This is a genomic window from Methylobacillus glycogenes JCM 2850 (genome assembly GCF_000617925.1).
GTDB classification, from domain to species: domain Bacteria; phylum Pseudomonadota; class Gammaproteobacteria; order Burkholderiales; family Methylophilaceae; genus Methylobacillus; species Methylobacillus glycogenes.
This window is the reverse complement of sequence record NZ_BAMT01000009.1, coordinates 57672-115342: the sequence shown is the minus strand read 5'-3', so window position 1 is coordinate 115342 and position 57671 is coordinate 57672. Positions and strand designations below refer to the sequence as shown.

Sequence of the window (57671 nt, the reverse complement as noted above, 5' to 3'; positions counted from 1 at the left end):
ACCTTTGAATAATTCGTGAATATGTGCAGAGACTCTATCAATATCTTCAAGCGTTACTAAATTTTTAACAGCTTGCCAATGCTGCAATGCAGGGTTTACTAATTTAAATTTACTCCACTCCCACACCCTTAAAGCACTATATCGTTCAGCATTGCTAGAGCTACCTTCTATAAAATATGCCTGTCTCCCCTGTTTTACTGCATATTCTGCACACACACCATTAACACCATACTGTGGACTATAAAAGAAAATTTTTTCTGGACACTCTTGTTTGAATATTTGGATAAAACCGATTAACGATACCAGGGCATTCCTAAGGTGAATCTGTAGATCTTGCCATTGTTCATCTCTAAATTCCAAAGACATTTTCTTATACTTAAGAAGTGGCTCATATGTAGCCAAACGCCCTACTGGTATATCTTCATAATGAAATTCGAGGAAATTATCTTCCGTGACACTTTTCAATAGGTTATCAATCAGAGCATTAGTTTTCTGATCAATATAATCATGCAATTTAAGATGCTTGCAATCAAAAGACTTGGTTATTTTATTGGCGTTATTAATACATAACTCACAAATTGCACTTTTCTTTTTAAAATCCTCATTCAATGCAAGATTGAAAGCACTCATACCAGTGCAATAATGAGTAAAGCTTTTATCACAGGTCACATATACTAACTCATGGCCGGCATTACTCAGCTGTGATGCCAACCGGCTTTCAGGAAGCGCATGTAACCAAATAGCTGCATGCAAAGAATAAAACATGGCTTTCATACTTTTACTTTTCTCAACAACCTGTGATAGGTCAAACGTAAATTAGCTGGACGCTCTACCCATTTTCCAATATAAATTGACATAGTTAAGATGATTATTAGCGATAATGATGACATCAACTCTCTAGTCAGGCTACCGTACACATCAAAGTTATATGAGAAGATGGCGTACGATAGTAACAACATAGGGAAATGGACAATATATAAAGTGTACGAAGTATTGGCCAAAATATTCATTGCCTTAATTTCTGGCACTTTGCATTTTATTGCTGCCAAAAATAAAGAATATACAAATATAACTTGCACTGGCAAAGAAACGAACTTCTGTCCAATCACTGCCATAGCAAACACCACAATAGCCATTACAACAACCAAAGTCATGAACTTTATGAAATTTCGACGATATAAGAAAATTACACCACCGCTCAACCACCATAAGCCATAATAAATATCGGTTTTTGTATTAAAAAACAAGAATACAGATAATACGAGAAAACCAGTATTAGCAATAAAATTGAGCAAATTTTTTTGTTTATAATGAATAAAAATTATTACAACTAAACAAGCATAAAAATATAGCTTAGCCTCAATGCATAAACTCCATAATGGCCCATTCATTTGCAACAAGCCATTATTCATCAATAAAGAATTGACAATGTCTCGCGTACCAATGCTCAAGTAGTCTCTTGCCTGATAGATATCTCCTGGTGCCTTTAAAGTACCCACTGATCCCGGTAGTTCAAAGATCACAATCACACTATAGGCAACTAAAGATATTATTATGCTTACAATGAGAGGAGGATATATGCGCAATAATCTGCTAGATGCGTAATCAAGTACTGAAAGACGCCCTCCATTACGTTGAGTATTGCTATGCAAACTATTCGAAATTACATAGCCACTTAATACAAAAAATAAGAGGACCGCGGTTTCACTCAAAAAATGATTCAACTCATATTTCCAGGACACCAATCCAATGGTTGGTAACCAATAAATTTGAAAGGTGTGGCTGAGAAAAACCGTTAGTGCTGCAATCGCCCTTAGATAATCAAGGCTTTTAATCATAATAACTAAGCATACAATTACAACAATTAATCATTTAAGCTTATGCTCACGTAACCACTCCACTACCCTTGGAGCAATCAAATCACGTTTTTTTGTGACAACATCAAGTATGTTACAGCTCTCATCACGAGATATAGATGAATTTTCAATAACAATATTGCACTTTCTCAACAATTCATTTTTAAAACCTATTTGTCTGACATCAACAATTTTTTCTTTTATTCCCAACTCATAAAACAATTCTTTAATTTGCTTGTATGAGTACAATCCTATTACTGGAATTTTATTAGCTATGGCTACAACATTGGCATGAAATCGCATACCAAGTATCAAAGTACATTTGCTATATTCGGAAAATAATGTCCCTTGAAAATTCACATTAGTATCGTAACTGGCCACTTTGACATTTTCACGTCTACATGCATCAGGCAACCGTGATAGTATGTCGGCATATACTTTAAGATCACTATAAATATGTGGAAAAAAAATAAACTTTATTAATTTATTTTTATTCCACATTTCAGCCAAAGTCTCGGTGAACTCGGATATAAATCCTGAGTAATCATATCCATTAATTCCACCTGGAAACCTTGTTTCCAACATATCTCCAGCCAGATTGATGCCGATGGTGATCTGAGTGTTTTCATGATCATTTTCCGCAATGTCTTTTTCTAACTTATCCAGATTTACAAAAAACCCACCGTCAGGCAATGGTAAGACTTTATCCAACATGGGATTATTAGAAATCCGATTTCTGAGCGTGCCCATTGCTCCATCATTACGAACACTGACCAAATATTGCTTTGATGAAGTTAAGATTTCTAAGAAATTAGTAAACTTTGCAAGACTTTCATCACTACATCCCATACCATCATCAACACCCAATGCATTGAAAAAGATGGGGACTTTTATTTTTTTAAAAACCTCAATCTCAATTGAGATTGAGGTGCCGGTTGGAGAAGAATCAACCCATAGCTCGAAAAAATTACCACCTCCCACGACTATAAGATCGTACTGATTTGCAATAGCTACAAAATTATCGTCAAAGGCAACATTTTTTCGGTAAACATTGCGTATTTCGAATTCATCCCATTGAATCTCTCCAAGCAGTCCTTGAAACCAATTGCGAAAACCATAATGGTTGGCAATGTCACCGACATTTCCGGAGAAACTTCCTATCTGCAACACTTTCATTCTTAGGTCACCTGATGCTTCAGTATCCAATTACTGTCTTGCTTTTCCCACAAATGTGGAGATCTAAACCTATCTACGGTTTCCCAAAACTGTGCTTCGGTGATCTCTATATATTCAAGGAATTCTGCAAAGTACTTTTTTGGAAACTCTTGATCATATTTATGAACTAGAGCAACCCCTTCTTCTCGCGTAATTTTATCGTTGCGAATTTCTTGCGCAGCATCATATGTTGCCCTACCAATGCCGAATTTGATCAAGGTAGTAAAGTAGTGGAACATATCTATTCGATCATCGATACTACTGTACTTGGAGTAGGTTCCTTCAGTGCGTTCCGTATTTGCCTGGAAACCAGTATGCTCGACTGCATAGTAATAGCACTCTTGTGGATCCCATTTCAGGTAATAGCCCAAATAATGTACCTCGATACCATCGCGCTCTAGATCTTCTGCAGCAGGCGGAATATATGGCGCGAAATCATTTAAGCTGTATTCACCGTCTTTAATAATGTCTCCAACCTTCACACCACCTAACACCATGTCAGCTGGGTCTGAAATAGAGAAAAAATTCTTGTCCATTGTCGGTTTATAGTTTTCTTCTGTCTTATTGCCATATTCAGCTTGATTTTCACCATACATTACCAATTTGATACCAAACTTTTTAGCCATCAACGGCCCGATAATGCGTTGGCCAACAATGAATGGTTGGAATGGGTGCAATAAATTCAGAAATGCCATTTTTGTTAAATAGCGGTGCAACTTGCCATTTGGGGTAAAAAGAATATTGTCTAATCCACCTTTATGGATCCAGTTTTCAAAATTCTTCCAACCAATCTCAGTGTACTTATGCGGCGCCCACGTCACTGTTAAAGGATTCATACCATATTTATATTTAAGGATATGTGAGGTATATGCACTGTCTTTACCACCACTGCCGGGCACGACAATGTCATATCCACCATCGCTACGGCGATGTTGATCCAACAATCTAACCAAAGCGTCCTCGCGGGCCTGCCAGTCTATTTGAGCATCCTTGGTTTCTGCATAGCGGCAAGCATCACAAATACCATCAGCGCCAAATCCTATGGTCGCTTTTTTGTCCTTGTTGGTATGCTTGAATTCAACTGTAGAACTGGGTCTTTGGTTGGAAATCACGCATTTCTTGCAAAACACTACATCTTCCGGCAAACCAAAATATGCATTAACCACAACTTCCTCCACACTTCTTTTCAATTAACTGTTTTGTACAAAGTTATTAAGAACCTGTAACCCGCTGGGCCCACTTTTTTCTGGGTGAAATTGCATACCCCAGATATTGTCTTTCTGCACTGATGCAACAAAAGTACATCCAGAATACGTCGCGCTGCCTGTGATGTATCGATCAGGTACATTTTGAGCGGCATAACTGTGCAGAAAATAGAACTTACGCTGCTCGTCTGGCAGTCCATCAAACATGCCGCCATTATTTTCATGAACGGAATTGAGATCAACTTTCGCCCAGGATATATGCGGTAACCTCACTCGTGATTGCTCTACGGGTACAATTCTGGAGACTACGCCAGGCACAAGTCCAAGACCAGTGGTAACGCCAAACTCCTCACCCCTGTCGAAAAGCAATTGCATGCCCAAACAAATCCCCAAGACATGTTTTCCACTTTTTATATATTCGAGCAAGCTAGCTTGTAATCCATCTTTACCCAATGCAGACATGCCTTGAGCAAACGCACCAACCCCTGGCACTATTAACGCGTGAGAATCTTTAAGTGCCTCTGGCGTATTTGAGATTACAGGATGAGCACCTACGTACTTGATCGCATTACTCACACTACGCACATTGCCTAGCCCATAATCAAGAATACATATTTTCTTCATTTATTTAGTACCATTGATGAATGTCAGACGCTGTTTGAATTCATCTATCGTATTGATTTTGTAATGCAATACTGACGCCAGACAAACTCCACTTGGCTGGATTTCTTTTAACTCTTGCACATGATCAGGATTACCGCAGCCACCACTAACCATGACTGGAATGTTCACTATCGTGTTAACTGCACCAAGCAATGGAAGGTCAAATCCTTTTTTTGTACCATCTTGGTCTATAGACGTTAGCAAAATCTCGCCTGCACCAAGATCTTCCAGCTCCTTGCTCCAAGCAACAACATTTTTGCCCGTAGGCTCCCTCCCGGCTTCCATATAAGCTTCCCAGTCATTGCCTATCCGTTTGGCTTGAATAGAGGCAACCACACATTGACTGCCATAGCGCTTGGCAATCTCTGTGATGAATTTCGGGTTAAGTATTGCAGCTGTATTCACTGCCACTTTGTCTGCTCCGGCACTCAGAGCCATCTCGACATCTGCTAAGGAACGCAGCCCCCCCCCTACAGTGATAGGAACAAAAACTTCTTCCGAAGCCTTGGCGATTACAGACAGCAGGTTATTACGGTTATACAAGCTCGCTACCGCATCTATAAACACAATCTCATCAATGCCTTGTGCATAATAGTTTTTCGCCATCTCGATTGGATCGCCAACTTTCCGCAAGCCCTCTAGGTGTATGCCTTTAATCACATGTTCATTTTTGACATCTAGCCTTGCGATCAACCTCACACTGCACTCCTATCGATAAAGTGCTTTTGTATGCCCTTATCCCAAAAAGCATTATTCAACAGAATCTGATGAAACTCACCTGCACTATTACCATTACCAAAGTCAGAAACTGCCACGCGAGGAATGTCTGCAACTTGTTGAACAGCATGTCTAAGGGAATCCACATGTGCAGTAGTATTAAGAATCGACTCTGCTGTTGCTCTATTGTGTTGCCTGCTACCAACATTGATGGCTGGCACGCCGAAATGAGGAGCCTCTCTTACTCCAGCGCTAGAGTTACCCATGATGAACGCTGCATTTTTTTAGCAGCGTTAAAAAATATTCAAATCTAATGGATGGATAAACTCTAACGTGGCTCAAGTTTTTCAATCGCAAATACTCATTCAAAATAATGTCTGAACCATGATCATTATTGGGATATACAACAATGAATGGTAGAGAGCTTTCTGAAATATAATCTACGATGGCTTTGGCTTGTCTTGGCAAATCATCTAACTCAGAGGTAACGGGGTGATACATCAAAATGCCGTAATGTTCGAACGAGAAGCCATAACGTTCCCTCACATCATCAATGCTTGGCAGCGATGTTGAATTCATAACATCAATATCTGGGGAGCCAATAACAAAAATGGATTCTTCACTTTCTCCAAGCTGAATAAGTCGATTTTTTGCCTGTTCGTTGGAAACAAAATGCCCATGGGACAGCTTGGTCACCGCATGTCTAATCAACTCGTCAACAGTGCCAGAGACCTCTCCGCCCTCAATATGTGCCACTCGAATGTTATTTAATGCGCCAACAGCGGCTCCGGCCAACGCTTCAACTCTATCCCCATGAATCACAATCAGTTCTGGTGAAATTTCTTTTACATAATCTGATAAACCAGTAATTGTTTTGGCCAGAATATGATCCATGCTATCGCTTTGATTTTGATTGATAAAGCGAAATAGGTTTTTAAATCCGGCTTTTTCTACTTCTTCACATGTATAACCATATTTCGACAACATATGCATGCCAGTAATGAACACATGGACGTCAAATCCCATGTCATTTTGTAATGCTCGCATGAGGGATTTCAGTTTTCCAAAATCTGCTCTTGTTCCAGTAAGAAAAACAACTCGCCTACTCATGCCTCAATATCCTGCCGATTAACTCTTTTGCCACTCAGTATAGTTTGCGATGCTTTACGACCAAGTAGCTGATCATAGTCAGAAGCATTAAAATCACCGCCACCTGGCCTACGTAACCAAATATTATCTTCACTTAAGACATCACCAACATTGATATCCTTAATTGCAACGACAGATGCAAAAGCAAAAGCTATAGTTTTTTCTTCTTCTAAAAGTGGACCTTTATGTGCACCTTTTGCTGAAAAAATAACTTTTGAACCAGTGATTAAATCTTGCAATGCTGCAGGGTCCATTGAACAAACAATGTCTGGTCCCGGCCGTGACATGGAGTCAGTAAAATGCCGCTCAAGAATTGAGGCTCCTAGTGCAACAGCCCCTAGGCAAGCGTAATTCCCAAGGGTGTGATCTGAAAGTCCCACAACCGCATCAGGATATGCATTTTTAATGACTTGGATAGCATCAAGTCTTACAAGCTCAGGAGGGGTAGGGTAAATATTCGTGCAGTGCAGAAGAGCAAAAGGAACTTTTGCTTGCCTTAATATATTGACGGTTGGTGCAATGCTTTCAATGCTATTCATACCGGTACTAACAATAATAGGTTTCCCAAATGAAGCAATATGCCGCACGAGAGGATAATTATTGCACTCGCCAGATCCAATTTTATAAGCCGGTATATCAAATTTTCTCAGTCGATTTGCTGCCATTCTCGAGAATGGCGTACTAATAAAAATACTGCCTTGCTGCTGCACATATTGCATGAGCTTATATTCATCATCCTCTGACAATGAGCAACGTTGCATAATCTCATAGATTGAAACATCCGCATTTCCAGGAATAACACTCTTGGCTTCATCAGACATTTCATCTTCAACCACATGTGTCTGATGTTTTATTATCTCTGCCCCAGCATCAATTGCAGCTTTTGCCATATCAATCGCAAGATCTAATGAACCCTCGTGATTGATGCCAATTTCTGCAATAACTATAGGCTCATGTCCGTCCCCAATTTTCCGCCCAGAAATTTCAAAAGATGCCATATTTTTTCCTTAATAATGCTTCTGTTTCTAAAAAATCTTCTTCGGTGTCAATATCAACACTTTCTTCAGCAGACATAATATAAGCAACACTACCATTGGAGGGGAAACCGCCTCTAGCCTCAAATTCAAATTTCGAAAAGATATAAATAGCACCATTTGGCGCGTAACATAATGGCAAATCTTGACGACGATAATTAGATAATTTTTCATCAAATAATGAAATCAATTTATCATTATCATCTAGACGAAATGACTTATATGGCGACTTATCCAAGACTTCCACACTGACCAAAGAAGTAAGGCCATTATTATTCAAAGCCGTCAAAGCATCATCAATATGATGTTCATCTCTTAATGGGGAGGTTGGCTGTAAGTAAACGATTAAATCTCCATCCTCTATATTTTCAATACTAATAAAATGCTTGACAACATCAACAGCTGACGCATCATCTGTTGCGTATTCTTGCGGCCTTAATATTGAACTGCAGCCTTGTGCTTTTGAATACTCCAATATTTCTTTACAATCAGAAGATACATAAACAGCATCGACATTTTTAGCTTTTTTAGCAGCGTTAATTGTGTAAGCTATTAATGGAGAACCTGCGATATTTTTCAGGTTTTTTTTTGGCACTCCTTTAGAACCTGCTCTGGCAGGAATCAAAGCAAACACTTTTTTTTTCAAAATTGAACATTAAATTTTAAAAATTATCGAGGTTATATAAATTATCTAAACGCTATTTTTGAGGATAATATCAATTCGATATCAGAAATAAATTAATAAACTCAGATTTATTTTGTTAAAAATTCCGAATATGTCTTTTCCAATCCATCATCAAGCTCAATGGAATAAGTCCACCCCAAACTGTTGAGCTTGCTTACATCCATAAGCTTACGCATCGTGCCATCAGGTTTTGAACTATCGAACTCAATTGCTCCTTGGTAACCAACCACCTTTTTTACCAATTCGGCCAATTCCTGTATTGAAATATCGACTCCAATACCGATATTGACTAGTGGTGGATCAAACACACCAGTAGCACTCTCATCACTTCCCAGCAGAGAATTGAATTTCTCCTCAGGCAGATTCAGCAAGAATATACAGGCATCTGCCATATCCTCACTGTAAAGAAATTCGCGCCTGGGTGTTCCAGTACCCCAGACCGATACAGCTGCATGCCCAGCTTGTTTAGCCTCGTGGAATTTGCGTATCAATGCAGGGATAACGTGACTATTCTGCAAGTGATAGTTATCGCCAGGCCCATAAAGATTTGTCGGCATTGCTGCAAGAAATCGAGTGCCATACTGCCGGTTATAACTCCAGCACATTTCGACTCCAGCAATCTTTGCCAGCGCGTATGCACGATTGGTAGCTTCAAGCGATCCGGTTAGAAAGTGGTGCTCATGCATGGGCTGAGGAGCATGCTTGGGGTATATGCAGCTGGACCCTAAAAACAATAGGCGCTTTACTCCATGCTTCCAGGCACTATGGATCACACTGTTCTGAATTGCGAGATTGTCACGGATAAAATCTGCCGGGTAAGTGTTATTGGCCACTATGCCACCCACTTTGGCTGCCGCCAGGAAAACATATTCGGCTGATACTGAGCAAAGAATGCTTCCGTGGCATTAGCATCTGTGAGGTCAAGCTCTGCATGGGTACGCTTGATAAGATTGCTATAGCCCTTGCCCTCTAGCCCCCTAACGATAGCGGAACCCACTAGGCCTCGATGCCCTGCCACATAGATACGTGCGTGTTTGTCCATAGGCTCAGGTTACTCGTTATAGTCATAGGCAGCAAAACCATGCTGCTTAACCAGTTCGTCACGCTCTGCGCTCTTGAGATCTTCACGCACCATTTCAGAAACCAACTCCTGGAAACTGATGCTGGGCGACCAGCCAAGTTTTTGCTTTGCCTTGCTCGGGTCACCAAGCAATGTTTCAACTTCGGTAGGCCTAAAATAGCGCGGGTCAACCTGTACAATGCACCTGCCTTGACCGTCGTATCCCATCTCTTCTTGGCCCTGACCTTTCCAGGTGATGGCAATATCCAGCTCGTGGGCGGCTGCATTGACGAAATCGCGCACACTGTATTGCACACCTGTCGCAATGACGAAATCCTCTGCCTGTTCCTGTTGCAACATCAGCCATTGCATTTCAACATAATCCTTGGCGTGACCCCAATCACGCAACGCGTCCAGATTTCCCAAATAAAGGCAATCTTGCAAGCCCAGCTTGATGCGCGCCAAGGCACGGGTAATTTTACGGGTAACAAAGGTCTCCCCACGCAAGGGGCTCTCGTGATTGAATAAAATACCATTACAGGCGTAGATGCCATAAGCTTCGCGGTAATTGACAGTAATCCAATATGCATAAAGCTTCGCAACCGCATACGGGCTGCGTGGATAAAATGGGGTGCTTTCTTTCTGCGGTGTTTCCTGCACCAAACCATAAAGCTCTGAGGTCGAGGCTTGGTAAAAGCGGGTTTTCTTTTCCAGCCCCAAGATGCGGATAGCTTCCAGAATACGCAAAGTCCCAAGACCATCCGCGTTAGCCGTATATTCAGGACTTTCAAAACTGACTGCCACGTGGCTCATTGCCGCGAGGTTATAGATTTCGTCGGGCTGAACCTGCTGAATGATACGTATAAGGTTGGTGGAATCTGTCAAATCCCCATAATGAAGGATGAAATTCTGGTTATCGACGTGAGGGTCCTGATACAGATGATCAATGCGATCTGTATTGAAAAGTGATGCTCGGCGCTTAATGCCATGTACTACATAGCCTTTGCCAAGTAAAAATTCAGCTAGATATGCTCCGTCTTGTCCAGTGATACCTGTAATTAGAGCTACTTTTTTTAACATATGTTTTTCCTAAGGAACTGTCTCCGCCCTTAATCATTTACCTTAGCGTTGATCTCACTACGTAACTCTTCAATCTCTCCTGCTAATTGTTCGTACTCTTTGAGCTTGAGTTTGAGAAAGTTGAGTGTCACAGCAGCTTTATGTTCTATGCCTGTCGGCGTGAGGACATACATATATGCCAACTTATTCTTGCTGTTGCGAAAATTAGATACTTTGAGCAAGCCAACTTGCGCTAAGGCTTTGAGACAAAAATTGGTTTTCCCCAAGCTAATGCCTAGTGCTTTCGCCAGTTCTCTTTGGCTGATATCTGGTTTTTCCTGCACCAATTTCAGAATCTTGTATCGGTATTCATCCGTAAGCATCAGATGTTCTCGACTCTCTGCGTTCAAAGCGTGAACGCAGTTTACAAAAACTTTCCTGCGTTCACAAGTCTAAAAACTCAAGAACCGAGTGGTATCCTTAACCCTACTAATAACAAGACATGGAGTAGCTACAATGGCGAATGTATTGATCACGGGGGCCAATCGTGGCCTGGGTCTTGAGTATGCACGGCAATACGCTGAAGACGGCTGGCAGGTATTTGCCTGCTGTCGCAATCCAGAGTCAGCTGAAGCGCTGCTGCAACTAGCAACACGCCATAAAGACTTGGTCAGTGTGCATAAGCTCAATGTAGGCAACTTCAACCAGATTGATGAACTGGCAGCCTCGCTGGCTGAGCAGCCAATCGATGTAGTGATCAATAATGCTGGCATCTACCCCGACGCCCATGGTGCCGTTTTCAGCGATGCGGATTATGACGCTTGGATGGAGGCCTTTCGCATCAACAGCCTTGCCCCTTTCAAACTTGCCCAGGCTTTCACCGCGCATCTTCAAGCTGGCCAACATAAAAAGCTCATCAATATGACCAGCAAGATGGGCAGCATTACAGATAACACCAGCGGCGGCAGTTATATCTATCGCTCTAGCAAGACGGCGCTGAATATGGTCAGCAAAAGCCTTTCCATCGAGCTGGCACGGCTAGGCATTACAACGGTGGTATTGCATCCTGGCTGGGTACTTACAGATATGGGCGGGCCTAACGCGCTTATTACAACTGAACAAAGTATCAGTGGCTTACGCACCGTCATAGACCAAATCACATTAGCCGATGCAGGTAAATTCTACGCATATGACGGACAGGAAATTCCCTGGTAGCCCCATTCATCCAGCTGAGACGCTGCGCCCGCTAAGCTTCAAGGGGCGTGGCGCGCTCAGCAACCATAGTGGCCGCTTCCAGCAACATCAGCACCATGATATTGATGATGGCTGGGGTAACCTTGAACAAGATTTACCCCCCTTGCCACGGAAGTATTGATAGACAGCACACGCACTATCATCAACTGGAATGATTCACCCGACATTCCTTTCGATCGCTCCATCAATCCTTATCGCGGCTGCGAGCATGGTTGTATTTATTGCTTTGCTCGCCCCTCCCATACCTATCTGGGCTTTTCTGCTGGCCTGGACTTTGAGCGGCGTATCTTGATCAAGCCTGAGGCCGCCAAGCTACTGCGTGCTGAGCTGAGCAAGAAAAACTACCGCTGCGGCGTGATGGCCATGGGTACCAATACTGACCCCTATCAACCGTTGGAAAAACAGCAGCAATTAACCAGGCAAATTCTTACATTGTTGGCGGAGTTCAAGCATCCGGTCAGCATCGTCACCAAGTCAGCTATGGTGGAGCGCGATATTGATATCCTGGCGCCTATGGCTGAGCAAGGCCTGGCCCAGGTGTTGGTATCGGTGACCACCTTGAGCAATCAGATTTCGCGCACTTTGGAACCTCGTGCTGCCGCACCGCAACGACGTCTGCAGACAATACGACGACTGCATGAGGCAGGTATCCCGGTGGGTGTGATGGTGGCACCGATTATTCCGGTGCTCACGGATACTGAAATGGAAAACATACTCACGGCCGCTCGTGATGCTGGGGCTGAAACAGCAGGCTATGTACTACTGCGTTTACCTCTGGAGGTATCGCCTCTGTTTGAGGAATGGTTGCAGCACCATTACCCGCTCAAAGCGGCCCATGTCATGAGCATTGTCCGCCAGAGCCGTGAAGGCAAGACCAATCAGGCGGAGTTTCATGCCCGCATGCGTGGCAGTGGATTGTTTGCAGATATGATACGTCAACGTTTTCGCCTGACCAGCAAGCGGCTGGGGCTGAATCAATGCAACCTGGAGATGAATACTGATTTGTTTCAGGTACCCGGACAGGCTGAGCAACTAAATTTGTTTTAAATCGGATGAAAGAACGCCAAGAGCCGAGCGCTGCATACCCTGTGCCGCTTAATAATCTATACCGGTAAACTTTTTGATATCGCGGCGTTGGCGCTTGGTTGGACGGCCCTGCCCTCTATCACGGCTGGCATGATCGCCTTCACGCGTTACCGCCAGATTTTCCCGCTTGGCCAGGCTCTCTGGAGTTTCCGCATATAACAATGCAGCCTCAGGTGCGCCGCGGCGCTGTACGGAAAGCGCTTGCACAATCACTTCCATATCAGACTCTTTGCGGCGTATATAAATGCGTTGGCCGATGCGCACTTCCTTGGCTGGTTTGACGCGGTCACCGTCCACATGCACCTTGCCAGTATCAATGGCATCAGTCGCCAGGCTGCGGGTTTTATAGAACCGCGCCGCCCATAACCATTTATCCAGCCTGCATTTGCCTTCTGCATCACTCATTGGGCTTGTCCTGCTTGCTGCGATTGCGCTGATACACAGCACGATACGATTCCAAGGTGCGTTGCACGCGCCCCAGCACGGTATCCGGTCTGTACTCGCCTTCCTCACCCAAAGTCCCCGCCTGCATGCCGGTCAATTGCTCTATGCCATCCAGCACATGAGTCATGGCATAAATATGGAACTTGCCATCGGCCACCGCCTGCACTACGTCGCGGTTCAGTAAGAGATGCCTGGAATTACGTGCGGGCAACAGCACGCCCTGCTTGCCATCCAGCCCCAGCTTTTCGCAAAGGCGGAAATGTCCTTCTATTTTTTCATTGATGCCGCCGACCGGCAGCACCTCGCCATGCTGGTTAAGCGCTCCAGTAACCGCCACACCTTGTGGCAATGGCAGGCCAGATAAGCTGGAAAGCAAGGCATAGAGTTCAGCGCAGGAAGCAGAATCCCCCTCTACCCCGTTATATTCCTGCTCAAACACCAAAGAGGCATTGAGGTTGAGCGGGGCCTGCCCGGCAAAGGTAGACGCCAGCCAGTTTTGCAGTATAAACACGCCTTTGTCGTGTTGAGGGCCCGTCATTTCGACTTCGCGGTCTATATTGATAATGCCCTGACGGCCAGGATAGCAACGCGCAGAGATGCGCACTGGCGAGCCAAAGGCCACATCGCCCATATCAATATGAGTCAAGCCATTAATCTGGCCCACTTCGCGCCCCTGCACCTCTATCATCAGCTCGCCATCGAGTATGGATTCCCGCAGCTGTTGCTCGGCATAATCATGGCGGCTTAGCTCAGCCTGCAAGGCAGCTTCCACGGCGGCTACATCCACCAACTGGCCTGGCGCTGCCTGGGCAGCGCTTTCCTGCAGCAGCGGCACCAGATGGCCCAAGGCCAGGCTAATGCGGGCTTGGTCTTCCACCCAGCCATGCATGACTTGCAACACGCGCACTACAGCAGCGGCAGTAAAATGCGGCAAAGCTTGTTCGTAGCAAATTCTGGCGATATGGCTGGCAAGCTGTGCGTAAATGGCCTGGCTGGCTGGCACACTTTCAGCAAACTCAATCTTGATCAGAAAATGGGCACCAAAATTCGGATGTTGCTCATGTAGGTGGTAATAATCCTCACGGCTCGCCACCAAAATAAGCTTGAAATTCACAGGTAGCGCATCTGGCATCAAGGCACTGGGTGAACCGCCGCCAGAGGCATTGCCGCCATCGTCCAGCGTTTGCTTGCGATTGCGCAGCACACGGCTCAACTTGTCCAGCAAGGGGTTAGCGCCTTGCGCATCGGTCAGCAGGTCTTCTAGGTGCAGAATCAGCACCCCGCCATTGGCGCGCAGCAGATTACCCGCCTTGAGGCGCATAAAGTCCGCCACATGGTGCTCGCCTGCGGACTCTATGCCGCCGAAGAGCGAAGTAAAGCTGGGGTCTTCATCGTAGATCACTGGCGCGCCAGTCAGGCCCGCATTGCTCACCAGCAGATTGGCGCGCAAACGGCCCAGAAAAGCCTCTTGCATGCCTTCTTGTTCATTGGCGGCACCTGGGGCAAATACATCCAGATTGTCTATGACTTCCTGCAACAACTGCTTGCACCAATCCTCAAACAACTGCGGCGCTAACAGGCTATCCTGAATTTGCTTGCGGATAGCCGCAAGCTCTTCTTCCAGATGCGCGGTTACACGGCTGCCGGGTGCTTGCTGAGCATCTGTCGCCTGCAAGGATTTGGGCAGGCGTTCGGATTGCACAAGCGCTGGCAAAGTGCGTAATTGCCTACGCGAGAATTGATCCAGCAACAGACGCAACTCATTGCCCTTGCCTGCCTTAAGCCTGAGCAACAACGGCTTTTCTGCCTGCTGGAAGTTCAATAGGTAAACCAGATCCTCAGGCACGGCTTGTTTCGCCAAGGCCTGCTGCACCATGTCCTTCACCAGCGAAGTGCGGCCAGAACCAGGCTCGCCTATCACCAGCATATGGTAACCAGGCTGCTGCATGCGCAAGCCCAAGCTCGCAGCAGCATGCGCGCGCGGCTGGCCTATCCATGCGGCGTCCGAACCAGCCATTGCATCGCCCTGCAGCAGTTCTGCAGTATTGGCAAAACCCAAGCTATCGGGGCTAATGGTGATATGCAGTTGTGGCGGAAGTAACTTGCTTAACATGGGGCACGCAATCAATGAAAGGGATTGAAATAATCAGAAACAATGCAGGTTGGCATTACCAGCGTTCACGGGCCTGATGATCAGTCCCCAACGCCTCCAGCCACTGCTCACCCTTGCTGCTGCTTTCCTTCTTCCAAAATGGTGCCTCGGTCTTGAGGTAATCCATAATGAACTCACAGGCAGCAAAGGCATCGCCCCTATGGGCACTGGCTACCGCCACAAGCACTATTTGATCTAGCGGCTGCAAAGTGCCTATGCGGTGTATCACCAGAGCGTTAAGGATAGGCCAGCGTGCCTGGGCTTGGGTCACGATGGCCTGCAGGGCTTTTTCCGTCATACCGGGGTAGTGTTCCAGTGTCAGGCTGGCGACGTTTTCTCCCAGGTTGAGATCGCGCACCTGGCCAACAAAAGACACCACTGCCCCTGCTCCGGCTGATTGCAGACGCAACTGCCTCACCTCTGCGCCCAGATCAAAATCTTCGGCTTGTACGCGCACAGTCATATTAGCCACCAGTCACAGGGGGGAAGAAAGCCACTTCATCCCCGTCCTCAATCACGGCATTATCTGCCACCAAAGCCTGATTAACGGCAGCCCGCAAACGCGGATTTTCGGCAAACTGCTGCTGCCAGACACCTCCCCGCGCTGCGAGTAGGCGCTTAAGCTGAGCCACATCAAGCGCTTGCGGCCAAGGCAGGCTTTCTCCCTCGCTTGCCAACACTTCACGCAGGCGGGCAAAGTACAGCAGCGTAATCATGCGCCTTTAACATCCTCGTCCGTGACAGGGCCGCGTTTACCATTAATCGCTTCCACCATCAGGGTCAACAACTTGGCCTTGTACTGCTCATCATCCATCAGGCTGGAGCTGAAGGTAATACCGAATTTGGCCGCGTATTGTTGTATCAACATAATCAAGCCTTGTTCATCACTCATGTGTTTCTCTTTCCTTATTCATCAATATCATTATCAGACAAAGCCAGGGCAGCCTGGCTTTCACCAGTGAGCTCCACGCTCTCAAGCTCCACGCGTTCTATCTGCGCAAAGCGCCGCGAAATTTTCTGGCTGGTGGTGTGTACATCCAGAGCATCTTCATGAGCCTGGCGTATATGGTCCGCCAGCTTCTTCATGCGCACATCAAAGCGCGAAAACTCTTTGGACAGTTTGCCCAGTTCATCCTTGATGATGTGCACCTGCTTGCGGGTTTCCACATCTTTGAGCACAGCACGTGCAGTATTCAGCACCGCCATCAGCGTCGTGGGGGATACCACCCAAACACGGCGGCTCATGGCGTAATCGACAATATCAGGATGGTAAGCGTGTATCTCCGCAAACACCGCTTCCGCCGGGATAAACATCACCGCACCATCAGAAGTCACATTGGCAATAATGTATTTGCTAGCGATATCGTCCACATGCTTTTTAACATCGGCCTTGAACTGGCGCTGCGCCGCCAGGCGCTCAGCATCGGTGATCTCGCGCTCCAACATGCGATGATAGTTTTCCAGTGGAAACTTGGAATCCACCGCCACCGTGCCAGTAGGCTCAGGCAAGAATAAGGCGCAGTCTACGCGCGTGCCATTGGCCAGCACATGCTGCATGGCATAGGCCGTCACTGGCATCACGTTACGCACCAAGGCTTCCAGCTGCACCTCACCAAAAGCGCCACGTGAGCGCTTGTCTCCCAGCAATTCCTGCAAGCTCACCACATTGGTGGTCAAGCCATCTATCTTCTTCTGTGCCTCATCTATGGTCGCCAGGCGTTCCATCACGCGCACAAAAGTATCATTGGTTTTCTTGAATCCCTCATCCAGGCGCTCGGAAACCTTGCCGCCTATCTGCTCCAAGCGGGTATCTACCGTCTTGGTCAAGGCTTCAATACTGCTTGTGAGCTGAGTCGTCGCCTTGAGCATGGTGTCCTGAATCAGCGCTTGCTCGGCCTTACCCTGCTCGCCCAAGGTGGTGTGCAAACGTTCCAGCATGGTTTCTCGGGTTTGCGCTAGATTAGCTGTCTGGCTGAGTTCCAGCGCTTTCATGGCATCACGGGTTTGTTGTAACTCTTGCGCCACCGCGGCACGCAAGCGCTCAGCCTGCTCATTTGAGGTGTGGTTAAGCCTGTCGCCTAACTTGTTGAGGCCATCATTCAGGTCGCGCAGCATATGCCTGTGCTTTTCTTCAAGCTGCTGCAACAGGTTTTGCTGTTCATCCTGCTTGTTGAATTGTCGGTAGGCAAGCCACAGCAGAACCAGCAGGCTGAGTGCAGTAAGAAATAGACTGAAAATATCTGTCATAGGGATGAAATTATACCCCATACGGCCCGGGCTTCTGCGGCAGCACTATACTTGCGCTTAAAAATGCACGAGGTTGGCCGCTAAAAAAACTGTGGGCTTGCAACGCAAGCCCAGCGGTCTAATTTCTGGATAGGGGTTTAAGCATCCAGCAATGTCATGTCATAAAAACATGACAAAGCTAAGCAGCATCAGCCATTGGCTACACCATCACGCGCAGTGACCAAGCAGTCACTTCGACCAACTCAGCTACCAGTAGATTCACTGCGCCCAGCAGCATCACTTTCATGCTATCCAAACTAAGCGCTGCCTTGGCAAAACGGCTGGCGGGCTTGATATCAAAGGCGATGCAAATACGCTCTTCCTCGGAATGGAAGGGAATGGTGCGATGGAACAAGGAAGATGGGAACAGCACGATATCGCCCACCGCAGGACGTATGGTCTTGACCGGGAAATCATCATGCATCTTGGGATAATCATCGCCATGGGTGCTGAACTCTATACTGCCATCATGTCGCCCAGGCACCTCTTGCGGCAGTGCCAGATAAACACAGCCGCTCAGCCAGCCGATTTCATGGATATGCGAGGTTAGATGCCCACCCTGGCGCATGCGCACGTACCAGGAGCTGGCAAACTCAATATCCTCGGGGAAAAAGCGCACTAGGTCACAATCCTGCCCAGCAAAGTGCTCTCCATAGGCCTGCACTTGCTCAACGATCAATTGCGCCAAATCCCTGAACGAAGCCTCCTTGCGCTTGAATAAATTACCCGCAGACTGCATGCCGTTATACAACCTGCCCTGCCTGCGCTCGGCGATATCGGTCAGGTCTATATCCTGCAGCAGATTGGCCAGCAAGGCACTGTTGCCCTCAGCCAGAGGCGCAATACTGCGATGGAAGACATAATCTACAGGCGTACGGCAGAAGCGATAGCCATCGGTCTGATTGAAGTTGGCTGCATAGTGCGCAGATAAGGTGGCGAGGAAAGGCGAAACATGTTCAGCCTGCGCCAGCAAAGGCTGCAAGCGCTGCTTGAAGGCCTCGTACTGGCCGGATTTATATAAACAATACAGCACCCGCTCCTGCCAATCCTCCAACTGGGAAGACTGGAAATACGGGATAGCCTCGGCAAAACGTTGGGCGTCATAAAGAAACTGCGCCATATTGAAAGCCGCAGCCTGGTGGTTAGGCTGCTGTGATAGCGCTTGCTGATAGCAAGCCACGGCCTGCTCCATATTGCCCTGGTCGCGGAATACTTCTCCCAGATTGTTGTAGGCATCCGCGTAATTGGGCTGCAACACGATAGCCTGACGATAATGGGCAACCGCTTGCTCCAGGGCACCGCGATCACGCAAGGCGGTGGCGAGGTTGAAATGCCCTAGCGCATGGTCAGATATTGCCAAGGCCTGCCGATAGCAGGCAATGGCATCATCCAGATGCCCCTGCTGCTGCATGGCGGTGCCCAGGCTGCCATAGGCTTCAAAAAACCCTGGCTCTATCACTACCGCCTGTCGGTAATGCTCTATGGCTTCATCCAGCAGATTGCGGCGCTGCAACAAGCTGGCAAGGTTGAAATGGGCTACAGCCAGACCAGGGCTGATGGCGATGGCGCGCTTGTAAGAGGCAATTGCCTCACTATCGCGCCCGAGTTGTGCCAGAACGGAACCCAGGTTGAAATGCATTTCTGAAATGGAAGGATTAAGCGCCAGGGCCTTGCGGTAAGTTTCGGCAGCCTCCTCAAACTTGCGCTGCCCTTCCAAGGCAACCCCCAGCACGTTGTAAACCACCAGGGCACCTGGATATTGCTTGAGCAGGCTTTTTGCCTTCAACTCTGCTGCGGGTAACTGACCAGTATTGTATAGATTGAACAACGCATGGACTTCACCTTGACCAGGTTGCCTGGCCGCTTGCATACCTTGTTTCATGCCACCATCCCATCATCCATTATATGCATTGCTGTTCTGAGGACAGCTATCTACCCCGCTTGGCGGGTGCAGTTTATATACCATACAGTATATTAAATGGCATTCTGCATGAAGGCTTGCGGGATTGGCAATAGGTCTGGGAAAAAATCCTGTACATCGAGGTAGGCAAATCCTAAACAGCCGATTCAGCTGCTAGCGCACAGCAAAAGTTGGGCGCAAAAAAAGCCCCGGTATACCGGGGCTTTGTTAACTTATCCTGAATCAGACAGGTTTAGTCCTTGGAAGCGCGCTTGCGCTCGTGTTCCAGCAGGTGACGCTTACGGATACGGATGTTCTTGGGGGTAATTTCCACCAGTTCATCATCATCAATAAATTCAACTGCAGATTCCAGGGTTAACTGCACAGGCGGGATCAGACGCACGGCTTCATCGGTACCGGAAGCACGCACGTTGGTCAGTTGCTTACCCTTGATCGGGTTAACCACCAGGTCATTGTCACGGCTGTGTATGCCGATGATCATGCCTTCGTACAGTTTGTCGCCAGGAACTGCGAACATACGACCACGGTCTTGCAGCTTCCACAAAGCGTAAGCTACGGCATCGCCTTGCTCGGAGGAAATCAGCACGCCGTTACGACGGCCAGGCATATCAGCCTTCACAGGCGCGTATTCATCAAAGATGTGCGCCATCAGACCAGTACCACGGGTCATGGTGAGGAATTCGCTTTGGAAACCGATCAGGCCACGCGCTGGAATCTTGTATTCCAGGCGGGTACGGCCATTACCGTCAGATTCCATGTTCTGCAGTTCGCCACGACGACGACCCAGTTCTTCCATCACGGCACCCTGACAATCATCTTCCAGGTCAACCGTCAGAATTTCATATGGCTCACACTTCTGGCCATCAATTTCGCGGTAAACCACACGTGGCTTACCCACGGCAATTTCATAACCTTCACGACGCATGTTTTCCAGCAGGATGGTCAAGTGCAATTCGCCACGGCCAGAAACACGGAAGATATCCGCATCGGCAGTATCTTCAACGCGCAATGCCACGTTGATCAGCAATTCTTTGGTCAAGCGGTCACGAATCTGACGGCTGGTCACAAACTTACCTTCAGTACCCGCCAATGGCGAGGTGTTTACCATGAAGTCCATGGTCAGGGTAGGTTCATCCACTGCCAGGATAGGCAAGCCAACTGGATTTTCACGGTCAGCAACCGTTACGCCAATACCGATTTCTTCAATACCGGAAATAATGACGATATCGCCAGCTTCGGCTTCTTCAACCTGCACACGCTCCAGACCACGGAAGCCCAGCACTTGGTTGATACGGCCTTGCGCTACTTGCTCGTCACCCTTCATTACGGTAACGACTTGACCTGGCTTGATGCGACCATTGCGTACACGACCAACACCCAGGCGGCCAGTATAAGTAGAGTAGTCCAGTGCGGAGATCTGCAATTGCAGAGGCGCATTGCTGTCACCAGCAGGTGGCGCTACGTGGCTCAGCACGGTATCAAACAGCGGACGCATATTATCTGAAGGCTTGCTCATGTCCAGCGTGGCAAAACCATTCAGTGCGGATGCATAAACTACTGGGAAGTCCAGTTGCTCATCGGTAGCACCGAGGTTGGCAAACAGATCGAAAGTCTGGTTGATCACCCAGTCCGTACGAGCACCTGGTCTATCTACCTTGTTGATCACAACGATAGGACGCAGACCCAGGGCCAGTGCCTTCTTGGTCACAAAGCGGGTTTGCGGCATTGGGCCTTCAACCGCATCAACCAGCAGCACCACGCCATCCACCATGCCCAGTACGCGTTCCACTTCACCACCGAAGTCGGCGTGTCCTGGTGTATCAACGATGTTGATATGTGTACCTTCATAGTTCACGGCGGTGTTCTTGGCCAGGATCGTGATGCCACGTTCCTTTTCAATATCGCCAGAGTCCATGACGCGTTCAGCCACCTGTTGGTGGGAGGCAAAAGTGCCAGCTTGCTGCAGAAGTTTGTCCACCATGGTGGTCTTGCCATGATCGACGTGAGCGATGATGGCGATATTACGAAGGGCGCGCGACATGTGTAATTACTCTATTGGCGAAAAAGTGCGCGATTTTAACACAAGATTTATTAAAACCTCGCATAAAACCTTTGACAAATTAAGGACAAGCTATATACTGCGCGGCTGATTCAATTCATAGCGAATTGATGATTCATCGCCCTAGCCTCTCGAAGCCCAGTGTAGTTTTTGCGGCTCTCTTGCATTTGTTACCGGTTAGTGGCTATGCCCGTGCGCCGGTAAGAATGCTAAAGAATTGAATTCATTTAGTCATTGCGCCTGAATATTGCTCGTCAGCAATATATCTATGGCTGCTTGCGCCCTTTTGAGACGTTGCAAAGATGCAATGTCTCTCCCGCTTTATCCTTGAAAGGGAAATTTGTGTCTTTTGAAAGTTTAAACCTCAATCCTGCCATCCTGCGTGCACTTGCCGAGGCTGGTTACACCACCCCTACACCTGTACAGGCTCAGGCAATTCCTGAAGTCCTGGCTGGCAACGACATCATGGCCTCTGCCCAGACCGGCACAGGCAAGACCGCTGCCTTTACCCTGCCCGCACTTAACCTGCTGGCAACCCCTCACCCAGCCAAGAGCCGTGGCCCACGTATATTAGTATTGACCCCAACCCGCGAACTGGCGGCTCAGGTTAATGAAGCTGCCCGTAAGTACGGCAAGTTCCTGCGCGCACGCACCGTGAGCATTGTGGGTGGCATGCCTTACCCACTGCAAAACAAGCTGCTGTCCCAACCGCTGGACATCCTGGTGGCAACCCCAGGCCGCCTGCTGGATCACATGGAACGTGGCCGTATTGATATGTCCCGTCTGCAAATGCTGATTCTGGATGAAGCTGACCGCATGCTGGACATGGGTTTCATGCCTGATATCGAGCGCATTTCTGCTGCCTTGCCTGGCGAGCGTCAGACCCTGATGTTCTCTGCTACCTTTGAAGGCCAGATTGCCAACATCGCCAAGACCCTGCTGAAGAACCCCAAGGTTCTGCAAATCGCCGCAGTGAAGGAAAAGCACGCCAATATCGAACAGAAACTGCTGTTTGTCGATGACATGGCACACAAGAACAAGCTGCTGGAGCATCTCTTGATTGCCCCAGAAGTGAACCAGGCTATCGTGTTCACCTCCACCAAGCGTCACGCTGACCTGCTGGCTGAAGACCTCTACGCTGCTGGTCACAAGTCTGCTGCATTGCATGGCGACATGACCCAGGGCGCACGTAACCGCACCCTGACCAAGCTGCGTCACGGTGATGTACGCGTACTGGTGGCGACTGATGTTGCTGCGCGTGGTATTGACGTTCACGGCATTACCCACGTCATCAACTACGACTTGCCTAAGTTTGCTGAAGACTATGTACACCGCATTGGCCGTACTGGCCGCGCTGGCAACACCGGCACTGCGCTGTCTTTTGCTTCCCATATCGATAGGCACCAACTGCGCAAGATCGAGCAATACACTGGCCAGCGTCTGGAAATCTCCGTGATTGAAGGTCTGGAGCCTAAGCGCCCAGCGCCTCGCACTGATCGTAACGACAAGCCACGCAGTGGCCGTCCTGGCGGTCAACGCCCAGGTGGCAATGGTGGCGGCTTCAAGTCACGTGGCCAGGGTTATGGCAATGGTAACGGCAACCGTGGTGAAGGCCGCTCTTTCGGTGATCGCGCTGCCAGTGGCCGCCCTGATGGCAACCGTGGTGGCGACGCCAAGCGTCATGATGGTGACCGCCCAGCACGCCGCCCACGCAGCTTCGCTTAATAGTCATTACTTTTTGTAAACACACTAAAAAAGACAACGTGAATACAGACACTATCAGCTTTGCCTCGCTCCAACTGGCGCCCGAATTGCTCAAGGCGCTGGATGAGTCAGGTTATACGACACCTACCCCCGTGCAAGCGCAGGCAATACCCATTGCCTTGGCGGGGGGAGATCTGATGGCAGGCGCGCAGACTGGCACCGGCAAGACCGCGGCCTTTACCCTGCCCCTGTTGCAGAAACTGCTACCACTCGCGAGCACCAGCGCATCACCAGCCCGGCACCCAGTGCGGGCCTTGATCCTGACGCCTACACGTGAACTGGCCATACAGGTGGAAGAAAGTGTTAAAGCCTATGCCAAGCACACGGCACTGCGTTCACTGGTTGTCTTTGGTGGTGTGGATATCAAAACGCAAACCCCGCACCTGATGCGCGGCGTGGAAGTCCTCGTCGCCACGCCTGGCCGTCTGCTGGACCATGTAGAACAACGCACGGTACAGCTGGGCCAGGTACAGATGCTGGTGCTGGATGAAGCGGATCGCATGCTGGACATGGGCTTTATGCCCGACCTCAAGCGCATTCTGGCTTTATTGCCCAAAAAGCGCCAAAACCTGATGTTCTCCGCCACCTTCTCTAACGATATCAAGAAGCTGTCGGAAGATTTTCTTAGCAATCCCACATTGATCGAAGTGGCACGCAGCAACGCCACCTCGGAAAATGTGACACAAAAGATTCTGCTGGTAGACAGCGAGCACAAACAAACTGTGCTGGCTGATCTGCTACGCAAAGAAGCCACCCAAGTTATCGTCTTTACCAAGACCAAGCTCTCAGCCAGTCGCCTGGCACGCCATTTGGAACGTGAAGGTATTGCCGCTGGTGCCATTCATGGCGATAAAAGCCAGCTGGAGCGTATCCAGGCACTGGATGCTTTCAAGCAAGGCACCATCACTGCCCTGGTCGCCACTGATGTGGCGGCACGCGGTCTGGATATCGACCAACTGCCCATGGTGATCAACTACGAGCTACCCAGCGCTGCGGAAGACTATGTGCATCGCATAGGCCGTACTGGCCGTGCCGGCGCCTCTGGCGTGGCTATCTCGCTGGTTTCCCCGGAGGAAGAAAAATTCCTAAAGGAAATCGAAAAGCTGATCAAGCGTGAAATTCCCAAGGAACAAGCCGCCGCGCCTAGCCGTCGTGAATCATCTTCACGCAATGAAGGCTCTCGTGAGCCGCGTGGCAGATTACGTTCTGAACCGCGCGCTGACAGTGCAGCACCAGCCCCGCGCCAGCGTAAGCCAGCACGCAAGCCAGAGGATGAATGGTTCTTCCAGCCTTATGAAGCCTCAAGCGACGCGCCACTGCCAAAAAGCGAGCAACGTCGTGACAGCAACAAACCCAAGAAGGAAATTGCAGCCTTGCTTGGTGGCTTATTGCGCAAGCAATAATTCCAGCAAAGGTCAGCTCTCAGAGCAGCCGCTAGTACGGCGGCTAGAGCAAGAAATGAAAAAGGCGCCTCTGGCGCCTTTTTAGTTGTTAGGGGCCGCTACAAGCCAGCACCATTTACTGCCTTCATCCTTCCCGATTGCGCATGAAGTCCGCCACGCCCCACAAGGCTGCACCCATCTTCTCAATCACCGCTTCATCCACACCCGTATCGTGCATGGCCTTGATCATGCAATACATCCATTGATCGCGTGCCGCCTCATCAACGGGGAAAGGCATATGGCGCATGCGCAGCCGTGGATGACCATAGCGCTCAATATAGAGTTGCGGCCCACCGGTCCAGCCAGAAAGAAACATGAATAGCTTTTCGCGTGCGGAGCTTAAATCCGCGGTATGTACGGCACGCAGCTCTGCCGCGCGCGGATCGCTATCCATGATGTCGTAGAAACGCTCCACCAGGGCGCGGATGTTGTCCGTGCCGCCTATCAGTTCAAACAAGGTGGCTTTGCTGCTGCCGGGTTCGCCTATCTTGTCCAGCATCTCAGAGACCATCCGCCGTCTTGACCAGGCTGGCAGCCAAGCGAGCGCGCTCACGCGCCTGCTCAACATCATCGCCTGTCGCCAAGGCCACCCCCATACGACGGCGCAGGAAAGACTCAGGCTTGCCAAACAGGCGTATATCAGACTCTGGCACCGCCAATGCCTGCTCTATGCCCGAGAACACCAGTTGCTGGCTATCCAAACCACCATAAATGACAGCGCTGGCGCCTGGCTTGCTCAATGCCACATTGACTGGCAAGCCAAGAATGGCACGTGCATGCAGGTCAAATTCGCTGAAACGCTGACTGCCCATGGTCACCATGCCAGTATCATGCGGGCGCGGGCTGACTTCAGAGAACCATACCTCATCCCCCTTCACAAATAACTCCACGCCAAACAGGCCCAGGCCACCCAGGCTATCTGTCACTTTGCGGGCAATCTCCTGGGCACGCTGCAATGCCACAGGCTGCATGGGCTGGGGTTGCCAGCTCTCAATGTAATCGCCCTGTTGTTGCAAGTGGCCGATAGGCGCACAGAAGCTGGTTTCAATTTCGCCTTGCGCATTGAGGGCGCGCACGGTCAGCAGGGTAATCTCGTAATCAAAGGCAATCTGGCCTTCAACAATCACCACGCCCTGATTCACGCGGCCTGCGGTTGCAGCATATTCCCAGGCCGCAGCAATCTGCTCAGGCCCGGTAATGCGCGACTGCCCCTTACCTGAAGATGACATGGTGGGTTTGATAAAGCAGGGATAGCCTATGCCGCCTTCTATGGCGGCCTGTAATTCTTGCTGACTATGCGCAAAAGCATAAGGCGAGGTTGGCAATTGCAGCTCTTCTGCCGCTAGCCTGCGTATGCCTTCACGGTTCATGGTCAGTTGCACGGCCTTGACCGTGGGGATCACGCGGGTTTGCCCGGCAGCTTCAATTTCCGCGAGCAAGGCGGTATTCAGCGCTTCGATTTCAGGCACGATCAAATGCGGCTGTTCTTGCGCAATCAAGGCGCGCAAAGCGTCAGGGTCTGTCATATCAATCACATGCGCCCTGTGCGCCACCTGATGGCCGGGCGCATCCGCATAGCGGTCCACCGCAATGACTTCTACACCCAGGCGTTGCAAGGCAATGATGACTTCCTTGCCTAGCTCCCCGCTGCCCAGCAGCATGACACGTGTTGCAACAGGGCTTAAAGGGGTACCGATCTTCATGAAAACTCCGGGAGTAATGGCGTGGAAAACGCTGGCAATGATACCACGAGCAAGCTAGTGCCGCCTGGGCTCAGCCTTAAATGCAGAAGGGGGAAAGCAGATTTTGTGCAAAATGTTGAGGCAAGTTTGATGCTATGGATGGTGCAGCATAAACTTGAAAAACAGCGAGTATTCAGGCTGGACAATGGCCTCACGCCATCGCTAAACCCTTAAGCCTAATTTCATGTCGCCAATAGTCGTGAGTGCATCAAGGTTTGATGCCATGACGCTCCATGCGATAGCGCATGGCCATGCGCGTAATGCCTAGCTGGCGTGCCGCCTCGGAGACATTGTTGCCGGATTGGCGCAAGGCATTTTCTATCAGCATTTTCTCGGCAGTATCCAGCGTGACACCGCTGTCCGGCTCACGGATCATTTCCACCGGAGAAATACTCATGCCCGGCAGCGCCAGGTCTTGCGGCATGATCTGGCTTTCACGGCTCAGCAACACCGCGCGGCTGATCTGGTGCTTGAGTTCGCGCACATTGCCTGGCCAGCCATAGTGGCGAATCATGCGCGCCGCATCCACAGAAAACGGTCTTGGTTCCAGACCATAGCGGCGCTCGGTCTGCGCAGCAAAATGTCTGGCCAGCAATAGCACATCATCACCGCGTTCACGTAGCGGCGGCATATTCATGGTCAACACATTCAGGCGGTAAAACAGGTCTGACCGGAAACGCCCTTCCAGCACCATCTGATGCAAGTCTCGATTGGTAGCGGCAACAAAACGCGCCAGCACCGGATGTTCCTTGGTTGCGCCCAAACGCCGCACCATGCGGCGTTCCAGCACGTTCAGCAACTTGGCCTGTAGCGCCAAGGGCAATTCGCCAATTTCATCTAGGAATAAAGTACCGTCTTCGGCCGCTTCTATGAGGCCGAAGCGTGAGCCTTGGGCACTGGTGAACGCACCTTTTTCATGGCCAAACAATTCACTCTCTATCAGTTCAGCTGGCAAAGAGGCGCAATCGACATGGACAAAAGGCCTATCACTATTGGCGCAAGATAAATGCAGCAAGCGTGCCGCCACATCCTTACCAGTCCCCGTTTCCCCCTGAATCAATACCGTGGGTGGAATGGCATCGGAAAATGCCACCAGTTGGGCAAAACGTTCAATCTGCGCCCTGGCACTGCTCATGGCAGGGCTGTCGCCCAGCAACTCCACGCCTTCTGTGGCATGGGTATTACGCTGGCGCGAGTAATCCAAATGGTGCTTGAGTTTGGTGGCAGCCTGGGCTTTTTCTATGGTGAGCAGCAGCTCTTCCAGGTCTACCGGTTTTTTCAGATAATCGGTCGCGCCCAGCTTCATCGCATGCACCGCATCGGCCACTTCGCCGTGCGCCGTCATGGAGATCACCGAGACGCCCCGTGTAACAAATTCGGGAAGCAGATCCAGGCCATTGCCATCAGGCAAACGCATGTCCAGCAAGGCCAGGTCCGGATTGAATTGGCGGGCAAGCTCACGCCCGTCCGCCAGGGTTTCTGCATGTTCGCAATCATAGCCCGCTTGCTGCAGCCGCTTGGCCACAGCGCGGGCAAAAATCACTTCATCCTCCACCAGCAACACCCTCACCTTGGGCCCGGCCACTGTGGGCTTGAGCTTGGTGTCTTGCATATAGTCTGGTGTTTGCATGGTGGAGATCTTTTAAGGTTTAGTTGGAAGCGACGTTTTTAGGACCGCCAAATTCCCAACGCACGCCTACCCAACCTGCACGTGGTGCACCTGGAGCGCGAAGGCTGGCACGGTGATCTTCGCCATTATCGTAAATACCGCTGGCACTGAAGAAGGACTCACCAATCATGCCGCCACTGCTGTACTCACGGTCAAAGATGTTGATGGCCTTGGCAAACAGCTGCCAACCATTCCCGAAGTTGTAACGGGTATCCAGATTAACCACGGCATAACCACCCAGCTTGGCGCCTTCACCTTGATCCTTGTTGTTCTCATTACCACGTGCATATTGGTCAGAGAACGCAATGATGTTGGTGCCTACGCTCCACTTCGGTGTGATGGCATATTCGCCACGGAACTTGAACTGATGGGAAGGAATACCGACCATGCGGTTACCCTTGCGTACATTGATACCTTCAACATCATCACCGCCAGCATCTTCACCAATTTCTACTCGGGAAGTATTCACCTCGTTAACGAGATCAAAGTTGCTCTGATAAGTGGCCTTGATGTAGCTATAGCCCACCATCCAGTTGAAGTTGCCAACATTACCTGCCAAGTTGGTATCAATACCCACACGGCGGGTCTTGCCCACGTTATCGAAGTAACCCATGCCATTGGAAGCATTGGCGTAGACGAACTGGATGTCATCAGTGTTCTGCGCACGATAGGCACTGGCAGACCAGCGGATATCTTCGCTGAACTTGCCACGTACACCTGCCTCATAGGTCTTGGCTACCACCTGCTTCAATGGTGGGTCACCCGCCATGGCGTTAGGCAGTTTGCAAGGTACAGCAGGTTGGCACAGCCCAGCTCAATCGAGGTTGGCGCACGGCTACCTTCGTTGTAAGAACCGTAAACCGTCAAATCCTTGGTCGGCGTGAAGTTCAGGCCAATGGCAGGGTTGATACGGTTAAAGGAGTGCTTACCAGTCAGGGTTTCTTCATCATCCGCTGGGGTGATGTGATCCAGATTGTCTACCTTGGTGTGGTTGTAACGGGCAGACAGAGTCAGGTGCCAGAGTTCGCTCAGTGACAGGGTATCAGTGGCGAATACGCTCCAGGTCTTGGTCTTGCCTGTGAGTTTGACTTGTTCGTCTTCCTCATTGAACAAGCCAACACCTGTCACGCCACGGCTATCGGTAAGATTGCCGTATTCGGTGAACTGGCTGAAACGAGTCTTGCTATGGTCATAGCCTAGGCCAACGATGAATTGGTTTTTGTAGGCCATCAGGTCTTGATTGAAGCTCAGCTGTGTGGTGAAACCATAACCAGTCTTGCGCGCACGGCTACGATTCAATGCGCCACCGCATTCATCTTCAGCTTCATTGCTGCCTGTACAGTCAGCCTGATATTCCTGATCATCCACATCGTCGTTACCGTCACCATTCAGGGTACGGGTGTTGGAGCTACGGTAGTACACGTTGCCACTCAGCATGACATCGCTGTTAAACCAGTGCGCACCTGTCAGGTTAAGGAAGGACAAGGTGTTACGCGTTTGGTCAGGGCGGGTCAGAATGGTTTTGCGGCCCAGGGTACGCAGCATTTCCGATGGGGTCAGGCCGTTGCCAATCATGTCGTTGTCAGCCCCGGTATAGCTCAGGTCCAGCTTGCTGGTTTCGTTTTGCCAACCCACCTTGGCAAAGAGCTGCCTAACATCGGTAGGAGAATGATCACGCCAGCCATCTTCACGGAAGGAGTTGGCAGCAACAAAGTAATCCACCGAACCATCCTGGGAAACTCCACCAAATTCAGCAGAACCAGTTTTACGGCCCCATGAACCTACGGACGCTTCCAGCGCACCGCCTTGGTTGTCACGACCACTCTTGGTTTGCAAGGACAGCGCACCGCCCAGCGTGTTCAACCGAACAGGGGGTTGGAACCTGGAATCAAGGACATATTGGCAATCGCGTTGACCGGGATCAGATCCCAGCTGACCACATCACCAAACGGCTCGTTCACACGTACACCATCTACAAATACCGACAGGCCCTGAGGCGTACCCAGCAAAGGCGAAGCAGAATAGCCACGGAAATTGATATCAGGCTGGAAAGGGTTGTTCTGCGTGTCGTTAACGTTAACGCCAGGAATATTATTCAACAGGTAGTCAGCAATTGTGACGCTACGCTGCTTTTTGAGTTGTGGCCCAGTAATCAACTGAATGCCAGCAGGCACCTGCTCAAGTGGCAAACCCAGGGATGGCAATGGAGTAGTTCCCACTACATTCACTTTATCTGTGGTCAATGCGTCATTGTCTGCTGCATGCACAGCAGTCAGCGCACAGACATTGGCCACTAGGACCGCAATCGCGCTTAGCTTGAAACTCTCTCTAATAGGCATAGATTTTCCTTCCGATGATTTGTTATAAGCCGGTGAGTTTTTATTTTTCCGGTGCTATGTCCTATCAAGTTTCATGCCTAGCACCCACATCAATCCAAGCGTTTGTATTCATTGAGTTATGGCACCAGCAATAAAATCATCTCACTGAAACACTGGCTACTAACAACCATAAAAATGGCTATAAACAACCAATATTGGTTGTTTATAGCCATATGTGTCAATGCTTTTAAGTGTGTTGAAATAGGATTTTAATCAACCCTAGCATCCATCCAGCCTCAGGTTTGCAGTGGATGAGAAGCAGCGCCTTTTGAACTGAGCGCAACAGTCTTTCCAAATCTACAGGCGTTTACAAACACACATAGTCACCCTGCATGATGTGCTGATCTGTGCTTATTAATAGCCAAACATCAAATACTCTGCAGCAATTGCCGCGGGGGTAAATTCAAGAACTTGCGCATGACCAGCCAAGCCGCCAGAGGCACCAACAGGCTGGAGAGCAGGATGACCAACAAAGCGCCCTGGGCATTGAAGATATAGGGAATATGGAAGACTTCCAGACTCAGGTAATAGGCAATGGCTGCTGCCCCCAATGTGGCCACCGTAGCTGCCAGTACGCCTATGATAGAAAACTCCACCAGTAAGGATGACACCACCTGCCGCCTGGAAGCACCCAGCACGCGTAACAAAGTAGCCTCTTGCACGCGTTCTTCCCTGGTAGCCACCAGGGCGGCATATAGCACCGCAAGCCCGGTGAGTAGGCTGAAGGCAAACACATATTCCAATGCATGGCTCATTTTGCTCATGATGTCGCGCACCTGCTCCAGCACGGCGGCGATATCAATGATGGTGAGATTGGGGAATTGCTTCACCAATTCATTCAGCACCCTGGTATCGCCTTCTGCCAAATGGAAGCTGGTGATAAAACTGGCCGGAAAGTTTTCCAGCACCCCAGGCGGAGTCACGGCAAAGAAATTGGCCCGCATGGTATCCCACTCTACTTTGCGCAAACTGCTGACCTCTAATGCAATACGCTGGCCCGCTACATCGTAGACCAGCTGGTCACCCAGCTTGATACCCATATCCTTGGCAATGCCCTGCTCTAGAGATATCCAAGGCTTGCCATGATCATTCGCTTGCCACCAATGACCCGCCAGCAACTCATTGTCCTGCTGCATCTCAGCAGCCCAGGACAGATTGAACTCACGCTCGGCCAGACGGCGCACTCTGTCATCCTCAAATTTCTCGGGATTAAGCGGCTGCTGATTGATTTCAACCAAGCGACCACGCACCATGGGAAACACCTCTACCTTGGCCAGGCCCGCCTTGCTGAAGAATTGCTGCACCGCGTCCACCTGCTCAGGCTGGATATTGATGATAAAGCGATTAGGTGCATCTGCAGGCAATGATGACTGCCAGCTTTGTAGCAAGTCGCCGCGCACAATGGCCAGCAGAATCAAGGCCAGCAGCCCCAGGCTAAAGCCCAGCACCTGCGCCACCACCAGGCCAGTTCTTCGCTTGAGGGCGGCCAAGCCCAGCAGCCATGCTCCGGTCACCCCTTGCGGCAAGCGCAACAGCAAGCGCATGCCACCCCAGGCCAGCAATGCCACAATCAGCAAGAGTGCCGCCAGTGCCAGCAGCACTATGCCTGCAAGCTTGATATTGCCAGCCTGCCATGTCACCAATCCCGCCAGGACCAGCAAGGCAGGCAAAAAATGCTGCCACTGCGCCTGATACTGGCTGCCCAGGTCACGGCGCAAAATGCGTAAGGCAGGTACCGCTTGTAAGCGTGATAAATGTGGCCACACCACGGCCAGCATGGTGGCAAAGCCAGACACCAGCCCGCCCACGGCGGGCATGATGCCAGGCGCAGGCAAGGTTTCCAGCAATAGCTTGCCTGCCAGCACCGCCAACCCGGCCTGTGCAGCAAAGCCTATCAACACGCCCAAGCCACTGCCCAACGCGGCGATTAAGAGTGTTTGCGAGATGAGGATATTGAAGATAAAACGCCTGGAAGCGCCAAAGCAGCGCATCAGCGCATAGCTATCCAGGCTTTTCTGTACATAAGGTTGGCTAGCCAGAAACATGGCCACCATGGCCAGAATCACACTCACCATCGCGGCCAGCCCCAGGAACTGCTGGGCTTTTTCCAGCGCGCTACGCATTTCCGGCCTGGCATCGGCCACATCCTGCACGCTCTCGCCGCGCGCCAGCTGGGGTTTAAGCCAGGCGGCATAATCCTCAACCCCATCTCCAGCCAACAGCAACTGATGGCGCACACGGCTGCCAAACTGCACCAGGCCGCTGGCTGCCACATCGGCGCTATTCATCATCAAGCGTGGGGCAATATTGAACATATTGCCACCACGCGAAGGCTCGCGCTGCAAAATGGCTGCAATGCGCAGATGACTCTCGCCCACTTCCAGCTGATCACCGACATTCACGCCCAAGTCGGTCGCCAGACGCGGCTCTATCCAGACCGTACCCGGCTCAGGCACACCGCGTGCAGCCTCACCGCCGCTGAGCATGGCAGCAGCGTCTACCTTGCGCGGCAAAATGGTCAGCTCACCGCGCAGCGGAAAGCCAGACGCTACGGCCTTGATTTCTGCCAGATGGCTAAGCTCGCCATGCATGACCATGCTGGGAAACTCCATGGTGCGCGTGACCTGCAACTGCCTGGCGCGTGCCTCATCGGCATAAGCTTCAGGTAGGGCATGCGCCGCACCCACCATCACATCACCGCCTAGCAGCATACCGCCCTGGCGCACCAGCGCAGACTCTAGGCGCCCGGTGAAAAAACCTACCGAGGTGGTTGCCGCCACTGCCAGTACCAGTGCCAATACCAGCACCCTGACCTCGCCCGCTGCCCACTGGCTGCGTAGCTGACGCCAGGCGATGTTCAAAGCCATCATGCTGATGGCTCCTCTTGCTGTAGCTGACCTTCATGCAGACGCAATACCCGCTGGCAGCGACGTGCCAACGTCATATCATGTGTGACCAGCACCAGGGTAGTGCCTGCCTCGCGTTAAGGCCAAACAGCAACTCCACTATCCGTTCGCCTGTGTGCTCATCCAGATTGCCTGTGGGTTCATCGGCAAACAGAATGGCAGGCTGCGGCGCGAAAGCGCGCGCTATCGCAACCCGCTGCTGCTCGCCGCCTGACATTTGCCGGGGGTAATGCCCCAGGCGTTGACCTAGGCCCACGCGCTCAAGAGCGCTCAAGGCGCGCTCTTTGGCATCTTTACGCCCTGCCAGCTGCAAAGGCAGCATGACATTCTCCAGCGCGGTTAAAGCGGGCATCAACTGGAAAGACTGAAAGACAAAGCCCATGCTGCGTCCACGCAGTGCTGCCCTACCATCTTCATCCAGGCTGCTGATTTCTGTACCACTGATGCGCACTTTTCCGGCACTGGGGCTGTCCAAACCCGCGAGCAAGGCCAGCAGGGTGGATTTGCCCGAGCCTGAGCTGCCTATGATGGCGATGCGTTCACCGCTGCTGACCTGCAGATTAAGATCACGCAGAATATCTAGCCTGCCTTCGTGCGTGCCCAGACCATTTTCTATATATTTACCCAACTCAACCGCTTCTACTGCCAAAGGTGTCTGCATCTATGAAATTCCGCCTTGTCCTGTTATGCATTATGGGGATTCTGCAACTTAGCCTGAGTTCGGCCAGTGCCCAGGCCGCCACTATCCTGGTCTACGGCGATAGCTTATCTGCCGCATACGGCATTCCGCGCGAGCAGGGCTGGGTTGCACTGCTGGAAAGCCGCTTAACATCACAAAATCAACCTCACCAGGTCATCAATGCCAGCATCAGCGGTGAAACCACCGCAGGTGGCTGGAGCCGATTTCCAGCGGCGTTGAATCAGCATAAGCCTGATATCGTGATACTGGAACTAGGTGCCAATGATGGTTTGCGTGGCCTGCCGATTGCGCAGATGCGCAGCAACCTGCTCAACATGATTCAAGCCAGCAAAAAATCCGGTGCGCGCGTACTGCTGCTGGGCATGATGATCCCCCCGAACTATGGCCCCAAATACGCGCGAGAGTTCAGCTTGAGCTTTACGGAAATTGCTCAGGAGCAGCAATTGCCGCTGGTGGCATTTTTCCTGGATGGCGTGGCGGGTCAAGCCGAGTTCACTCAGGATGATGGCTTGCACCCCAAGGCCAATGCGCAAGGCAAGATACTGGATAATGTCTGGAAAGGCTTAAGCCCTATGCTCAAGGGGGGTACGGCCAAGAGTGGCAAGGTCAATTGAACCTGCTAAACACGCAAATGCCTGTTCTTGAATTTAGGCTGATTTGAGGCTGGCAGGCTGCCAGCTGATCACCAATCCTGCCTCGCCCGGGCCTGCCTGCAAATGGCTGGCCACACCCAAACCCGGAATAATGGCCAGCGTTTCGCCCAGGTAAAGCAAAGGCAGACGTTCGCGCAACCAGGGCGGCACTTGATGCTCATGCGTTAATTGCTTGAGCGTGCGGGTAGGTCGCTTGGCATCCGGCTTCATGCGCTCACCGCCGCTACGATAACGCAGCAGCAGCGGCTGATGATCAAGTTGGGCCAGGCTCAAGCCCTCGCCTCTACTTGCTGTAGCAGCAAGCGGCCATTGGCAGGTAAATCCCACTCGGTTTCTCCCTGCCAATGCAGCTCAGTCTGCGGGGCAAGCATCAACGATTCACTCAAAAATGCCATTTCATGCAAACTGGGCGCTGCATTCAGCCACGGCGCTTGCGGTAAAGATGGCTCGAGGCTCAGGTAGGCATAGTCCTGAAAGCGCCTTAAAAACACATCCTGCTGCACCAGGACCTTGACCGTTGCGGTGGCCACCGCCTCTAGTAACTGTTTGCGCATTTCCTGCAACCTACGCGTGCCTGGCATATGCAAACCAAAACTCGCCAACCACCAACGCAGCACATTGCGCGCACGCGCTTCACTTAACAGGGCCAGAGGTGGCAGGTGCAAGCGACCTTGATCCAGCAGAGGCGCAGCATCCAGCTGCGCCAGTTCATCCAGCAGCTCAGCAGATTCCGCCAGGTGGCTGGCCGAGCGCGCCAGATTACGCTTCACCGCAGGAAAGCGCTGCTCCAGCAAAGGTAGCACTTGATGACGGCAGAAATTACGGTCGTAATGGGTATCGCCATTGCTCTCGTCTTCCACCCACTTCAGGCCTTGTTGCTGCGCATAGGCTTCCAGCTCGCTGCGGCTGGTTTCCAGCAAGGGCCGCAGTAAACGGCGCTGCTGATCTGCACTCGCCATGGCGGCCAAGCCTTTGCTACCCGAGCCACGTATAAGTTGCAGCAGCAAAGTTTCAGCCTGATCGTCCTGATGATGGGCCAAGAGTATGTGATCAGCATCGGTGGCCAGCAAGGCGGCATAACGCGCCTGACGCGCACTGGCCTCCACTCCTAGGCCAGAATCACGGTCTACCTCTACCTGCTGGCTTGTGAATGCCACGCCCAGCGCCTCACACTCGGCGGCACAAAATGCCGCCCAGGCATCCGCATTCGGGCTTAAGCCATGATTGATGTAGAGCGCACTGAGTTGAATATCGAGTTGTGCATCACCTTGTGCCTGCGCCAGCAATTGCAGCAATACGCGTGAATCCAGCCCCCCGCTCAAGGCCAACAACACTTTTTGCCCGGGCTGGATGCGGCTATTGAGAAATTGTTGCAGGCGCTGGGTCAACATGGATGAAATTCTTGGCGGTTAGAGTCTGCCTGGGCAGCATATTGATAAGCGCACTGGCTGGGCAGCACGCAGAGATAAAAACAAGTGCTGTAAAGCAACAGGGCCAGCCATTTGGCCAGCCCTGTTGCAGCATAAAGCTTATTTGACTGGCACTTCCTTGAACTTGCCATAGCTCATGAGACGTTCATGACGCACTTCCAGCAAGTTATCTACAGATTTCACCTGTAGACGGGATAGCTCATCGGCAATGGCACGACGCAGGTTCTGCATCATGTCCTCAGGCGCACGGTGAGCACCCCCCATAGGCTCAGGCACAATGCGATCCACCAGGCCCAAAGTCTTGAGGCGGGCAGCGGTGATGCCCAGGGTTTCTGCAGCTTCAGAGGCCTTGTCTGCGCTCTTCCACAAAATGGAGGCACAGCCTTCTGGCGAAATCACCGAGTAAGTGGAGTATTGCAGCATCATAAGATGATCTACCACACCCAGCGCCAGCGCACCGCCGGAACCACCCTCGCCTATGATGACGCCAATAATCGGCACCTTTAGCTCGGTCATGACATAAAGATTACGCGCAATCGCTTCGGACTGGCCGCGCTCTTCTGCGCCAATGCCTGGGTAAGCCCCTGGGGTATCAATCAGCGTGATGATAGGCAGGTTGAATTTCTCGGCCAGGCGATACAGGCGCAAGGCCTTGCGATAGCCTTCGGGGCGCGGCATACCAAAATTGCGATACTGACGCTCTTTGACGTCCCTACCCTTTTGATGGCCAATCACCATGACTGGCTGGCCTTCAAATCTGGCCATGCCACCTACAATCGCCGGGTCATCAGAGAACGCACGGTCACCATGCAATTCTTCAAAATCGGTGAATATGCCACGGATGTAATCCAGGGTGTAAGGGCGTTGCGGATGACGCGCTACCTGGGAAATCTGCCAGGCGGTGAGCTTGGCGTAGATATCCTTGGTCAGGGTTTTGTTCTTTTGTTGCAGACGCTCGATTTCCTCGGAAATATCGAGGGCGGAATCATCCTGCACGTAGCGTAGCTCTTCTATCTTGGCTTCGAGTTCAGCAATCGGTTGCTCAAACTCAAGGAAACTGGTTTTCACGTTTTGGGCTTTGACGTTCATGTGAGGGGCTCAATTATAAAGGATTTTCACGTTTTCATCGCTGAGCCAGCCGCGCAAGCCATGCAATAATTCATCATGCAGCTCCACGCGCCAGTCTTCGCCCAGCATCAACTCTACCCTGGCGTCCTGATTATGGTATTCCACCTTGACCGCACAACCCCGGCCTGCAGCAGGTGAGCCTGCCTTGCAGTAAGGCTTGAGCAGTTCACGCAGCTTGACCGCATCGGCCTGGCCATTGCAGGAAATCTTTAACAGATTGGCATAGGCGCTGCGCGCACTGGCAATATCACTAAGGCGACGGGCATTGACGCGCAAGCCGCCAGAAAAGTCGTCATTGCTGACCCTGCCCTCAACGATAAGCAACTGGTCTTCTTTCAGCAGTGCACCGCTTTCATTGAGCAACTCGCCACCGACAACAATATCCACGCGCGCGGACAAGTCATCCAGTGTCACAATCGCCATCTTGCCGCGCCCGGTCATGCGCACGCGTATGCCCATGACCACACCCGCCATCAGCTGGGATTGATCGCTGGGCTTAAGATTGGCCAGGCTGCTGCGCACAAAGGTGTTTACTTCCTTTTGGTAGGCAGAGTAAGGATGGCCGCTGAAATAAAATCCCAGCGCCACTTTTTCTTCCAGCAGGCGTTGCTTGTCTGGCCAGGGCTGGGTTTCAGGCAACACATGAATGGCGCTATCTATGACAGAGCCAAACAGGCTGTCCTGCCCGGTAGCCGCGCCACTTTGTTCAGCGGCACTGATGGCCAGACTGACACCAGCCAGCACGGCAGCGCGATTAGGCTCCAGCTTGTCAAAGGCTCCGGCCCGGATCAGCGATTCGATCACGCGGCGATTAACCTTGCGTAGATCCAACCTATGGCAAAAGTCGAATAAGTCCTTGAATGGACCACCTTCATTGCGTGCAGCGAGTATCAGCTCAATCGCTGCCCAGCCCGTGCCCTTGATGGCACCCAGGCCGTAGAGCATCTGTTTATCATTAAGCGGCTTGAAGCGGAATTCACTGCGATTGATATCCGGCGGCAGTACTTCCAGACCATTGGCAATGCAATCGTCATAGAACAAATGCACGTTGTCCGTGTTGTTCATATCGGCCGAGATGGTGGCCGCAAGGAAAGCCGCAGGATAATGCGCCTTGAGATAAGCCGTGTGGTAAGCCACCAGAGCATAAGCTGCCGCGTGCGATTTATTGAAACCGTAGCTGGCAAACTTTTCCATCAGGTCAAACAGTTCGGCCGCCTGCTTTTCCGGTGTACCGTTCTTGACCGCGCCTTCGACGAAAACGGCACGCTGGGCGTCCATTTCCTCTTTTTTCTTCTTACCCATGGCGCGGCGCAGCAAGTCAGCGCCACCCAGGCTGTAACCCGCCACCACCTGCGCAATCTGCATTACCTGCTCTTGGTAGACCATAATGCCGTAGGTCTCCTTGAGGATAGATTCAGTGGCCGGATGCGGGTACTCCACGCGCTGCAAACCATGTTTGCGGCGGCAGAAATCGGGAATCAGATCCATAGGACCGGGGCGGTACAGCGCCACTAGGGCAATAATGTCTTCGAAGCAGTCAGGCTTGGCCTGCTTCAGCATGTCTTTCATGCCGCGCGATTCCAGCTGGAACACGGCAGTGGTATTGGCCGATTTCAGCAGCTGATAGCTGGCCTTGTCATCTATGGGCAGGGTCTCGAAATCCAGCGGTGGCTGGCCTTTCTCCGCACGCTGCTTATTGGCGTTTTCCAGGGCCATATCCAGGATGGTCAGGGTACGCAAACCCAAGAAGTCGAACTTGACCAGACCTACGGCCTCGACATCGTCCTTATCGTACTGACTGACCACGCTTTCGCCACCGGGCTGGCAATAGATGGGGGAAAAGTCAGAAATCTTGCCGGGTGAAATTAATACCCCCCCGGCGTGCATACCAATGTTTCGGGTCAAGCCTTCGAGGCGTAGCGCCAGCTCCAAGAGCTCGCCCACTTCTTCTTCCTGCTCGCGGCGCTCCTTGAGCTGCGGCTCTTTTTCCAGCGCATCGCTTAAGCTGATGCCCAGTTCATTGGGAATCAGCTTGGCTACGCTATCAACAAAGTTGAATGGCAAATCCAATACCCGGCCCACATCTCGAATCACGGCCTTGGCGGCCATGGTACCGAAGGTGGCAATTTGCGACACCGCATCCAGGCCGTATTTGCGCTTGACGTAATCAATAACGCGATCACGGCCTTCCTGGCAGAAGTCAATATCGAAGTCGGGCATGGAAACCCGGTCTGGATTCAGGAAACGCTCAAACAGCAAGGCATAGCGCAAGGGGTCTAGGTCAGTAATCCCCAGGCTATACGCCACCACCGAACCCGCACCGGAACCCCGGCCCGGCCCTACGGGTACGCCGTTATTCTTGGCCCAGTTGATAAAGTCGGCCACGATAAGGAAATAGCCAGGGAAGCCCATCTGGATAATGATGCTGGTCTCAAACTCCAGGCGCTTCATATATTCATCGCGCTTGGCATCACGTTTGGCTTCATCCGGGAACAGCACCAGCAGGCGCTGCTCCAGCCCATGCTTGGCCTGGGCAATCAGATACTCATCCAGACTTTCGCCATTGGGTGTGGGGAATTGCGGCAGATAATTCTTGCCCAGGGTCAGCGTGACGTTGCAACGCTTGGCGATTTCCACGCTGTTGGCCAGCGCTTCAGGAATATCGGCAAACAAGGCACTCATCTGTGCCTGGGTCTTGCAATATTGCTCTTGCGTGAACAGCTTGGGCCTGCGGTTATCTGCCAGCACATAACCTTCGGCAATACAGACCCGGGCCTCATGTGCCTTGAAATCATCTTCGGTCATGAACTGCACCGGGTGCGTGGCCACCACTGGCAGTTCCAGCTCACTCGCCAGGGCCAGGGCACGGGCAATATAGCTTTCCTGCTGGGCATGGCCCACACGTTGCAGCTCAATGTAGAAACGTTGTGGGAATAACTCCGCCCACTGGCTGGCAAGCTGTTTTGCCTGTGCGGCATTGCCTTGCAACAGCGCCTGACCGACATCGCCCGCCATCGCGCCAGATAACATGATCAGGCCAGCGCAACCATCCTCCAGCAGCCACTCGCGCTTGATCTCGGCGCGGCCTCTATACTGGTTTTGTAGAAAAGCGCGGCTCAGCAAGGCGCAAAGGCGCAGATAGCCGTCATGGGTCTGGCACAGCAGCAGCACGCGGTGCGGCTGATCGCGCTTGGCCTCGTTTTCCAGCCAGATATCGCAACCTATCAGGGGCTTCAGCCCCTTGCCACGGGCGGATTTATAGAACTTGACCGCACCGAAGAGATTGCTGAGATCGGTCAGGGCCAAGGCTGGCATCTGGTCAGCCGCGGCATGCTTGACGTAATCGCCTATGCGCACGGTGCCATCAACCACGGAATACTCGCTGTGACAGCGAAGATGGATGAATGCAGGAGAGTTCATAACTGGATGGGATTTTACCTGATTCAAGCCGTCTTGATGGCATGAACTTGCCCCTGCCCCCGCCTGGCCTCAGTGCAAAACTGGGCGCTTGAACGGGCCAAAAACAGCTGAATCAACGCCTTATGCTAGTGCAATAAGGCCTTAAGCTTGGCGGCCAATTCTTCTTCATGCACGGGTTTGCCGAAGAAGGCATTGACGCCCAGGCTATGTGCCAGGGTTCTATGCTTTTCTGCGGTACGTGAGCTGACAAAAATCAAAGGCACTGCGCGCGTGCGCGCGTCGTCGCGTATATGTCTGGCCAGTTCAAAGCCATCCATGCGTGGCATTTCGATATCGCTGAGTATCACGGCAGGCACGGCTTGCTGCATGGCTTGTATCGCCTCCATGCCATCCTTGGCCACCATCACATCAAAGCCTTCACGCTCCAGGAAGCGGCTCAGCACTTTGCGCATGGTCAGTGAATCATCTACCAGCAGCGCCAAGGGCCGCACTTTACTGCTAGCCAGAGGCTGACTCACTGGATCAGCCACCACCGCTGCATTCAGGCTACCCGCCGCCAAGGCTTCACGATTGGCAAGCTGCAAGGGGTTAATCATCAGCACAATGGCACCATCGCCCAGTACGGTTGCGCCTATCATGCCGGGCACTCGCGCCAGCTGCGGGCCAATCTGCTTCATGACCACTTCCTGGTTACCCAGAATGTCATCCACATGCAAGGCCAGGCGATATTGGCCACTGCGCAGCAGCAGCACAGGGGTGTAACGCTGGGCTTCGGCAACAGTGCTGGCATCTCCACACAAGCGTCCCAGGGTATACAAGGGATACTCACGGCCAGACCAATCCACTTGTGCTTGCTGATGCGCCAGCGACAGCGCTTCTGGCTTGAGTTTGATAACCTGCTCCACCATCACGGCGGGCAAGGCATATTGCTGCTGGCCATAGCGCACCAGCACCGCCTGGGCAACAGACAGCGTCAATGGCAGGAAGATGCTAAAGATGGCCCCTGTGCCCGGACTGCTGCTGACATCAATACGTCCGCCCAAGGCGGTGATATCGCTGCGCACTACATCAAGCCCCACACCGCGCCCGGAGATTTGTGACAGCTGGGTGGCCGTGGTAAAACCTGGTTCAAAAATCAGTGCCAGCAAGGTCTGACTGCTGATCTCTTGCTCTGCTTGCAGCAGATGTGACGCCAGCGCACGTTCGCGTACCTGCTCTAAATTCACCCCAGCGCCATCGTCGCTGATGGTGAGCAGAATTTCATCATTTTCCTGCCGTAGCTTGAGCGTTATCCGCCCGAGTGGCGCTTTGCCTGCATCGCGTCTTGTTTCCGGCAGTTCAACGCCGTGGGCCACGGCATTACGCAGCAAGTGCTCAAGCGATGCCGCCATGCGGTCCAGCACACTGCGGTCAATCTCGGTATCCGCGCCATCCAACACCAGTTCAACCTGCTTGCCCACTTCACGTGCGGTCTGACGCACAATGCGATGCAAACGCTCAGATAACACAGAGAATGGCACGCGACGCGCATTCATCAGCCCGTATTGCAGCTCGCGATTCATGCGGTTCTGCTGCTGCAAAGCGGCGTCACTTTCATCCAGATTGCGCAACAAGCCATGCTGAATGGTGGAAACGTCATTGACGCTTTCCGCCATCATGCGGGTCAGCTCCTGCAAGCGCGTATAGCGGTCAAACTCAAGCGGGTCAAAGGTTTCGTTCGATTCTTGCAGCAAGGTCATGCGGGATTGCAACTGGCTCTCGGCCTCAATTTCCAACTCGCGCAGATAAGCACGCAAACGCTGCACGCTTTCGGTCAAGTCCTGCGAGGACTGCTTGAATTCCTGCAACTCCCGCTCCAGACGCGAGCGGGCAATACTGACCTCACCTGCTTCATTGATCAGCCTGTCCAGCACATCGGCACGCATACGCAGATACTGCGTGCGCCGCTCACGTGCAGGCCGTTGCAGATTGAGCTGGCGTCCAGTTTCCAGATCACGCTGATGCGTGAGGTTGTGTCTATCCCCCAGCGCGTCTTCCAGCAACAAGCCTATATGGTCCAGATCGGCAAACATATCGGCAAAATCATTGGCCTGCGGCACATGTTTCAGCGCGCGCATCACATGGTCTTCCATGCCATGCACTGCGTCACCCAGTAAGCCCTGCCCGGCCATGCGCGCACTGCCTTTAAGAGTGTGCAAGGCGCGTTGCAGAATATCGGGGTGCTCAACCTCTTGCGGCTGACTATGCCAGGCGCGCAACTCGCTGCCTATAATGGGCATGAGGTCGTTGGCTTCCTCGATGAACAGGGCAAACAGCTCCTGATCCACCTGGGTTAACGCGGGCGACAAAGTGGGTGGCAATACCACAACATCGCGCTCAGCACCCACAACTGGAACAAATGGGGGCGGCTCAGAAATGGCACTATCTTCCAAGTCTTCCTGAATTTGCGCTGCAGCCTGGGCTTCACTCTCTAGTTGCTCGCTGACTTCAGCTTCGGCCTCCAGCAGGCTGGCAACCGCATCTTCCGCCTTGGCCATGCGCGGTGCCAGGCTGACAACATTGCTGCCAGTTTCGGCATCAATGACAGGGATGCCCGCATCATCGCTGGCTTTTTTCAGGGCACGCAGCAAGGCAGTTGAGGTGCGCGATTGTCTGCGCTCTGCGGCATGGGCCAGCATTTTCTCCAGCGCATCCAGGGTGTTTTGCAGCAAGGTGCTGGATTGTTCAGTCCAATTGCCCTGATGCACATCCAGCCAGTTTTCCAGCGCCCGCGCCAGCTCGGATAAGGACTTGAACCCTGTGGCCCCAGCATTGCTGGCCAGGGTATGCGCAGCACGCAGGGTATCTTCATCCGGTTTGAAGATAGGCTCGTCCTGGTTGAGCAGCAATTGCAGCCAATCCTGCAATTGGTCCAGATGCTGCCTGGCTTCTTGCAGGAAAATTTCATAAAGCGCACGGCTGATCTTGCGCGTGCCGCCTATCAGCACTTCTTCTGCCAGCGCTGCCTGGGCGTTGACCTGCTGCAACTGACCTTCCAGCGCCGTTGCCCGTGCTGCCCAATCGGCTGTTTGCACATCTATGGATTGTGCTTCACGTAGCGCGCCCACCCAGGCGGCAAAGGCTGCCGCTGCGTCTCCAAGATAGGCCAGCAATTCAGGGCTGGGGTTTAATTTGCGCTCCAGCACCACGTTGAGCAGAGCTTCAACAATGGCAGCCACCTCGCCCAAATCCATCAGCCCCACCGTACGGCCACTGCCCTTGAGGGTGTGGAAAGCCCGGCGCACTTCAGTCAAGGCCTGCTGATTGGTCGCATTGACACGTAAAGCCTGTAATTGCTGGGCGATACTGGCCAGCACTTCTTCAGCTTCTTCCAGATAAATGCCTAGCAACTCATCATCGGGCAAGGCATGGCCTTGGGCATGTTGCCCGCCAACGGTAGAGACTGGTGCAGCCTGCTCTGCTGGCGGTGCATCAATCTCTTGTGGGCCAAATGCTTGCAGGCGCGATAAGGCATCTTCAAGCACCAGGCTGCCCTGACGTGCGTGCGGATATTGCTCTATATAAATGCCTACCACACTCAGGCCATCGGCCAGTGCTTCAAATATCGCTTGCGATGGCGTCAGGCTGCTCTCGCGCAAAGCCTGTATCAGCTGCCCTGCAGCCAACACCAGAGGCTTCAGGCTAGTCAAGTCCAGAAGATCAAGCGCAGCTAGTACCTGCGCCAAGGGGGTGGCGGTATCTGTTAATAAGTTAGACTGATCTGGCTGGCGGAAATAGGCATCCAGTGATTGCTCCAGGCCTTGCAGGGTCACGGCGGTTTCGCGCGCCAGCACGCGCTGTGCAGCTTGCCCACCATCCGTGCTAGCGGGGAGCGCCTCTCCACGCCCCAGGGCTTGCAATAATGCTCGCTGACGATCCAGTGCCAGCAAGTCTTCAGTATCTTGCTTGCCATAGTGCTGCAATGCGTCACTCAACAGCGTCAGTGCAGCGGCCACTGCCAGCATGGCATTGTCGTTGTGTTGCGCATCGCTGCCCTGCTCCTGCAAGGCTGTTACTGCCTTGTGCACTGCGGCAAACAAGGCGGTGACTGCAACATTGCTCAGCGCGGGATAGGTATCCACTATGCCGCCAAAGCGATTGAGGAAGGCTGCAAACACATCCTCACCGCTGTCAGCACGCTGCCAGATATCCTTGAGTGCCTCCAGCGCCACCTGACATTGGCGTATGTATTCATGCTCATCCAGTGCCGGCACCCGACTGGCCGACTTCGGTAGCAGGCAATCCAGGCCGAACGCGAGACGCACGGCCACGATGCGAGGGGTATCCTGGCTGCTGATGGCAATAAAGTATAAAAGATCGCGCAGCAAGGGCTGATTGATGCGAACGTCAAGCTGGCTGGCACTGCGTAACTCTTGATCTATGCGTCTACACAGGCGCTTGACGCCAGCATCATTGGCCTCGCTGGCTTGCGCCAGTGTGTCTATGAATGCGGTGGCCACCCACCACAATGTTTTGGGTGCCAGTTGCGCTTGCACTTGCTGCACGCGCTCCAGCGCCAGCGCCATTTCATCCAGGGTTTGCTGGCCGCCACCCTTGAGCCAACCTAGCAATGCTTTTTGCCATTTCTGCCGCTGCTCATTCAGCACCGTCTGCCAGGCGTCTTCTTCCAGGCTATCGATGGCAATATCACGTGGCAGTCGCACACTGCAATCCGGGAAGAATAGTTCGGAATCTTCCAGCACCTGCCCTTGCAAAGCGGCAATCTTGCGTAACTGGGCAGAAAGTCGTAAGGGGCGGTCTGGCTCGCCATTGATCAGGTCTTGCAGATATTGCCGCAGGTGATGAATCGCCTGCTTCAGCGTCTCTATGGCTTCCAGGGTGACGGTAATTTCCGCTTGTGCCAGCTTGGCCACCACGGTCTCAATTTCAGTGCAATACCGCTTACATCCTTCCAAGCCCACCATGTCCAAGGCGCCATTGACCTGATAGAGATGGGTCTTGGCAAAGCGCAAGGGAGATGCATCCGCAGGGTTGGCGGCAAGCACGGCCAATTGCTCCAGCACCTGGGCCAGTGCCTGGTCTATTTCATCCTTGACCCAACTCAAGGGGCCAATATCAAAATCTTCCACTGCGGGCTTTTCCCTAACTCAACTTGAAACCAGCGACAGAACCGCGTAGTTCTTCCGCAAGGCTGGTGAGCTGACCAATCGAGTTGGCGGTTTCTTTAGTTCCTTCAGAGGTTTGCGAGGTAATGTTCTGAATCTGCTGCATGTTGAGACCCACCGTGGTAGCAGCCTGGGTTTGTGCCTCGGTTGCACTCGAAATACCTTCAATCAGGCGCGCCAGGTTATTGGTCACATTCTCAATTTCCCCCAAGGCCTGACCCGCGGCATCGGACAAGCGCGCCCCTTCCACCACACCCTCGGTGCTTTTCTCCATCGCGGAAACCGCGCCATTGGTATCGGTCTGAATGGTTTTCACAATGGCACTGATCTGCTTGGTCGCTTCAGAAGATCGCTCCGCCAAGCGCTGAACTTCTTCTGCCACCACGGTAAATCCGCGCCCGGCCTCACCCGCAGAAGCCGCCTGGATTGCCGCATTCAACGCCAGAATATTGGTTTGTTCAGTAATGTCAGAGATCAAATCTACAATCTCACTAATTTCTTGAGAACTCTCGCCCAAACGCTTGATACGTTTGGATGTTTCTTGAATCTGCGTGCGGATTTCGTTCATACCCGCTATGGTGTTTTGCACCGCTTGCGAGCCCTGGGTGGTTACCTCAAGCGAACGTCGCGCCACCGCAGAAGCTTCTTCCGCGTTACTCGACACCAATAACATGGATTGCGTCATGTGATTCACCGCTTCACTGGTTTCAGTGATCTGCTGCGATTGCAGTTCGGCAGCGCTGAGGAGTGAATCGGAAGTATTCTGCGCCTGGGCAGTGGCTTGATTTACTTGCTCAGTCGCACGGTTAATTTCAGCGACCAGGTCACGCAGGCTGTCTATGGTGTAGTTGATGGAATCGGCGATGGCCCCGGTAATATTCTCGGCCACCTCGGCTTTCACCGTCAGGTCACCATCCGCAAGGTCACCCATTTCATCCAGCAAATTCAGAATGGCTTCCTGGTTACTCAGGTTGGTGCTTTCAATCTCCTCAAAGCGGCTACGCGCACCCCTCACTTGGCGGTAGCCCATGAATACCAGCAAGGCCAATGCGGTTAGCCCAGCCAGCACAGACAATGCCAGCCACCACCCGGTCATGCCTTGTGCCTGATAAGCTTGCCAGCTTTGCTGGGATTTCAGCACCACGGTATCACTGCTAGAGGCCAGACCAGGGCCGGGGCCAGCATTGACCTGCTGCTTCAAGGTGGCCCAGGCTTGCTGCAATTCCGCCAGGCGCTGGCTTGCCGCCTCACTGTGGAGAATGGCCGAATCTTGCAATGCTTGTAGTTGATTGATGGCGGTATCAGCGCTTGCCAGATGTGTTTTCAGTCTGCCATCGGCGGCTTGATCCAGGCCTTGCCTCAGCGCAGCATCACGTGCCACTTGCTGGCTGGCAACTTGCAGCCCGGCACTATGGGCCGCAAATTGGCTGTCCCGGCTTAGTTGCCACTGGTTCAACAACAAGCCCAACAAGGCCAGGGCAAAGGCCAGCAGCACGCCCACCAGAAGCAATCGGCCGCCTTGCTCAGTTTCAGATGTTGCACTGCGCTTACGACGCAAACCGCTGAAAAGCTGCTTAAACCTAGATAACTCCAAAGCCATTGATCTCTACCCCTTTTGTCTCGTCGGCATCATGTCTGCTTACCTAATATCAGTGCTTAGGCGGCAACTTGCATGAATTCTTTTTTTTGCAATAGCAGCGCCATCTCCAGCGCCTCCCATTTATGGTGTTGCCCGTCTTCATAGGCGGCAATGGCACAGGTGCTTGCATCTGCCACCATTTCCAGTGGCTTGAGATCACCTGGATTACGCAAACCCGCCAAGCCATCCACCAAAAAACCGGCGTTGATCTCAAAATCGTTGTGCACCAGCAGAACGCGGCTTTCAGCAGTTACTTGCACAGGCTGGCGGCGCGCGCCGAGAAAACGTGCCAGGTCAGTCACGGCAAACAACTTGCCGCGTACATTGGCCAGCCCCATAAACCAGGGCTGGGTCAAAGGCACGGTTAATAAAGTGGGCACAGGCAATACTTCGCTGATATCGCGCAGAGAAAACAAATAGCGCTCGCCTCCGGCAAACACTCCCAGCCAAGAACTGCCCGCTTCGGGATCGCTAGCCACATGCTTGAGGCGATCAAGTATGCCTTGCTGATAGGACTGTAAATCCAGCCTGGACTTTGCCATCTCAGCTCAAGCCCGCAATTTTTTCCAGCAACTCTTCAGCTACCACGGGCTTGATGACACAGTCCTTGGCCCCCTGGCGCAAGGCCCAGAGCCTGTCAGCGGCTTGTTCCTTGCCTGTGCACATAATGACGGGGATGTGGGCGGTATCTGGATTTTTGGATAGCGCACGGGTGGCCTGAAAACCATTTAGCCTGGGCATCACCACATCCATCACCACCAGATCGGGCTGCACTTGCGCCAACTTATCCAGGCAGTCCTGGCCATCTTCTGCGGTGCTGATTTCGAACCCGGCTTTTTGCAGCATTTCACTGATGTACAAGCGGTCAGTGGCCGAATCATCGACCACCAGGATACGTTTGATTGTCATGTGGGCTGTTCCGTTGAGCCTGCGTTACCCGATGGCCTGGCATACAGCCGCACGGCATCCAGCAACTCGCTCTGGTTAAAGGGTTTGGTGAGATATTGGTCTGATCCGGCCATACGGCCGCGCGCGCGGTCAAACAGGCCATCCTTGCTGGAAAGCATGATGACGGGGGTGGTGTTGAAACGGGGATTGCGCTTGATCAGGGTACAGGTCTGGTAACCGTCCAGGCGCGGCATCATGATGTCAACGAAGATGACATCGGGCAGATGACTGGTAATCTTGGATAGCGCATCAAAGCCATCCTCCGCCAGAAACACCGTACAGCCGGACTGCCTGAGAAAAATCTCCGCGCTCCTGCGTATGGTGTTGCTATCGTCGATCACCATCACTTTCACACCAGATAGATCGGCTTCCCCCACCCTAAATCCCCTGTGTTGTTGGCTTGAGTACGGCCTTGTTTTATGCGGTGGCTGGCACCAGGTTTTGATGACATTCTATCTATAGACTTCAAAACGGCGCAATACTGGAAACAAAATGCGGGTTGTCAATCTGCAGACAAAGAGGTTAAATAAGCCGCTTACGCCCAGCGCCAGCAGTTAAACTGCCAGCAAGAATAAAATAATAAAACCGCACCAGTACGCACAAATTGTCATTCACAACTTGTCATCATAATGCGTACAACAGGGAATGGAGATCATGCAAGTCAGACAAGAAGCCCTCACGGCGAAGATGAGCATCAAGGACCTGCCAGCAGCCTCCCCGCTGCCCAATGCCAGCCTGGTGCTGGTATTTGGCTCCGTCCGCCGTTTCAGTGATGCCAAACTCCCGGCACAACTCAAAGAACGCTACCCCGCAGCCCAAATTGTCGGCTGCACCACCTCGGGCGAGATAGGCCCGCAGGGCGTGAGCGATGACAGCCTGCAGATTACCGCCATAGGCTGGGAAAAAACCATGCAACGCATTGTGCATGCGCGCGCCAGCAACATGCAAAGCTCGGCAGAAACCGCCGCCAACCTGGCCAGACAACTAAAAAGCGATAGCCTGCGCACCGTCTTGCTGTTTTCCGATGGTCTGCATATCAATGGCTCGGAGCTACTACAAGGCTTTCAGAGCGTACTGGGAGACATCCCCATTGTTGGCGGTATGGCGGGCGACAGCGCCGAGTTTGTCAAAACCCTGCAACTGCTTAACGACACCGTGGCCGAAGGCCTGGTGATTGCCATTGGCCTGTATGGTGACAAACTCATCACCGCCAGCGGTGCCCTGGGTGGCTGGAAACCTTACGGCCCCCCACGCAAAATCACGCGCTCAGAAAAAAACGTTGTCTACGAAATGGATGGCAAACCTGCCCTGCCGCTCTACCGCATGTATATAGGTGAACAAAACGCCAAGAGCCTGCCCGGCTCTGGCTTGCGCTTCCCTTTTGCTATCATTGAAGATGGCAAGCGCGAGGTAGAAAAAGTCCGCACCCTGCTGGCCATCGATGCCGCCAACAACAGCCTGACCTTTGCTGGCAATGTGGAAGAAGGCGAAACCGTACGCCTGTGCCAGACCACCCATGACAGACTGGTGGATGGTGCTGGCGGAGCCGCCAGACTAGTCACAGGCAACCTGGATGCCATCAGCACCAGCCAGGCAGGCTTGGCGCTATGCGTCAGCTGTGTGGGCCGCAAGCTGGTGATGGCAGAACAAATTGCCGATGAAATCCATGCTGTACAGCAGATACTAGGTGGCCAAACCACCCTCACCGGATTTTATTCCTACGGCGAATTCTGTCCGCGCCCCAACACCACGGACAGCGTACTGCACAACCAAACCATGACCATAGGCTACCTCAGCGAAGCCTTGTAAATCAGCCCTTCAACCAACCATCTCCCTCGATTAAAGGAAAACACCATGGCAACAGTCACACTCAAAGGCACCCCTGTACAAATCGGCGGCCAACTGCCGCAAAAAGGCAGCACCGCGCCTGATTTTCAACTGGCCGATGCCAAGCGCAACCTGGTAGGCCTGAACGACTTTGCTGGCAAGCGCAAAGTACTGAACATCTTCCCCAGCGTAGACACCCCAACTTGCGCCACCTCTGTACGCACCTTTAACAAACAAGCCAGCGGCCTTAACAACACCGTAGTGCTGTGCATCTCGCTGACCTGCCATTTGCCCAAAGCCGCTTCTGCGGCGCTGAAGGCCTGGAAAGCGTAGTTACCCTCTCTACCTTCCGTGACACCGCCAAATTCTCCAAGGACTACGGCGTGCAAATCACCGACAGCAGCCTGGCAGGCCTGACCGCCCGCGCTGTGATTGTGCTGGATGAAAACAACAAAGTGCTGCATAGCGAGCTGGTTTCCGAGATTGCAGAAGAGCCTAACTACAATGCAGCATTGGCTGTGCTTTAAGCGCTAAACCTAAAGCGGCTTAACGGCCTTAAAAACCACCCCCTTGCAGCGCATCAGCTTGCAAGGGGTTTTTTATTTGTACACCCCCTCACTATCGCCTCTCCTCCCACACTAACAAGTCATGAATAACTGGCGTGTATCTACGCGCTTTAGCACAGCATCAATTCAAGATTGAGTTCAAAACGGACTAGCTGTGAAAAATAATGCGCTCTCCACCTTGAGCCAACACCTCATGAACTAGAAGGCAACTCCAGAAACACCTGGGCTGACATTATCCAAACCTCATCCTTTAGTCATGGCAGCCTTACAGAACTGTGGAGGGAGAGTGTATAGACCACATTCCTATTGCTTACGGCAGGCCAGGTCACAGCGGAGACGTAGTTATCAATTCATTGAGGCTCGTTAGTGGAGCTAAAAAGACTGTGGTGCTTTGGTATTGGTTTTACTGCCTTCGGAAAGCAGCATCTTGACTCCTGGGAATATAGATAAGCTCCTTATATTTTCCAGCTTTCGCGATCATAACCAGTCATTACCTAGCTAACATAAGAGCAGAGGTGGCTGTTGTATTCAATTAAACAGTCACCCCAGCAACGCATTGCAGGGTTAACTGACATCCCCCCCCAATTAATCTTGTCTTTTGCAGCAGCCCGTTTACTTCCAGCGAAAACCTTTACTACACCCATCATCATAGTCAATGGAATCACATACTCCAGACTTCTTACTATCCATTGAGCCTCAAAACGCTCCTTCATCTAATCAATTTTTCAGGGAAAAACGAGCACAGCGTTAGTGCCCATAAAAATCACAAAGAGAATCGACTTAGAAAATAAAATTATTTTTAGCTCTAAGCATAAAAATATATTACATTTAGTAAAATAATAGTATATTTATTAGACAAACTTACAAGTAAATATTCATGATATTAATGACATGTCTATATAAGAGATATTATCGCTTTATTTATTATTTACAAATATTGTTCATTAAATCTAGCTACGTAAAAGGCACTTATATAAAAGTAAAAATATGAATGACAGATTTTATGTAAAAATATTCAAATTTAAGCTATTAATTTTTCCACTTTTTTATTGTATTACTTCCATCAGTTAACTTTAATCATAAGGAAAACAATGACTATAAATAATATATTTATATTTATTGTATTGATCACAATACCTGTATTTTGCTTTTCTAAAAATCCAGAAAATAGCATGTGTGAAGTAATAGATAATGAAACAAGTAAACAAAAGTTATCCCACATCAGGCCCTGGGAACTATTAGAAAAAAAATAAAAAATTTAGAAAAATTTATCACTCCATGATACATGATAAAAAAAAATGTTTTGTGGCTATATACCTTGAATGGCCCTGGCAGCACTATAGAGCCATTAATTATAGATAATGAAAAAAATTATTATATATTCTCGTGCAAGCCTCATGAGTGTGAAGAAAATCAAATAGAAATTATTTATAACCCAAATAAAGAAAAAATAACTGGAATCATTATGGAAAGAAGAAAAGCAAAATGGCTAACCAATACTTCTGAATGTACAAAAAAATATTTCAAGTTTAGACAAGCCGTTGAGCGTTTAATTCTTAAAGGATCTATTTATGATAATTCTGAAAGATTACAATAGTTTTTTGAACGATTTGGCTCATAAAGAATCATCTGGGACATGGAATGTCGTAAATTCAATAGGATATTTAGGTTACTACCAAATGGGAGAGGCAGCACTTCAAGATGCTGGTTACTACTTAGGTGACGGAACATTAAAGAATGATTGGACAGGAACATGGACTGGCAAGAACAACGTAAATAGTAAAGATGATTTTTTATCGAATACCTATGCTCAAACCACCGCAATAAATGCTTATATGAAAAAGCAATGGGAATACATAAAACATGATAAATCTAACAACTATATTGGCACTACAATAAATGGGGTTAAGATAACAGCATCTTCTCTATTGGCAGCAGCGCACTTGGTAGGACACGTAGGTCTTAAAAAATATTTGCAATCTAATGGAAATAACGATGTTAAAGATCAGAATGGAACAAAAATTTCTTCTTATATAAAACAATTTTCAAATTACGAAACACCCTTCCAAAGCATTGATGAGCTTATTGATGATATTGTCTCGAATGGCACAGGGTCCACTGAAAGTTTAGACAAAATTATCCAAAGCATTGAAGAAGAAGTAAGGAAAGCTAAGGCTACTGCTTCACCTCTAATTATAGACCTTGATGGAGATGGTGTAGAAACCATCGCTGACTCACTTGGAAATATTCATTTCGACCACGACAATAATGGCTTTTCAGAGCTTAGCGGTTGGGTTGCCACTGATGATGGCCTGCTAGTCAGAGATATTAATGGCAACGGCAAGATTGATAGTGGCCGTGAGCTGTTCGGTAATAATACTTTGCTTGCCAATGGGCAATTGGCTGAGAATGGTTTCACTGCGCTGGTCGATTTGGATAGCAATTATGATGGTCTGATCAATGCTGCAGATACCGCCTTTACTTCTCTACGCGTGTGGAAAGACACCAATAGCAACGGTATCACCGATGAGGGTGAACTGCTGACCATGACCCAAGCCGGGGTCCAGAGCATCTCAACAAGTTATACAGATAAAGGCACTACTGGAACTGAAGATGCTCAAGGTAATCAGCATCGCCAGACTGGTAGTTACCGTCAAACGCATCTTGGTCAGCGATGGTCAGCAGGTCAAGGCCGGACAAACCCTCATAGAGCTTGACGCTACCAGCGCCCAGGCCGACCAAGACCGCATACAGGGTGACCTTGCGGTTGCCAGGCTGCAAAGCGCACGCGCCCAGGCCCTGCTGGATGCGATAGACCAGGCCCACCCTTCAACGCTCACGCGGCCGCCACAGGTGAGCGCTATGCAATTTCTCGAAGCCGAGCGCTTGCTGCATGGGCAAATCCAGGAATACCAAACCAAGCTTGACCGCCTGCATGCCGAGGTAGCGCGCAAAGAAGCTGAATTGCGCTCCACCAGGGAACTGGTGCACAAGCTGGAACAAACCGTGCCCTTGGCACGGCAACGCGCCAAGGACTTCAACACCTTGGTAGACAAACACTTTGTCTCTAAACATGGTTATCTGGATCAGGAAAAACTGCGCATAGAGCAAGAAGCCGACCTCGCTGCCTTGCTGAGCCGGGTGCAGGAGATTGAAGCAGGCCTGCGGGAATCACATAGCCAACGCCTGGCTTTAACCGCAGAAACACGCCGAATTGCCATGGACAGCCTGACCGAAGCTCAGCAAAGACGCGCAGCACTGGAGCAGGAATTACTCAAAGCGGCCACCCGCAGCAAGCTGATGCAGCTTACTTCCCCCGTGGATGGCACGGTGCAACAGCTCGCCATGCATACCGTGGGGGGCGTGGTCACCCCGGCGCAGGCATTGATGGTGATTGTGCCGAAGGAACACCCGCTGGAAGTGGAAGCTTTTATTGAAAACAAGGACATAGGCTTTGTTAAAGCCAAGCAGGACGCCGAGGTAAAGATAGAGACGTTTCAATACACCAAATACGGCACCATACACGCCAAAGTCACCTCGGTTTCACATGATGCCATCAACGACGAGAAACGCGGCTTGATCTACAGCACACGCGTAAAAATGAGTAAATTCAACATTTTGGTGGAAGATACCTGGGTCAACCTCAGCCCAGGCATGGCGGTCTCAGTGGAAATTAAAACCGGAAAACGGCGCGTGATTGAGTATTTTCTCTCACCATTGATACAGCACACCAGCGAAAGCCTGCGTGAGCGATAAAACTGTCAGCCTTGAAATCTAGCCTTTGAGCAAGGCTAAACTTGACTATTAAACACTTCGACCAACGGTCTAGAAAAAGCTATGCACCTATCGGCACGATGGCTTAAACCAGCTTATTCCTCATACGCCGTATATTTAGCGTTGCTGCCCCTGGCCTTCTCCACCGGATATTTCAAGGCATTCAAGCCTATCTTGGTATTGGTCGCCGCAATCAGGTCTATGCCACAAACCTCTGCAATGCGTAGGAGATACACAAAAGTATCCGCCAGCTCGTGGCCAATTTCGGTCTTGCGCGCCTCATCCATGGTCACGCTTTCCTGCGCGCTATCCCACTGGAAATGCTCAACCACTTCCGCTGCCTCCACAATCATGGCCATGGCCAGGTTTTTGGGCGTGTGAAACTGCTCCCAATCCCGCTCTTGCACAAATTGCTGGATGCGGGCGCGTAACTGATCTATTGAATCTTCGGCTTTAACTTGCGTCACTGGGTTTCTCCTTGCGGTTGGAACCCGCCACCATTTTCACTTCAAACAAACGACATTCCAGCGGGCCATTGAACAAGGGCGTGCGCTTGCTCGGTGCCAGCCGCATGAGTTTGGGCATGCGCAGGTCATTGGTGAGGAAGTAGGCGTTCCAGCCAGCGAATTTTTTTCTTTAATGCTTCGCCCATTTTTGGTACAAGGCAGCCAGGTCTTCGTCCTCGCCTATGCGTACGCCATAAGGCGGGTTGGCAATCAGCACGCCTTCGGGCGTGGGTGGCACCACCGCGGTGAATTCGGTATGCGCCAATTGCACTGCTTCCAGCAGGCCTGCCTCTTGCAGGTTCTGGCGGCTGATGCGCACGGCGCGCAAGTCCATATCGCTACCGTACAGGCGCTGGAAGGTCACAGGTTTGGCTCTGGATTGGGCCTGTTTGAGCAGAGACTGCCAGGCACCTGAATTGAAATTTTTCAAGCGTTCAAAACCAAAACCACGGCCACTGCCCGGGGCAATGTCCAGAGACATCATGGCTGCTTCCAGCAGAAAGGTGCCGCTGCCACACATGGGGTCCAAGAGCGGCGTGCCGGGCTGCCAGCCACTGAGTTTCAATATGCCAGCCGCCAGGTTTTCACGGAGAGGCGCTTCTATGCTGGCACGGCGCAGGCCACGCTGATAAAGCGGCTGGCCAGAGGTATCGAGGTAGAGTTGATAATCTTCTGCTGCTAGATAGGCATGCAGGCGCACCTGCGGCTCACGGGTATCAATATAGGGGCGGCTGCCGACTGCCTCGCGGAAGCGGTCACAGACTGCATCCTTGATACGCAGGGTGGCAAACTCCAGGCTTTTGAGCGGACATTTAACGCCAGTAACCTTGACCATGAAGTCTTGCTTGACGTCAAACCACTGCGGCCAATCTATTTTATAGGCGCCTTGGTAGAGTTCGTCCTCATTGCTGTATTTGCCCTTACCCACTTGCAGCAGAATGCGCGTGGCAATGCGGCTTTCGAGGTTGGCGCGGTAACACACCAGCATATCGCCAGCAAAGCCCACTCCACCATCGGTAGGCTGAATCTGCCGGGCATTGAGGCTTTTCAGTTCCGCCTCCAGCAGCGCTTCAAGGCCGCGTGGGCAGGTGGCAAAAAATTGATGGTGCATATGGTTTCCGTCTGGCGTTATGTTGGCTTGCTTATAGTAACCGCAAGGCCATTGAGTGTGAGCTTTGGCAATTCAGCTTTGAGCTGAGCATGCTGATATTTATGCTTGCAGATTCTGCTGTGTAGGTCCGGCTTCAGGATTCCAGCAACAAGCGGTTGCTGGTGCTGGGGTTGTGTTCACGCAAGCGCTCGACAAACTCCAGAAACTCAACCTTATGCTCGGCTTCCAGTGCCTTGGCCCTTACGCGCAAAGTACTCCAGCGCAGGTCTGTAGGCGCGCGCTTGAAACCAAACACCACAACATTGCCCGGCCTGCCTGTAGGCATGACCAAAATGCGACCATGGAAGCTGGTTTCTATGCGCTGCAAGTAAACATCATAGTTCTTGTCGCTACCCCATAGATTGATGGCGCACATGCCATCCAGGGTAATGGCCTCGGCGCAGGAATCGAAATAGTCTTGCGAGCAGAGTTCCGCGGGCAAGCCGCTGCTGCCAAAGGCATCCATCATCAGCATGGAGGTGGTGGCGGGATTATCCCGCAAGAAAGCCACCGCATCGCCTTCTATGATCTCAAAGCGTTCATCGTTTTCAGGTGTGAGAAAGTGACTGCGCGCCACTTCAATAATCCTGGGGTTGATCTCCACCACACGCGTCTTCATGGCGGGCAAGTGATGATAAATATATTTGGGGATAGACCCGCCCCCCAGGCCCAGCACTACCAGGTCTTTAGGTTGCTTCTGAAACAACAGAAACACCATCATGCCACGTGAGTAGCGCAGCTCCAGCGCATAAGGGTCTTTAACCCGCATGGAGCTTTGTATGGTGTCTGAGCCCAAGTGCAGGGAACGCACGCCATCCAGCTCACTGACATCCACACTGTCTTCACTGGTGATGGCTTTGTGTATGCTGCGCGCAATCTTGCGCCCTACTCTGAACATCAGGCGGCCTCGCTTTCTACAGTTGCTGCCTGCTCAACCGCCTTGAAGCGGCTATCCAGTTCAACCAGCAAGGTGTCCACTTTCTGGATCTCAATCACAACGCGGCTGCCAGAAGGCAGCT

At 51.4% G+C, this 57671-nt stretch carries 49 protein-coding genes and 4 pseudogenes (2 of these 53 cut by a window edge); 10 read left to right on the top strand and 43 right to left on the bottom strand.

Annotated features, from left to right (window positions below):
• The 13 genes and pseudogenes from JCM2850_RS12265 to JCM2850_RS12210 all read right to left on the bottom strand — a co-directional run.
• Nucleotides 1-774, bottom strand: the 5' end (the start) of a protein-coding gene (locus JCM2850_RS12265) for a hypothetical protein (RefSeq protein ID WP_148301263.1). It extends 906 nt beyond the left edge of the window; 774 of the gene's 1680 nt are visible here — the first part of the coding sequence; it begins with the start codon at nucleotides 772-774; its stop codon lies beyond the left edge, outside the window.
• On the bottom strand, nucleotides 771-1838 hold the full coding sequence (locus JCM2850_RS12260) for an acyltransferase family protein (RefSeq protein WP_025872170.1): 1068 nt from the start codon (nucleotides 1836-1838) through the stop codon (nucleotides 771-773). Before JCM2850_RS12260 ends, JCM2850_RS12265 begins: the two co-directional genes overlap by 4 nt.
• A gap of 30 nt (nucleotides 1839-1868) precedes the next feature.
• On the bottom strand, nucleotides 1869-3062 hold the full coding sequence (locus JCM2850_RS12255) for a polysaccharide pyruvyl transferase family protein (RefSeq protein WP_148301262.1): 1194 nt from the start codon (nucleotides 3060-3062) through the stop codon (nucleotides 1869-1871).
• Nucleotides 3035-4249, bottom strand: a complete 1215-nt coding sequence (locus JCM2850_RS19070) for an N-acetyl sugar amidotransferase (RefSeq protein ID WP_234406243.1) — start codon at nucleotides 4247-4249, stop codon at nucleotides 3035-3037. Before JCM2850_RS19070 ends, JCM2850_RS12255 begins: the two co-directional genes overlap by 28 nt.
• Before the next feature lie 12 nt (nucleotides 4250-4261).
• A complete protein-coding gene (gene hisH / locus JCM2850_RS12245) occupies nucleotides 4262-4900 on the bottom strand; it encodes an imidazole glycerol phosphate synthase subunit HisH (RefSeq protein WP_025872167.1) in 639 nt (212 codons plus the stop codon).
• Nucleotides 4901-5638 carry an imidazole glycerol phosphate synthase subunit HisF gene (gene hisF / locus JCM2850_RS12240; RefSeq protein ID WP_025872165.1) on the bottom strand — a complete coding sequence of 246 codons (738 nt, stop codon included), beginning with the start codon at nucleotides 5636-5638 and terminating at the stop codon, nucleotides 4901-4903.
• On the bottom strand, nucleotides 5635-5922 hold the full coding sequence (locus tag JCM2850_RS23495; protein WP_199898342.1) for a UDP-N-acetylglucosamine 2-epimerase: 288 nt from the start codon (nucleotides 5920-5922) through the stop codon (nucleotides 5635-5637). The genes hisF and JCM2850_RS23495 overlap by 4 nt, the downstream gene beginning before the upstream one ends.
• On the bottom strand, nucleotides 5915-6766 hold the full coding sequence (neuC, locus tag JCM2850_RS19065; RefSeq protein ID WP_199898341.1) for a UDP-N-acetylglucosamine 2-epimerase: 852 nt from the start codon (nucleotides 6764-6766) through the stop codon (nucleotides 5915-5917). Before neuC ends, JCM2850_RS23495 begins: the two co-directional genes overlap by 8 nt.
• Nucleotides 6763-7803 (bottom strand): N-acetylneuraminate synthase family protein, encoded by a 1041-nt coding sequence (locus JCM2850_RS12230; protein WP_025872164.1) that lies wholly within the window; start codon nucleotides 7801-7803, stop codon nucleotides 6763-6765. Before JCM2850_RS12230 ends, neuC begins: the two co-directional genes overlap by 4 nt.
• On the bottom strand, nucleotides 7790-8485 hold the full coding sequence (locus JCM2850_RS12225; protein ID WP_036266122.1) for an acylneuraminate cytidylyltransferase family protein: 696 nt from the start codon (nucleotides 8483-8485) through the stop codon (nucleotides 7790-7792). The genes JCM2850_RS12230 and JCM2850_RS12225 overlap by 14 nt, the downstream gene beginning before the upstream one ends.
• A 107-nt stretch (nucleotides 8486-8592) precedes the next feature.
• Nucleotides 8593-9566, bottom strand: a pseudogene (locus JCM2850_RS19060) (GDP-L-fucose synthase family protein).
• 9 nt (nucleotides 9567-9575) lie between these two features.
• Entirely contained in the window at nucleotides 9576-10664 is a 1089-nt protein-coding gene (gene gmd, locus JCM2850_RS12215) for a GDP-mannose 4,6-dehydratase (protein ID WP_025872160.1), read from the bottom strand.
• Nucleotides 10665-10693: 29 nt separating this feature from the next.
• Entirely contained in the window at nucleotides 10694-11026 is a 333-nt protein-coding gene (locus tag JCM2850_RS12210) for a MarR family EPS-associated transcriptional regulator (RefSeq protein ID WP_025872158.1), read from the bottom strand.
• A 133-nt stretch (nucleotides 11027-11159) separates the two neighbouring features.
• Here JCM2850_RS12210 and JCM2850_RS12205 point away from each other — a divergent pair, with 133 nt between their 5' ends.
• Both JCM2850_RS12205 and JCM2850_RS19055 read left to right on the top strand, forming a co-directional pair.
• Complete coding sequence (locus tag JCM2850_RS12205) at nucleotides 11160-11858, top strand: SDR family oxidoreductase (RefSeq protein WP_025872156.1); 699 nt, start codon at nucleotides 11160-11162, stop codon at nucleotides 11856-11858.
• A gap of 156 nt (nucleotides 11859-12014) precedes the next feature.
• A complete protein-coding gene (locus tag JCM2850_RS19055) occupies nucleotides 12015-12944 on the top strand; it encodes a PA0069 family radical SAM protein (protein WP_234406242.1) in 930 nt (309 codons plus the stop codon).
• 48 nt (nucleotides 12945-12992) lie between these two features.
• Here the strand turns inward: JCM2850_RS19055 and JCM2850_RS12195 are convergent, their stop codons facing one another.
• The 8 genes from JCM2850_RS12195 to typA form a co-directional block, all read right to left on the bottom strand.
• Nucleotides 12993-13388 (bottom strand): RNA-binding S4 domain-containing protein, encoded by a 396-nt coding sequence (locus tag JCM2850_RS12195; protein WP_025872155.1) that lies wholly within the window; start codon nucleotides 13386-13388, stop codon nucleotides 12993-12995.
• Nucleotides 13381-15540, bottom strand: a complete 2160-nt coding sequence (locus tag JCM2850_RS12190; RefSeq protein ID WP_025872153.1) for a Lon protease family protein — start codon at nucleotides 15538-15540, stop codon at nucleotides 13381-13383. The genes JCM2850_RS12195 and JCM2850_RS12190 overlap by 8 nt, the downstream gene beginning before the upstream one ends.
• A 55-nt stretch (nucleotides 15541-15595) precedes the next feature.
• Nucleotides 15596-16042: a molybdopterin synthase catalytic subunit MoaE gene (gene moaE / locus JCM2850_RS12185; protein WP_025872151.1), complete on the bottom strand. Its 447-nt coding sequence runs from the start codon at nucleotides 16040-16042 to the stop codon at nucleotides 15596-15598.
• 1 nt (nucleotide 16043) lies between these two features.
• Nucleotides 16044-16295 (bottom strand): MoaD/ThiS family protein, encoded by a 252-nt coding sequence (locus tag JCM2850_RS12180; RefSeq protein WP_025872149.1) that lies wholly within the window; start codon nucleotides 16293-16295, stop codon nucleotides 16044-16046.
• Complete coding sequence (locus JCM2850_RS12175; RefSeq protein WP_025872147.1) at nucleotides 16292-16471, bottom strand: hypothetical protein; 180 nt, start codon at nucleotides 16469-16471, stop codon at nucleotides 16292-16294. Before JCM2850_RS12175 ends, JCM2850_RS12180 begins: the two co-directional genes overlap by 4 nt.
• Before the next feature lie 14 nt (nucleotides 16472-16485).
• Nucleotides 16486-17826, bottom strand: a complete 1341-nt coding sequence (locus JCM2850_RS12170) for a DNA recombination protein RmuC (protein ID WP_025872145.1) — start codon at nucleotides 17824-17826, stop codon at nucleotides 16486-16488.
• A gap of 199 nt (nucleotides 17827-18025) precedes the next feature.
• Nucleotides 18026-19747 (bottom strand): tetratricopeptide repeat protein, encoded by a 1722-nt coding sequence (locus tag JCM2850_RS12165; RefSeq protein WP_025872143.1) that lies wholly within the window; start codon nucleotides 19745-19747, stop codon nucleotides 18026-18028.
• Nucleotides 19748-20018: 271 nt separating this feature from the next.
• Complete coding sequence (gene typA / locus JCM2850_RS12160; protein ID WP_025872141.1) at nucleotides 20019-21827, bottom strand: translational GTPase TypA; 1809 nt, start codon at nucleotides 21825-21827, stop codon at nucleotides 20019-20021.
• 360 nt (nucleotides 21828-22187) lie between these two features.
• On the opposite strand from typA, the gene JCM2850_RS12155 reads away from it, so the two are divergent.
• Together JCM2850_RS12155 and JCM2850_RS12150 are read left to right on the top strand one after the other, a co-directional pair.
• Nucleotides 22188-23570, top strand: a complete 1383-nt coding sequence (locus tag JCM2850_RS12155; RefSeq protein WP_025872139.1) for a DEAD/DEAH box helicase — start codon at nucleotides 22188-22190, stop codon at nucleotides 23568-23570.
• A 38-nt stretch (nucleotides 23571-23608) separates the two neighbouring features.
• Complete coding sequence (locus tag JCM2850_RS12150; RefSeq protein WP_025872137.1) at nucleotides 23609-25012, top strand: DEAD/DEAH box helicase; 1404 nt, start codon at nucleotides 23609-23611, stop codon at nucleotides 25010-25012.
• A gap of 124 nt (nucleotides 25013-25136) precedes the next feature.
• Here JCM2850_RS12150 and JCM2850_RS12145 read toward each other — a convergent pair whose 3' ends face one another.
• From JCM2850_RS12145 to JCM2850_RS19045, 8 genes and pseudogenes are all read right to left on the bottom strand, one after another.
• The gene (locus JCM2850_RS12145) at nucleotides 25137-25550 is read right to left on the bottom strand and encodes a group II truncated hemoglobin (RefSeq protein WP_025872135.1); all 414 of its coding nucleotides are present in this window, start codon (nucleotides 25548-25550) and stop codon (nucleotides 25137-25139) included.
• Between the two features lies 1 nt (nucleotide 25551).
• Nucleotides 25552-26754 (bottom strand): formate-dependent phosphoribosylglycinamide formyltransferase, encoded by a 1203-nt coding sequence (gene purT / locus JCM2850_RS12140; RefSeq protein WP_025872133.1) that lies wholly within the window; start codon nucleotides 26752-26754, stop codon nucleotides 25552-25554.
• Between the two features lie 247 nt (nucleotides 26755-27001).
• Nucleotides 27002-28405: a sigma-54-dependent transcriptional regulator gene (locus tag JCM2850_RS12130; protein WP_036266118.1), complete on the bottom strand. Its 1404-nt coding sequence runs from the start codon at nucleotides 28403-28405 to the stop codon at nucleotides 27002-27004.
• A gap of 37 nt (nucleotides 28406-28442) precedes the next feature.
• A complete protein-coding gene (locus JCM2850_RS24050; RefSeq protein WP_369384892.1) occupies nucleotides 28443-29231 on the bottom strand; it encodes a TonB-dependent receptor domain-containing protein in 789 nt (262 codons plus the stop codon).
• Complete coding sequence (locus tag JCM2850_RS24045; RefSeq protein WP_369384891.1) at nucleotides 29210-30298, bottom strand: TonB-dependent receptor; 1089 nt, start codon at nucleotides 30296-30298, stop codon at nucleotides 29210-29212. Before JCM2850_RS24045 ends, JCM2850_RS24050 begins: the two co-directional genes overlap by 22 nt.
• 23 nt (nucleotides 30299-30321) lie before the next feature.
• The gene (locus tag JCM2850_RS24040; RefSeq protein ID WP_369384890.1) at nucleotides 30322-30801 is read right to left on the bottom strand and encodes a TonB-dependent receptor plug domain-containing protein; all 480 of its coding nucleotides are present in this window, start codon (nucleotides 30799-30801) and stop codon (nucleotides 30322-30324) included.
• Between the two features lie 407 nt (nucleotides 30802-31208).
• Nucleotides 31209-33710, bottom strand: coding sequence for an ABC transporter permease (locus JCM2850_RS12120; RefSeq protein ID WP_025872127.1), 2502 nt, complete (start codon nucleotides 33708-33710; stop codon nucleotides 31209-31211).
• Nucleotides 33707-34407: pseudogene (locus JCM2850_RS19045) on the bottom strand (ABC transporter ATP-binding protein). The gene JCM2850_RS12120 and the pseudogene JCM2850_RS19045 overlap by 4 nt, the downstream one beginning before the upstream one ends.
• Nucleotides 34408-34409: 2 nt before the next feature.
• Here JCM2850_RS19045 and JCM2850_RS12110 point away from each other — a divergent pair.
• The gene (locus tag JCM2850_RS12110; protein ID WP_025872125.1) at nucleotides 34410-35060 is read left to right on the top strand and encodes an arylesterase; all 651 of its coding nucleotides are present in this window, start codon (nucleotides 34410-34412) and stop codon (nucleotides 35058-35060) included.
• A 33-nt stretch (nucleotides 35061-35093) separates the two neighbouring features.
• Here JCM2850_RS12110 and tilS (JCM2850_RS19040) read toward each other — a convergent pair whose 3' ends face one another.
• The 9 genes from tilS (JCM2850_RS19040) to JCM2850_RS12070 form a co-directional block, all read right to left on the bottom strand.
• Nucleotides 35094-35372, bottom strand: a complete 279-nt coding sequence (gene tilS, locus JCM2850_RS19040; protein ID WP_036266117.1) for a tRNA lysidine(34) synthetase TilS — start codon at nucleotides 35370-35372, stop codon at nucleotides 35094-35096.
• The gene (gene tilS / locus JCM2850_RS19035) at nucleotides 35369-36490 is read right to left on the bottom strand and encodes a tRNA lysidine(34) synthetase TilS (protein WP_051525403.1); all 1122 of its coding nucleotides are present in this window, start codon (nucleotides 36488-36490) and stop codon (nucleotides 35369-35371) included. Before tilS (JCM2850_RS19035) ends, tilS (JCM2850_RS19040) begins: the two co-directional genes overlap by 4 nt.
• A gap of 138 nt (nucleotides 36491-36628) precedes the next feature.
• Nucleotides 36629-37618, bottom strand: coding sequence for an acetyl-CoA carboxylase carboxyltransferase subunit alpha (locus JCM2850_RS12100; RefSeq protein WP_036266115.1), 990 nt, complete (start codon nucleotides 37616-37618; stop codon nucleotides 36629-36631).
• A 9-nt stretch (nucleotides 37619-37627) separates the two neighbouring features.
• A complete protein-coding gene (gene dnaE / locus JCM2850_RS12095; RefSeq protein ID WP_025872122.1) occupies nucleotides 37628-41077 on the bottom strand; it encodes a DNA polymerase III subunit alpha in 3450 nt (1149 codons plus the stop codon).
• 125 nt (nucleotides 41078-41202) lie between these two features.
• Nucleotides 41203-46206: a hybrid sensor histidine kinase/response regulator gene (locus tag JCM2850_RS19030; protein ID WP_036266113.1), complete on the bottom strand. Its 5004-nt coding sequence runs from the start codon at nucleotides 46204-46206 to the stop codon at nucleotides 41203-41205.
• Between the two features lie 13 nt (nucleotides 46207-46219).
• Nucleotides 46220-47842 (bottom strand): methyl-accepting chemotaxis protein, encoded by a 1623-nt coding sequence (locus tag JCM2850_RS12085; RefSeq protein WP_025872121.1) that lies wholly within the window; start codon nucleotides 47840-47842, stop codon nucleotides 46220-46222.
• A 56-nt stretch (nucleotides 47843-47898) separates the two neighbouring features.
• Complete coding sequence (locus JCM2850_RS12080; RefSeq protein ID WP_025872118.1) at nucleotides 47899-48423, bottom strand: chemotaxis protein CheW; 525 nt, start codon at nucleotides 48421-48423, stop codon at nucleotides 47899-47901.
• A gap of 1 nt (nucleotide 48424) precedes the next feature.
• On the bottom strand, nucleotides 48425-48790 hold the full coding sequence (locus JCM2850_RS12075; RefSeq protein ID WP_025872117.1) for a response regulator: 366 nt from the start codon (nucleotides 48788-48790) through the stop codon (nucleotides 48425-48427).
• Complete coding sequence (locus JCM2850_RS12070) at nucleotides 48787-49173, bottom strand: response regulator (protein ID WP_051525409.1); 387 nt, start codon at nucleotides 49171-49173, stop codon at nucleotides 48787-48789. The genes JCM2850_RS12075 and JCM2850_RS12070 overlap by 4 nt, the downstream gene beginning before the upstream one ends.
• Nucleotides 49174-49483: 310 nt before the next feature.
• Between JCM2850_RS12070 and JCM2850_RS12065 the strand changes: the two genes are divergently transcribed.
• The 5 genes and pseudogenes from JCM2850_RS12065 (at nucleotide 49484) to JCM2850_RS12050 (ending at nucleotide 54978) form a co-directional block, all read left to right on the top strand.
• Nucleotides 49484-50638 (top strand): FIST signal transduction protein, encoded by a 1155-nt coding sequence (locus tag JCM2850_RS12065; RefSeq protein ID WP_025872113.1) that lies wholly within the window; start codon nucleotides 49484-49486, stop codon nucleotides 50636-50638.
• A 45-nt stretch (nucleotides 50639-50683) separates the two neighbouring features.
• Nucleotides 50684-51183, top strand: a pseudogene (gene tpx, locus JCM2850_RS19025) (thiol peroxidase).
• 1357 nt (nucleotides 51184-52540) lie between these two features.
• The gene (locus JCM2850_RS21100; RefSeq protein WP_159105168.1) at nucleotides 52541-52819 is read left to right on the top strand and encodes an Ivy family c-type lysozyme inhibitor; all 279 of its coding nucleotides are present in this window, start codon (nucleotides 52541-52543) and stop codon (nucleotides 52817-52819) included.
• Between the two features lie 4 nt (nucleotides 52820-52823).
• Nucleotides 52824-53939, top strand: a complete 1116-nt coding sequence (locus tag JCM2850_RS20580) for an SPM autocatalytic domain-containing protein (RefSeq protein WP_159105167.1) — start codon at nucleotides 52824-52826, stop codon at nucleotides 53937-53939.
• On the top strand, nucleotides 53836-54978 hold the full coding sequence (locus JCM2850_RS12050; RefSeq protein ID WP_081775062.1) for an HlyD family type I secretion periplasmic adaptor subunit: 1143 nt from the start codon (nucleotides 53836-53838) through the stop codon (nucleotides 54976-54978). Before JCM2850_RS20580 ends, JCM2850_RS12050 begins: the two co-directional genes overlap by 104 nt.
• 113 nt (nucleotides 54979-55091) lie before the next feature.
• Here the strand turns inward: JCM2850_RS12050 and JCM2850_RS12045 are convergent, their stop codons facing one another.
• The 5 genes and pseudogenes from JCM2850_RS12045 to JCM2850_RS19010 form a co-directional block, all read right to left on the bottom strand.
• Complete coding sequence (locus tag JCM2850_RS12045; protein WP_025872108.1) at nucleotides 55092-55463, bottom strand: nucleotide pyrophosphohydrolase; 372 nt, start codon at nucleotides 55461-55463, stop codon at nucleotides 55092-55094.
• On the bottom strand, nucleotides 55450-55581 hold the full coding sequence (locus JCM2850_RS24315; RefSeq protein WP_439645867.1) for a hypothetical protein: 132 nt from the start codon (nucleotides 55579-55581) through the stop codon (nucleotides 55450-55452). Before JCM2850_RS24315 ends, JCM2850_RS12045 begins: the two co-directional genes overlap by 14 nt.
• Before the next feature lie 51 nt (nucleotides 55582-55632).
• Nucleotides 55633-56613 carry a THUMP domain-containing class I SAM-dependent RNA methyltransferase gene (locus JCM2850_RS19015; protein WP_439645866.1) on the bottom strand — a complete coding sequence of 327 codons (981 nt, stop codon included), beginning with the start codon at nucleotides 56611-56613 and terminating at the stop codon, nucleotides 55633-55635.
• Nucleotides 56614-56746: 133 nt separating this feature from the next.
• Nucleotides 56747-57550, bottom strand: a complete 804-nt coding sequence (locus JCM2850_RS12035) for a polyamine aminopropyltransferase (protein WP_025872106.1) — start codon at nucleotides 57548-57550, stop codon at nucleotides 56747-56749.
• Nucleotides 57550-57671, bottom strand: a pseudogene (locus JCM2850_RS19010) (ribonuclease catalytic domain-containing protein) (it continues 1738 nt past the right edge of the window). Before JCM2850_RS19010 ends, JCM2850_RS12035 begins: the two are co-directional and overlap by 1 nt.

Excerpts from the sequence above, each read along its gene's own strand:
- JCM2850_RS12260 (WP_025872170.1), bottom strand. The coding sequence starts at position 1,838 with ATGATTAAAAGCCTTGATTATCTAAGGGCGATTGCAGCACTAACGGTT.
- hisH (WP_025872167.1), bottom strand. The coding sequence starts at position 4,900 with ATGAAGAAAATATGTATTCTTGATTATGGGCTAGGCAATGTGCGTAGT.
- JCM2850_RS23495 (WP_199898342.1), bottom strand. The coding sequence starts at position 5,922 with ATGGGTAACTCTAGCGCTGGAGTAAGAGAGGCTCCTCATTTCGGCGTG.
- neuC (WP_199898341.1), bottom strand. The coding sequence starts at position 6,766 with ATGAGTAGGCGAGTTGTTTTTCTTACTGGAACAAGAGCAGATTTTGGA.
- JCM2850_RS12230 (WP_025872164.1), bottom strand. The coding sequence starts at position 7,803 with ATGGCATCTTTTGAAATTTCTGGGCGGAAAATTGGGGACGGACATGAG.
- gmd (WP_025872160.1), bottom strand. The coding sequence starts at position 10,664 with ATGTTAAAAAAAGTAGCTCTAATTACAGGTATCACTGGACAAGACGGA.
- JCM2850_RS12210 (WP_025872158.1), bottom strand. The coding sequence starts at position 11,026 with ATGCTTACGGATGAATACCGATACAAGATTCTGAAATTGGTGCAGGAA.
- JCM2850_RS12205 (WP_025872156.1), top strand. The coding sequence starts at position 11,160 with ATGGCGAATGTATTGATCACGGGGGCCAATCGTGGCCTGGGTCTTGAG.
- JCM2850_RS12195 (WP_025872155.1), bottom strand. The coding sequence starts at position 13,388 with ATGAGTGATGCAGAAGGCAAATGCAGGCTGGATAAATGGTTATGGGCG.
- JCM2850_RS12190 (WP_025872153.1), bottom strand. The coding sequence starts at position 15,540 with ATGTTAAGCAAGTTACTTCCGCCACAACTGCATATCACCATTAGCCCC.
- moaE (WP_025872151.1), bottom strand. The coding sequence starts at position 16,042 with ATGACTGTGCGCGTACAAGCCGAAGATTTTGATCTGGGCGCAGAGGTG.
- JCM2850_RS12180 (WP_025872149.1), bottom strand. The coding sequence starts at position 16,295 with ATGATTACGCTGCTGTACTTTGCCCGCCTGCGTGAAGTGTTGGCAAGC.
- JCM2850_RS12175 (WP_025872147.1), bottom strand. The coding sequence starts at position 16,471 with ATGAGTGATGAACAAGGCTTGATTATGTTGATACAACAATACGCGGCC.
- JCM2850_RS12170 (WP_025872145.1), bottom strand. The coding sequence starts at position 17,826 with ATGACAGATATTTTCAGTCTATTTCTTACTGCACTCAGCCTGCTGGTT.
- JCM2850_RS12165 (WP_025872143.1), bottom strand. The coding sequence starts at position 19,747 with ATGAAACAAGGTATGCAAGCGGCCAGGCAACCTGGTCAAGGTGAAGTC.
- typA (WP_025872141.1), bottom strand. The coding sequence starts at position 21,827 with ATGTCGCGCGCCCTTCGTAATATCGCCATCATCGCTCACGTCGATCAT.
- JCM2850_RS12145 (WP_025872135.1), bottom strand. The coding sequence starts at position 25,550 with ATGCTGGACAAGATAGGCGAACCCGGCAGCAGCAAAGCCACCTTGTTT.
- purT (WP_025872133.1), bottom strand. The coding sequence starts at position 26,754 with ATGAAGATCGGTACCCCTTTAAGCCCTGTTGCAACACGTGTCATGCTG.
- JCM2850_RS12130 (WP_036266118.1), bottom strand. The coding sequence starts at position 28,405 with ATGCAAGACACCAAGCTCAAGCCCACAGTGGCCGGGCCCAAGGTGAGG.
- JCM2850_RS24050 (WP_369384892.1), bottom strand. The coding sequence starts at position 29,231 with ATGGCGGGTGACCCACCATTGAAGCAGGTGGTAGCCAAGACCTATGAG.
- JCM2850_RS24040 (WP_369384890.1), bottom strand. The coding sequence starts at position 30,801 with ATGCCTATTAGAGAGAGTTTCAAGCTAAGCGCGATTGCGGTCCTAGTG.
- JCM2850_RS12120 (WP_025872127.1), bottom strand. The coding sequence starts at position 33,710 with ATGATGGCTTTGAACATCGCCTGGCGTCAGCTACGCAGCCAGTGGGCA.
- JCM2850_RS12110 (WP_025872125.1), top strand. The coding sequence starts at position 34,410 with ATGAAATTCCGCCTTGTCCTGTTATGCATTATGGGGATTCTGCAACTT.
- tilS (WP_051525403.1), bottom strand. The coding sequence starts at position 36,490 with ATGTTGACCCAGCGCCTGCAACAATTTCTCAATAGCCGCATCCAGCCC.
- JCM2850_RS12100 (WP_036266115.1), bottom strand. The coding sequence starts at position 37,618 with ATGAACGTCAAAGCCCAAAACGTGAAAACCAGTTTCCTTGAGTTTGAG.
- dnaE (WP_025872122.1), bottom strand. The coding sequence starts at position 41,077 with ATGAACTCTCCTGCATTCATCCATCTTCGCTGTCACAGCGAGTATTCC.
- JCM2850_RS12085 (WP_025872121.1), bottom strand. The coding sequence starts at position 47,842 with ATGGCTTTGGAGTTATCTAGGTTTAAGCAGCTTTTCAGCGGTTTGCGT.
- JCM2850_RS12080 (WP_025872118.1), bottom strand. The coding sequence starts at position 48,423 with ATGGCAAAGTCCAGGCTGGATTTACAGTCCTATCAGCAAGGCATACTT.
- JCM2850_RS12075 (WP_025872117.1), bottom strand. The coding sequence starts at position 48,790 with ATGACAATCAAACGTATCCTGGTGGTCGATGATTCGGCCACTGACCGC.
- JCM2850_RS12070 (WP_051525409.1), bottom strand. The coding sequence starts at position 49,173 with ATGGTGATCGACGATAGCAACACCATACGCAGGAGCGCGGAGATTTTT.
- JCM2850_RS12065 (WP_025872113.1), top strand. The coding sequence starts at position 49,484 with ATGCAAGTCAGACAAGAAGCCCTCACGGCGAAGATGAGCATCAAGGAC.
- JCM2850_RS12050 (WP_081775062.1), top strand. The coding sequence starts at position 53,836 with ATGCTCAAGGTAATCAGCATCGCCAGACTGGTAGTTACCGTCAAACGC.
- JCM2850_RS24315 (WP_439645867.1), bottom strand. The coding sequence starts at position 55,581 with ATGCCCAAACTCATGCGGCTGGCACCGAGCAAGCGCACGCCCTTGTTC.
- JCM2850_RS19015 (WP_439645866.1), bottom strand. The coding sequence starts at position 56,613 with ATGCACCATCAATTTTTTGCCACCTGCCCACGCGGCCTTGAAGCGCTG.
- JCM2850_RS12035 (WP_025872106.1), bottom strand. The coding sequence starts at position 57,550 with ATGTTCAGAGTAGGGCGCAAGATTGCGCGCAGCATACACAAAGCCATC.